At 68.6% G+C, this 54,284-nt stretch carries 57 protein-coding genes (1 of these 57 running past the window's edge); 30 read left to right on the forward strand and 27 right to left on the reverse strand.

What is annotated here, in order from left to right; all coding sequences use genetic code 11:
* Window positions 1-100: 100 nt before the first annotated feature.
* Window positions 101-1,018: an AEC family transporter gene (locus CCO03_RS05550; RefSeq protein ID WP_087278321.1), complete on the reverse strand. Its 918-nt coding sequence runs from the start codon at window positions 1,016-1,018 to the stop codon at window positions 101-103.
* A gap of 489 nt (window positions 1,019-1,507) precedes the next feature.
* Here CCO03_RS05550 and CCO03_RS05555 point away from each other — a divergent pair, with 489 nt between their 5' ends.
* Window positions 1,508-2,476: a tripartite tricarboxylate transporter substrate binding protein BugE gene (locus CCO03_RS05555; protein WP_087284241.1), complete on the forward strand. Its 969-nt coding sequence runs from the start codon at window positions 1,508-1,510 to the stop codon at window positions 2,474-2,476.
* Between the two features lie 227 nt (window positions 2,477-2,703).
* Here the strand turns inward: CCO03_RS05555 and CCO03_RS05560 are convergent, their stop codons facing one another.
* The 5 genes from CCO03_RS05560 to lysS form a co-directional block, all read right to left on the reverse strand.
* On the reverse strand, window positions 2,704-3,477 hold the full coding sequence (locus CCO03_RS05560) for a ferredoxin--NADP reductase (RefSeq protein ID WP_087278324.1): 774 nt from the start codon (window positions 3,475-3,477) through the stop codon (window positions 2,704-2,706).
* A gap of 296 nt (window positions 3,478-3,773) precedes the next feature.
* Complete coding sequence (recJ, locus tag CCO03_RS05565) at window positions 3,774-5,543, reverse strand: single-stranded-DNA-specific exonuclease RecJ (RefSeq protein WP_087278327.1); 1,770 nt, start codon at window positions 5,541-5,543, stop codon at window positions 3,774-3,776.
* The gene (locus CCO03_RS05570) at window positions 5,533-6,525 is read right to left on the reverse strand and encodes a hypothetical protein (protein ID WP_087278330.1); all 993 of its coding nucleotides are present in this window, start codon (window positions 6,523-6,525) and stop codon (window positions 5,533-5,535) included. Before CCO03_RS05570 ends, recJ begins: the two co-directional genes overlap by 11 nt.
* A 155-nt stretch (window positions 6,526-6,680) precedes the next feature.
* Window positions 6,681-7,262, reverse strand: coding sequence for a hypothetical protein (locus tag CCO03_RS05575; protein ID WP_157667516.1), 582 nt, complete (start codon window positions 7,260-7,262; stop codon window positions 6,681-6,683).
* Between the two features lie 53 nt (window positions 7,263-7,315).
* A complete protein-coding gene (lysS, locus tag CCO03_RS05580) occupies window positions 7,316-8,857 on the reverse strand; it encodes a lysine--tRNA ligase (RefSeq protein ID WP_087278338.1) in 1,542 nt (513 codons plus the stop codon).
* A gap of 206 nt (window positions 8,858-9,063) precedes the next feature.
* Between lysS and CCO03_RS05585 the strand changes: the two genes are divergently transcribed.
* Both CCO03_RS05585 and CCO03_RS05590 read left to right on the forward strand, forming a co-directional pair.
* Window positions 9,064-9,465 (forward strand): GFA family protein, encoded by a 402-nt coding sequence (locus CCO03_RS05585; RefSeq protein ID WP_087278341.1) that lies wholly within the window; start codon window positions 9,064-9,066, stop codon window positions 9,463-9,465.
* Between the two features lie 339 nt (window positions 9,466-9,804).
* Window positions 9,805-10,467 carry a LysE family transporter gene (locus tag CCO03_RS05590; RefSeq protein WP_087278344.1) on the forward strand — a complete coding sequence of 221 codons (663 nt, stop codon included), beginning with the start codon at window positions 9,805-9,807 and terminating at the stop codon, window positions 10,465-10,467.
* A gap of 21 nt (window positions 10,468-10,488) precedes the next feature.
* On the opposite strand, the gene CCO03_RS05595 is transcribed toward CCO03_RS05590, so the two are convergent.
* Window positions 10,489-11,148 carry a hypothetical protein gene (locus CCO03_RS05595; RefSeq protein WP_157667517.1) on the reverse strand — a complete coding sequence of 220 codons (660 nt, stop codon included), beginning with the start codon at window positions 11,146-11,148 and terminating at the stop codon, window positions 10,489-10,491.
* 462 nt (window positions 11,149-11,610) lie between these two features.
* Here CCO03_RS05595 and CCO03_RS20290 point away from each other — a divergent pair, with 462 nt between their 5' ends.
* Together CCO03_RS20290 and CCO03_RS05605 are read left to right on the forward strand one after the other, a co-directional pair.
* Window positions 11,611-13,176 carry a nucleotide sugar dehydrogenase gene (locus CCO03_RS20290; RefSeq protein WP_087278349.1) on the forward strand — a complete coding sequence of 522 codons (1,566 nt, stop codon included), beginning with the start codon at window positions 11,611-11,613 and terminating at the stop codon, window positions 13,174-13,176.
* 552 nt (window positions 13,177-13,728) lie between these two features.
* Complete coding sequence (locus CCO03_RS05605; RefSeq protein WP_157667518.1) at window positions 13,729-14,355, forward strand: hypothetical protein; 627 nt, start codon at window positions 13,729-13,731, stop codon at window positions 14,353-14,355.
* 297 nt (window positions 14,356-14,652) lie between these two features.
* On the opposite strand, the gene CCO03_RS05610 is transcribed toward CCO03_RS05605, so the two are convergent.
* The 8 genes from CCO03_RS05610 to CCO03_RS05645 all read right to left on the reverse strand — a co-directional run bounded on the left by CCO03_RS05610 (window position 14,653) and on the right by CCO03_RS05645 (window position 22,015).
* On the reverse strand, window positions 14,653-14,994 hold the full coding sequence (locus tag CCO03_RS05610) for a YfgJ family double zinc ribbon protein (protein WP_087278355.1): 342 nt from the start codon (window positions 14,992-14,994) through the stop codon (window positions 14,653-14,655).
* 411 nt (window positions 14,995-15,405) lie between these two features.
* Window positions 15,406-15,723 (reverse strand): ubiquitin-like protein, encoded by a 318-nt coding sequence (locus CCO03_RS05615; protein WP_087278360.1) that lies wholly within the window; start codon window positions 15,721-15,723, stop codon window positions 15,406-15,408.
* A 98-nt stretch (window positions 15,724-15,821) separates the two neighbouring features.
* Window positions 15,822-16,982 carry an SRPBCC family protein gene (locus CCO03_RS05620; RefSeq protein WP_087278364.1) on the reverse strand — a complete coding sequence of 387 codons (1,161 nt, stop codon included), beginning with the start codon at window positions 16,980-16,982 and terminating at the stop codon, window positions 15,822-15,824.
* Between the two features lie 166 nt (window positions 16,983-17,148).
* A complete protein-coding gene (locus CCO03_RS05625) occupies window positions 17,149-17,628 on the reverse strand; it encodes a DUF2269 family protein (RefSeq protein WP_087278367.1) in 480 nt (159 codons plus the stop codon).
* Between the two features lie 226 nt (window positions 17,629-17,854).
* The gene (locus tag CCO03_RS20715; RefSeq protein ID WP_087278370.1) at window positions 17,855-18,388 is read right to left on the reverse strand and encodes a DoxX-like family protein; all 534 of its coding nucleotides are present in this window, start codon (window positions 18,386-18,388) and stop codon (window positions 17,855-17,857) included.
* A gap of 9 nt (window positions 18,389-18,397) precedes the next feature.
* Window positions 18,398-19,942: a DCC1-like thiol-disulfide oxidoreductase family protein gene (locus tag CCO03_RS05635; protein WP_169717454.1), complete on the reverse strand. Its 1,545-nt coding sequence runs from the start codon at window positions 19,940-19,942 to the stop codon at window positions 18,398-18,400.
* Window positions 19,943-20,065: 123 nt separating this feature from the next.
* Entirely contained in the window at window positions 20,066-20,599 is a 534-nt protein-coding gene (locus CCO03_RS05640; RefSeq protein ID WP_087278375.1) for a GbsR/MarR family transcriptional regulator, read from the reverse strand.
* Window positions 20,600-21,064: 465 nt separating this feature from the next.
* Window positions 21,065-22,015: a LysR family transcriptional regulator gene (locus CCO03_RS05645; protein WP_087278378.1), complete on the reverse strand. Its 951-nt coding sequence runs from the start codon at window positions 22,013-22,015 to the stop codon at window positions 21,065-21,067.
* Between the two features lie 122 nt (window positions 22,016-22,137).
* Here CCO03_RS05645 and CCO03_RS05650 point away from each other — a divergent pair, with 122 nt between their 5' ends.
* The gene (locus tag CCO03_RS05650) at window positions 22,138-23,334 is read left to right on the forward strand and encodes an acyl-CoA dehydrogenase (RefSeq protein ID WP_087278381.1); all 1,197 of its coding nucleotides are present in this window, start codon (window positions 22,138-22,140) and stop codon (window positions 23,332-23,334) included.
* 213 nt (window positions 23,335-23,547) lie between these two features.
* Here CCO03_RS05650 and phhA read toward each other — a convergent pair whose 3' ends face one another.
* The 3 genes from phhA to CCO03_RS05665 all read right to left on the reverse strand — a co-directional run bounded on the left by phhA (window position 23,548) and on the right by CCO03_RS05665 (window position 26,547).
* The gene (gene phhA, locus CCO03_RS05655; RefSeq protein ID WP_087278384.1) at window positions 23,548-24,465 is read right to left on the reverse strand and encodes a phenylalanine 4-monooxygenase; all 918 of its coding nucleotides are present in this window, start codon (window positions 24,463-24,465) and stop codon (window positions 23,548-23,550) included.
* 3 nt (window positions 24,466-24,468) lie between these two features.
* Entirely contained in the window at window positions 24,469-25,551 is a 1,083-nt protein-coding gene (hppD, locus tag CCO03_RS05660) for a 4-hydroxyphenylpyruvate dioxygenase (RefSeq protein ID WP_087278387.1), read from the reverse strand.
* A 195-nt stretch (window positions 25,552-25,746) separates the two neighbouring features.
* Window positions 25,747-26,547: an IclR family transcriptional regulator domain-containing protein gene (locus CCO03_RS05665; protein ID WP_236904110.1), complete on the reverse strand. Its 801-nt coding sequence runs from the start codon at window positions 26,545-26,547 to the stop codon at window positions 25,747-25,749.
* A 310-nt stretch (window positions 26,548-26,857) separates the two neighbouring features.
* On the opposite strand from CCO03_RS05665, the gene CCO03_RS05670 reads away from it, so the two are divergent.
* From CCO03_RS05670 to CCO03_RS05710, 9 genes are all read left to right on the forward strand, one after another.
* Complete coding sequence (locus tag CCO03_RS05670) at window positions 26,858-27,568, forward strand: 3-oxoacid CoA-transferase subunit A (RefSeq protein ID WP_087278393.1); 711 nt, start codon at window positions 26,858-26,860, stop codon at window positions 27,566-27,568.
* A 13-nt stretch (window positions 27,569-27,581) separates the two neighbouring features.
* Entirely contained in the window at window positions 27,582-28,226 is a 645-nt protein-coding gene (locus CCO03_RS05675; protein ID WP_087278395.1) for a 3-oxoacid CoA-transferase subunit B, read from the forward strand.
* A 105-nt stretch (window positions 28,227-28,331) separates the two neighbouring features.
* The gene (gene pcaF / locus CCO03_RS05680) at window positions 28,332-29,534 is read left to right on the forward strand and encodes a 3-oxoadipyl-CoA thiolase (RefSeq protein ID WP_087278398.1); all 1,203 of its coding nucleotides are present in this window, start codon (window positions 28,332-28,334) and stop codon (window positions 29,532-29,534) included.
* A 142-nt stretch (window positions 29,535-29,676) separates the two neighbouring features.
* The gene (pcaD, locus tag CCO03_RS05685; RefSeq protein WP_087278401.1) at window positions 29,677-30,489 is read left to right on the forward strand and encodes a 3-oxoadipate enol-lactonase; all 813 of its coding nucleotides are present in this window, start codon (window positions 29,677-29,679) and stop codon (window positions 30,487-30,489) included.
* 43 nt (window positions 30,490-30,532) lie between these two features.
* Window positions 30,533-31,612: a cyclase family protein gene (locus CCO03_RS05690; RefSeq protein WP_087278404.1), complete on the forward strand. Its 1,080-nt coding sequence runs from the start codon at window positions 30,533-30,535 to the stop codon at window positions 31,610-31,612.
* Window positions 31,613-31,622: 10 nt separating this feature from the next.
* Entirely contained in the window at window positions 31,623-31,919 is a 297-nt protein-coding gene (locus CCO03_RS05695; protein ID WP_087278408.1) for a YciI family protein, read from the forward strand.
* Between the two features lie 79 nt (window positions 31,920-31,998).
* The gene (locus tag CCO03_RS05700; protein WP_087278412.1) at window positions 31,999-32,718 is read left to right on the forward strand and encodes an SDR family NAD(P)-dependent oxidoreductase; all 720 of its coding nucleotides are present in this window, start codon (window positions 31,999-32,001) and stop codon (window positions 32,716-32,718) included.
* Window positions 32,719-32,990: 272 nt separating this feature from the next.
* Window positions 32,991-33,992 (forward strand): Bug family tripartite tricarboxylate transporter substrate binding protein, encoded by a 1,002-nt coding sequence (locus CCO03_RS05705; RefSeq protein WP_087278415.1) that lies wholly within the window; start codon window positions 32,991-32,993, stop codon window positions 33,990-33,992.
* Window positions 33,993-34,072: 80 nt separating this feature from the next.
* Window positions 34,073-34,462 carry a DUF4260 domain-containing protein gene (locus CCO03_RS05710; protein WP_087278418.1) on the forward strand — a complete coding sequence of 130 codons (390 nt, stop codon included), beginning with the start codon at window positions 34,073-34,075 and terminating at the stop codon, window positions 34,460-34,462.
* A gap of 13 nt (window positions 34,463-34,475) precedes the next feature.
* Here CCO03_RS05710 and CCO03_RS05715 read toward each other — a convergent pair whose 3' ends face one another.
* The 3 genes from CCO03_RS05715 to CCO03_RS05725 form a co-directional block, all read right to left on the reverse strand.
* Complete coding sequence (locus tag CCO03_RS05715; RefSeq protein ID WP_087278421.1) at window positions 34,476-35,144, reverse strand: trimeric intracellular cation channel family protein; 669 nt, start codon at window positions 35,142-35,144, stop codon at window positions 34,476-34,478.
* 67 nt (window positions 35,145-35,211) lie between these two features.
* The gene (gene trmL / locus CCO03_RS05720; protein WP_087278423.1) at window positions 35,212-35,682 is read right to left on the reverse strand and encodes a tRNA (uridine(34)/cytosine(34)/5-carboxymethylaminomethyluridine(34)-2'-O)-methyltransferase TrmL; all 471 of its coding nucleotides are present in this window, start codon (window positions 35,680-35,682) and stop codon (window positions 35,212-35,214) included.
* Window positions 35,683-35,852: 170 nt separating this feature from the next.
* On the reverse strand, window positions 35,853-36,647 hold the full coding sequence (locus CCO03_RS05725) for a ComF family protein (RefSeq protein ID WP_236904039.1): 795 nt from the start codon (window positions 36,645-36,647) through the stop codon (window positions 35,853-35,855).
* Between the two features lie 186 nt (window positions 36,648-36,833).
* Between CCO03_RS05725 and CCO03_RS05730 the strand changes: the two genes are divergently transcribed.
* The 7 genes from CCO03_RS05730 (at window position 36,834) to CCO03_RS05755 (ending at window position 43,207) form a co-directional block, all read left to right on the forward strand.
* Window positions 36,834-37,706 carry a class I SAM-dependent methyltransferase gene (locus tag CCO03_RS05730; RefSeq protein WP_087284246.1) on the forward strand — a complete coding sequence of 291 codons (873 nt, stop codon included), beginning with the start codon at window positions 36,834-36,836 and terminating at the stop codon, window positions 37,704-37,706.
* 246 nt (window positions 37,707-37,952) lie between these two features.
* A complete protein-coding gene (gene coxB, locus CCO03_RS05735; RefSeq protein ID WP_087278426.1) occupies window positions 37,953-39,593 on the forward strand; it encodes a cytochrome c oxidase subunit II in 1,641 nt (546 codons plus the stop codon).
* 34 nt (window positions 39,594-39,627) lie between these two features.
* On the forward strand, window positions 39,628-41,268 hold the full coding sequence (ctaD, locus tag CCO03_RS05740; protein ID WP_087278429.1) for a cytochrome c oxidase subunit I: 1,641 nt from the start codon (window positions 39,628-39,630) through the stop codon (window positions 41,266-41,268).
* Between the two features lie 15 nt (window positions 41,269-41,283).
* Window positions 41,284-41,403: a cytochrome oxidase small assembly protein gene (locus CCO03_RS20300; protein WP_236904042.1), complete on the forward strand. Its 120-nt coding sequence runs from the start codon at window positions 41,284-41,286 to the stop codon at window positions 41,401-41,403.
* Between the two features lie 41 nt (window positions 41,404-41,444).
* Window positions 41,445-42,017, forward strand: coding sequence for a cytochrome c oxidase assembly protein (locus tag CCO03_RS05745; protein WP_418236040.1), 573 nt, complete (start codon window positions 41,445-41,447; stop codon window positions 42,015-42,017).
* Window positions 42,014-42,262, forward strand: a complete 249-nt coding sequence (locus CCO03_RS05750; RefSeq protein WP_087278432.1) for a DUF2970 domain-containing protein — start codon at window positions 42,014-42,016, stop codon at window positions 42,260-42,262. The genes CCO03_RS05745 and CCO03_RS05750 overlap by 4 nt, the downstream gene beginning before the upstream one ends.
* 123 nt (window positions 42,263-42,385) lie before the next feature.
* Complete coding sequence (locus CCO03_RS05755) at window positions 42,386-43,207, forward strand: cytochrome c oxidase subunit 3 (RefSeq protein ID WP_087278435.1); 822 nt, start codon at window positions 42,386-42,388, stop codon at window positions 43,205-43,207.
* An 80-nt stretch (window positions 43,208-43,287) separates the two neighbouring features.
* Here the strand turns inward: CCO03_RS05755 and CCO03_RS05760 are convergent, their stop codons facing one another.
* Window positions 43,288-43,521 carry a DUF2909 domain-containing protein gene (locus CCO03_RS05760; RefSeq protein ID WP_087278438.1) on the reverse strand — a complete coding sequence of 78 codons (234 nt, stop codon included), beginning with the start codon at window positions 43,519-43,521 and terminating at the stop codon, window positions 43,288-43,290.
* 75 nt (window positions 43,522-43,596) lie between these two features.
* Between CCO03_RS05760 and CCO03_RS19520 the strand changes: the two genes are divergently transcribed.
* From CCO03_RS19520 to CCO03_RS05795, 7 genes are all read left to right on the forward strand, one after another.
* Entirely contained in the window at window positions 43,597-44,499 is a 903-nt protein-coding gene (locus CCO03_RS19520; RefSeq protein WP_157667519.1) for an SURF1 family protein, read from the forward strand.
* Entirely contained in the window at window positions 44,453-45,196 is a 744-nt protein-coding gene (locus CCO03_RS05770; RefSeq protein WP_087278442.1) for an SCO family protein, read from the forward strand. The genes CCO03_RS19520 and CCO03_RS05770 overlap by 47 nt, the downstream gene beginning before the upstream one ends.
* 86 nt (window positions 45,197-45,282) lie before the next feature.
* Window positions 45,283-46,482, forward strand: coding sequence for a COX15/CtaA family protein (locus CCO03_RS05775; RefSeq protein WP_087284251.1), 1,200 nt, complete (start codon window positions 45,283-45,285; stop codon window positions 46,480-46,482).
* Complete coding sequence (gene cyoE, locus CCO03_RS05780; protein ID WP_087278445.1) at window positions 46,479-47,432, forward strand: heme o synthase; 954 nt, start codon at window positions 46,479-46,481, stop codon at window positions 47,430-47,432. Before CCO03_RS05775 ends, cyoE begins: the two co-directional genes overlap by 4 nt.
* A gap of 5 nt (window positions 47,433-47,437) precedes the next feature.
* Entirely contained in the window at window positions 47,438-48,055 is a 618-nt protein-coding gene (locus tag CCO03_RS05785; protein WP_087284254.1) for an SCO family protein, read from the forward strand.
* A gap of 204 nt (window positions 48,056-48,259) precedes the next feature.
* Window positions 48,260-48,661 carry a hypothetical protein gene (locus CCO03_RS05790; RefSeq protein ID WP_087278448.1) on the forward strand — a complete coding sequence of 134 codons (402 nt, stop codon included), beginning with the start codon at window positions 48,260-48,262 and terminating at the stop codon, window positions 48,659-48,661.
* 156 nt (window positions 48,662-48,817) lie between these two features.
* Window positions 48,818-49,033 carry a DUF3820 family protein gene (locus CCO03_RS05795; protein WP_418236052.1) on the forward strand — a complete coding sequence of 72 codons (216 nt, stop codon included), beginning with the start codon at window positions 48,818-48,820 and terminating at the stop codon, window positions 49,031-49,033.
* 106 nt (window positions 49,034-49,139) lie between these two features.
* Here CCO03_RS05795 and CCO03_RS05800 read toward each other — a convergent pair whose 3' ends face one another.
* Together CCO03_RS05800 and CCO03_RS05805 are read right to left on the reverse strand one after the other, a co-directional pair.
* Window positions 49,140-49,751, reverse strand: coding sequence for a 2-hydroxychromene-2-carboxylate isomerase (locus CCO03_RS05800; RefSeq protein WP_087278454.1), 612 nt, complete (start codon window positions 49,749-49,751; stop codon window positions 49,140-49,142).
* Window positions 49,748-50,443: a glutathione binding-like protein gene (locus CCO03_RS05805; protein ID WP_087278458.1), complete on the reverse strand. Its 696-nt coding sequence runs from the start codon at window positions 50,441-50,443 to the stop codon at window positions 49,748-49,750. The genes CCO03_RS05800 and CCO03_RS05805 overlap by 4 nt, the downstream gene beginning before the upstream one ends.
* Before the next feature lie 367 nt (window positions 50,444-50,810).
* Between CCO03_RS05805 and CCO03_RS05810 the strand changes: the two genes are divergently transcribed.
* Window positions 50,811-51,791: a quinone oxidoreductase family protein gene (locus tag CCO03_RS05810; protein WP_087278462.1), complete on the forward strand. Its 981-nt coding sequence runs from the start codon at window positions 50,811-50,813 to the stop codon at window positions 51,789-51,791.
* A 199-nt stretch (window positions 51,792-51,990) separates the two neighbouring features.
* Here CCO03_RS05810 and CCO03_RS05815 read toward each other — a convergent pair whose 3' ends face one another.
* The 3 genes from CCO03_RS05815 to CCO03_RS05825 form a co-directional block, all read right to left on the reverse strand.
* On the reverse strand, window positions 51,991-52,287 hold the full coding sequence (locus CCO03_RS05815) for an SWIB/MDM2 domain-containing protein (RefSeq protein ID WP_087278465.1): 297 nt from the start codon (window positions 52,285-52,287) through the stop codon (window positions 51,991-51,993).
* A 579-nt stretch (window positions 52,288-52,866) separates the two neighbouring features.
* Window positions 52,867-54,078, reverse strand: a complete 1,212-nt coding sequence (locus CCO03_RS05820; RefSeq protein ID WP_087278468.1) for an MFS transporter — start codon at window positions 54,076-54,078, stop codon at window positions 52,867-52,869.
* On the reverse strand, window positions 54,065-54,284 hold the end of the coding sequence (locus CCO03_RS05825; protein WP_087278471.1) for a Chromate resistance protein ChrB. Its footprint extends 326 nt past the window's final position; only the last 220 of its 546 coding nucleotides appear in the window; its start codon lies beyond the right edge, outside the window; it ends in the stop codon at window positions 54,065-54,067. The genes CCO03_RS05820 and CCO03_RS05825 overlap by 14 nt, the downstream gene beginning before the upstream one ends.

Raw genomic sequence — 54,284 nt, forward strand, 5'->3', positions numbered from 1 at the left:
GATGATGTTGATGGAGTACGACCGAATTCCCGTTTTTTAAAAAACGAAGACGAGCCCATACTCCAGAATTCATGGCTGGGCTTGAACCAGCCATCCACCGTCAACGGGGCAGCTGTCCCAGCACCCCCAACGCAAACGGCAGGCTCAGCATGCCCAGCAGGGTGGACAGCGTCACCAGGCCGGCCACGAAGGGGCCGTTGTAGCCCATCTTCACCGCCAGCACATAGCAGCTCGACGCCGTGGGCACGGCTGAAAAGGCCAGCAGCACCGTGGTCTGCGTGGTGTCCAGCTGCAAGGCCCAGGCCAGCAACCAGGCCGTCACGGGCAGCAACAGGTGGCGAATCAGCAGCATGGACACGGCCAGCGCCTTGGCCTTGGCCAGGGACGCGAACTGCATGCCCGCGCCCGCGGCCATCAGCCCCAGCGCCAGCGAGGCGGCGCCGATGCGCGTCACCGTGGGCTCGAGCAGGGCCGGCATGCGAAAGCCGGCCAGGTTGGCCGCCAAGCCCAGGGCCGTGGCGATGATGAGCGGGTTGCGCACCAGCTCGCGCACAAAGCCGGTGTTGCGCCCCCGCGCCATGGGCCACACGGCCGAGATGTTCACCAGCGGCACGTAGATGCCGACGAGGATGGCCATCATGAGCTGGCCCTCCGCCCCCGCGATGGGGCCGCTGATGGCCAGCGCGATGAAGGAGTTGAAGCGGAACGCCACCTGCGCCGTGCCCGCCCAGTCGTGCCGGTCGATGTGCGGTTTCAGCCCCGGCAGGTGCGGCACCGCGTAGGCCAGCGCCGTGCCGATCACGGCCAGGGCTACGCCGGCCGCGATGAGGTTGGCGGCCGCCTGCAGGTCGATCGGGCTTTTGACCACCGAATGAAACAGCAGCACCGGAAACAGCAGGTAATACACCAGGGTCTCGGCGGCCTGCCAGATGGGGCGGTTCAAGGCCGTGTAGCGGCACAGCAGGTAGCCCAGCGCGATGAGCGAGAAATCGGGGAACAGCAGGGCGGGGTAGTTCACCCGCGCAGCATAGCCGCTGCCTGAGCAGGCGCCCGACCCGCGTGTCGCCCAGCCACCGGGGCCGGCACCGTGGGCGATCCGCTGTCAGGCGCAGCGCGCGGGGGCTGCTGATCGGGCCGGATTCAGCGGCGCTGTGGTGTCGGCGTGCGCAGCCGGGGTGGCGGGCTTGGTGTGGGCGTGCCGGTGTTGCCTGTGCCGGCGCTGGCGCTGGCGCTGCGCCAGGCTGACCCGCAGATGGGGGCAGTCGACTGCCGGCGAAACCGGTGCAGCGCCGGCACGGGGCGTGAAATTCGCCATGCCAACGAGGATTGACCTAGGGTTATCACGGGGGATTCACGGTGTTGATCTGTTGGCTTGACTGCTAGCATCCCGGCACTTGGAATCCCCTGTGTGCGAGGTGCAGGCGGGGCGTTCTTGGCAGCGTCGCGCGTTCACCCACGCGCGTTGGTCACCCGCGCAAATCCACGCGCCCTTGTTCTGGAGATGTTCATGCAACGACGTCATTGTTTGGCCCTGGCTGTTCTGGCCTGCGTGTCCGGTCAGGCCTTTGCCCAGGCCGCTTTTCCCAGCAAACCGATTCGCCTCATCGTGCCGTTTGCGGCCGGCGGGACCACCGACATCATCGCGCGCGTCATGTCCGAACCCATGAGCCGGGCCCTGGGCCAGCAGGTGGTCGTCGACAACAAGGGCGGCGCGGGCGGCATCATTGGCGCCCAGGAAGCCGCGCGCGCCCAGCCTGACGGCTACACCATCAGCATCGCGACGGTGTCCACCACGGCGGCCAACCCTGCCATCAACAAGAAGACCGGCTACGACCCCATCAAGGATTTCGTGGCCGTCAGCAACATCGCCGCCACGCCCAACATCGTCGTGGTCAACCCCAAGTTCGCCGCCAAGGACTTCAAGTCCTTCATGGAACTGATCAAGAAAGAGCCGGGCAAGTATTCCTACGCCTCGTCCGGCACGGGCGGCATCGGCCACATGCAGACCGAGCTGTTCAAGAGCCTGACCGGCCTGGACATGCAGCACATCGGCTACAAGGGCGCCGGCCCGGCGTTGAACGACGTGGTCGCCGGCCAGGTGCCCATCATGTTCGACAACCTGCCGTCGGCACTGCCCTTCATCAAGCAGGGTCAGCTGGTGCCCATCGTCGTGGCGTCGTCCGAACGCGTGAAGGCCATCCCCGACACGCCGACCTTCAAGGAAGTCGGCCTTGAGCCCGTGAACCGCATGGCGTACTACGGCATCCTGGCGCCCAAGGGCACGCCCAAGGACGTGGTGGACAAGCTGCATGCCGCCGTGGTCACCGCCCTCAAGGACCCCGCCGTGCGCAAGCGCATCGAAGACACAGGCTCCATCGTCGTGGGCAACACCCCCGAGCAGTTCGCCAAGCAGATCGAAGCCGAGTACGCCATCTACAAGGAAGTGGTGGCCAAGCAAAAGCTGACGCTGGACTGATCGGACCGCCTCGACGGTCCGCCGAGCTGAAGCGCCACGCCCTGTGGCGCTTTTTTTTGCCCGATGAAGTGAGTCTCCGGTATCGCCGGGACCTGCCCACGCAAAAGCCGCCTCGAGGGCGGCTGCTGGGATTCTGCCCGTGAGCAGGGTTCTGGCTCAGGGCGCTGGTTGCGCGGGCAACCGAAGCGGCACCGCCGGTGCCGCAGCGCCAGGCTGCGGCTGGGCTGTCACTGGTCGGCGAACGCGCGTTCGATGACGAAGTCGCCCGGGGTCTGGGTGTTGCCTTCGTGGAAGCCGCGGTTTTCCAGCAGGATCTTCAGGTCGCGCAGCATTTGCGGGCTGCCGCAGATCATGGCGCGGTCTTCTTCGGGGTTCAGCTCGGGCACGCCCAGGTCGGTGAACAGCTTGCCGGTGGTGATGAGGTCGGTGATGCGGCCTTCGTTGCGGAAGGGCTCGCGCGTGACCGTGGGGTAGTACTTGAGCTGCTCGGTGATCAGCTCGCCCAAGAACTCATGGCGCTTCCACTCGTCGTTGATCTGGTCGTGGTAGGCCAGCTCGTTGACCTGGCGCACGCCGTGCACCAGCACCAGCTCTTCAAACTTCTCGTAGCTTTCCGGGTCGCGGATGATGGACAGGAACGGGGCCAGGCCGGTGCCGGTGGCGAACATGTACAGGCGCTTGCCAGGGCGCAGGTAGTCGCACAGCAGCGTGCCCGTGGGCTTGTGGCCGACGATGACCGAATCGCCCACCTGGATGTTCTGCAGCCTGGACGTCAGCGGGCCGTCGGGCACCTTGATCGACAGGAATTCCAGCGCTTCTTCGTAGTTGGCGCTGGCGATGGAGTAGGCGCGCAGCAAAGGCTTGTTGTTGACCCGCAGACCAATCATGGTGAAGTGGCCGTTGGCAAAGCGCAGGCTTTGACTGCGGGTGGTGGTGAAGCTGAACAGACGGTCGGTCCAGTGGTGCACGGACAACACCTTCTCTTCATCGAATGCGGCCATGAAAGCTCCAAAAAGTGCAGATTCGGTGCGGCTGCGATGGGCCGTCACCGCGGGATTTCCCCGAGAGTTGTTATTCAAGAAGCGCGAGTCTACCCAAAAGTGATATGCATTTGGGTTAGATCAATATGCCCATGATGGCCACAGGCCCACGCCACAGCGCATGGGTGGGCGGGCCTGAAGCAGTACTCGATCAAAAGGCAGTATGAGGTGATTGCCGTTTAAAGAGAAACGGTGATGGCTTGATACTGATCAGAAAATCAAAGTCGGTGAAAAGCTGCGCTGCGCGCGGCCTGCGCTCACGCGTCGGCCATGCCCTGGACCACGAAGCGCACGCGGCGCTGGCCTTTCCAGTCGTCGCTTTCCAGGCGGTAGGCCAGCGTGGCCTGGGCGGGCACGGGCTCTTGCCGGCCGAACCAGATGGCGTCGACGACCTGGCCCTGGTGGCGCAGCTTGAGCGCCAGGTGCCGCTCGCCCACGATGCGCTGGCTGACCAGCTCCAGCGCTTCGCTGAACACCGGGGCGGCAAAGCCCTGGCCCCAGATGGCCTGGTCGAGCAGCTCGGCGATGTCGGCCTGCCGGAACTCGGGCGGCAGCGGCCCGTCGGTGGCCAGGCGCCGCGTCAGCGTGGCGTCGTCCAGCCACTCGGCGGCGATCTCGGCCAGGGTGCGCTCGAAGCGGTCGTACTGGTCCTCGGCGATGGTGCAGCCCGCGGCCATGGCGTGGCCGCCAAAGCGTTTGAGCACGCCGGGCGCGCGCTTGGCGACCAGGTCCAGCGCGTCGCGCAGGTGAAAGCCCTCGATGGAGCGGCCCGAGCCCTTGAGCTCGTGTTCGTGCCCGGGTGCGCCGCTGGGCGCGAACACGAAGCAGGGGCGGTGCAGCTGTTCCTTGAGGCGCGAGGCGACGATGCCGATCACGCCTTCGTGGAAGTCGGGGTCGAACACGGTCACCGCAGGCGGCGGCGCTTCTTCGGGGTCGAACAGCGCGGCGGCGGCGGCCTCGGCCTGCTCGCGCATGTCGGCCTCGATGACGCGTCGCTCACGGTTGATCGCGTCCAGTTTGGTGGCCAGCTCGTGCGCCTGCTGGGGGTCGTCGGTGCTCAGCAGCGTGATGCCCAGCGTCATGTCCGACAGCCGGCCGGCGGCGTTGATGCGCGGCCCCAGCGCAAAGCCGAAATCGAAGGTGCTGGCGCGCCAGGCCTCGCGCCCGGCCACCTGGAACAGCGCCGCCAGGCCGGGCGGCATGTGGCCGGCGCGGATGCGCTTGAGCCCCTGGGCGACGAGGCGGCGGTTGTTGGCGTCCAGCCTGACCACGTCGGCCACGGTGCCCAGCGCGACCAGCGGCAGCAGGGCGTCCAGCTTGGGTTGGGGTATGGCCAGGCTGCCGTTCAAGGGAGAAAGCAACTGGCCGGATACCGCCTGGGAATCGGCTGCGCCGGTGAACACGCCCCGCGCGCGCAGCTCGGCACGCAAGGCCATCAGCACGTAGAACATCACGCCCACGCCCGCCAGGTGTTTGCTGGCAAAGGTGCAGCCAGGCTGGTTGGGGTTGACGATGACCTCGGCCGCGGGCAGCTCGGGGCCGGGCAGGTGGTGGTCGGTGACCAGCACTTGCAGGCCCAGCGCCTGCGCGTGGGCCACGCCGTCGGCGCTGGCGATGCCGTTGTCCACGGTGATGAGCAGGTCAGCCCCCTTGGCCTTGACGCGGTCGGCAATCGCGGGCGTCAGCCCGTAGCCGTCGACGACGCGGTCGGGCACGACGAAGTCGACCTGCCGCGCGCCCAGCATGCGCAGGCCGCGCAGGGCCACGGCGCAGGCGGTGGCACCGTCGCAGTCGTAGTCGGCCACGATGACCAGGCGCTGGTCGGCGGCGATGGCGTCGGCCAGCAGGCGCGCGGCCTCGCGGGTGCCTTGGAGGGTGTCGGGCGGCAGCAGCCGGGTCAGCTTGTCGTCGAGGTCGGCCGCCTGCACGCCGCGCGCGGCATAGAGCTGGGCCAGCAAGGGGTGCAGGCCGGCCTGGGTGAGGGCCCAGGTGGCGCGGGGTGGCGCGTCGCGGGGTTCAAAGCGCATGGCCGCCTCCGGTGGGGTGATCGGCCGAGAGCGGGGCCAACAGCTGCGCCACGCGCAGGGGCTTGAGCCAGCGGGCCAGGCGCGGGCCCAGGCCGGTGGCGGCGGGCACCAGGCGCAGGGCCTGCGTGGCGCCGCAGAAGCCGAGGCTGGGGGGCTGGGCGGTGGGCATGCTGCCTGCCGCGGCCTGCAGGGCGGCCAGTTGCTCGGGCAGCTCGTCATCGAGCGTCAGCCAGGCCTGGGCCCAGGCGGCCTGGCCATCGGCAGCGGCTTGCAACAGGCGGGTATCGATGGGGAGGCTTTGCAGGTTGGACGGAGAGGGGGGCAAACTGCTCAGCATGCCGGCACCATGCAGCCAGACGGCGTTGACGGCAGGGAGGCGGCGCGCGGCCCGGGCGTCGGTGACCGGGTGGGTGTAGAGCAGCATCTGCACCTCGTGGTTCAGCCGCTGCAGCAGGCGGCGGTCGGCGGCGTCCTGCGCGGCGTTGCGCGGCGCCAGCAGGTCGGCGCGCAGCGTGTGGCGCGTGCCCTGGGCCAGGCTCACCCAGGCGGCATGGCGCAGCGCATCGCCCTGGGCGAACCAGCGCAGTGGCGACTCGTAGCAGAGGGCGATGCCGTCTTCGGCGAACAGCGGCGCCAGCGTGGCCAGCAGCGCGCGCGATTCGTCGTCCGACAGCTGCAGCTGCGCCGGGTCGTTCAGCTCGGCGTGGTCCATGTTCAGCTGCACGTGGCAGGGCGTGAACCAGGCGCAGCCCACGCCGGCCAAGCCGCGCGACAGGGCGGCCAGCGGCGGCTGGGCGGGGTCGCCGGGCAGCTGCAGCAGGGTGGCCTGCAGGACTTCGGCCGGGGTGGTGGGGGCGTGCGCATCCTGCGTGGCCGGCGGCAGGGCCTGCCAGCCTTGCAGGGCGCGTTGCAGCCGGGGCAGCGGGGGAATCGCGTCGGGCGCAAAGCAGTCGGCGCCGTCGAGCAGAACGTGGTGAACCATGGCGGCGATTGTCGTGGAGGACGGAGGCTGTCGAGGTGGGCGGGCCTTGCGCCGGGTGGGGCATGGGAGTTGTCGTGCCCAGTGGCCCAGTGGCCCAGTGGCCCAGTGGCCCAGGGAGCGGGCGTCGGCCGCCCGTGCAGACGGCGCCTGACTCGTCAGCGTGCGGGTGCCGGTGTTGCCCCTGGCGCCGGCACGGGCTTGGGCACCGGCGCGGGATCCGTTGACGGCGCCAACACGGCGGCGGCCGAGGGTGCGGCCAGGCGCGTGGCCGACCACGACCAGCGTCGGCCCTGGCGGTTGAGGGCGGTGCCGGTCAGGCGGTCGTGGCCCTGCAGCCGGCCTTCGTAGCGGGCGTAGCCGTCGTTGAAGCTGAAAACCACGCCCTGGGCATCGGCCGACCAGCGGTCGTTGTCCGGTGTGATGTCATTGGGGTTGGATGTGGTGAGGCGGCCCTGTGGTGCGAAGTGCAGCACCTGGGTGTCGCCGTCGTCGTCCTGGTGGTGCCAGCGCGTGTCGGCCAGCGGGTGCGTGGCCAACGCAGCCGGCGCCGGCATGGCGCGCTGGCGCCGCGCATCGGCGGCCCGAAGCTCGGCGGCGGGCGTGACGTTGATCGGCGGGTCGGCCCGGGTGGGCTCGACGGCATCCGCCGGCAGGCTGGCCAGCCAGACCACCGTGCAGGCCAGCCAGGCCAATCCGCGTCGCAGGCTGGCTGAATGTTGGCGTGATGGGGTATGCATGGATTGGCGTTTTGAATGAAACGAGAAATCATGCATACTGCCCATTAGGTGCCTCAATCACCCGTATGCCGCAGCGCCGGGAACAGGATCACGTCGCGGATGCTGGCGCTGTCGGTCAGCAGCATCATGAAACGGTCGATGCCGATGCCGCAGCCACCGGTGGGGGGCATGCCGTATTCCAGCGCGCGCACGAAGTCGGCGTCGTAGAACATGGCTTCGTCGTCGCCACTGTCCTTGGCATTGACCTGCGCCTGGAAGCGCGCGGCCTGGTCTTCGGCGTCGTTCAGCTCGGAGAAGCCGTTGGCCATTTCGCGGCCGGTCATGTAGAGCTCGAAACGCTCGGTCACCTCGGGGCGCGCGTCGTTGGCGCGGGCCAGCGGGCTGATCTCGGTCGGGTGCTCCATGATGAAGGTGGGTTCCCACAGCTTGGCTTCGACTTCTTCCTCGAAGTACATGACCTGCAGCGAGGGCAAGCTGCGCGTGGACAGCCGGTCCTTCTCTTCCGTCAGGCCGAGCTTGCGCAGGGCTGCGATGAGCCAGTCGCGGTCGTCGGCACCGGCGCCGGCCTCGGTGTGGGCCGCGATGGCTTCGCGGATGGTCATGCGCTTGAAGGGCTGGGCGAGGTCCACCGGCTTGCCGGCGTAGCTCAGCTGCTGGCTGCCCGTGGTCTTCTGGGCCAGGTCGCGCATCAGCTGTTCGGTGTAGTCCATCAGGTCCTGGTAGTTCCAGTAGGCCGCGTAGAACTCCATCATGGTGAATTCGGGATTGTGCCGAACGCTGATGCCTTCGTTGCGGAAGCTGCGGTTGATTTCGAACACGCGCTCGAAGCCGCCCACGATCAGGCGCTTGAGGTACAGCTCGGGCGCGATGCGCAGGTACATGTCCTGCTCGAGCGCGTTGTGGTGCGTGATGAAGGGCTTGGCGTTGGCGCCGCCCGGGATGGGGTGCAGCATGGGCGTCTCGACTTCGAGGAAGTCGTGCGCGGTCATGAACTCGCGCAGGGCCGAGAGCGTGCGGCTGCGGGCCGTGAAGCGTGCGCGCGCGTCGCCATCCATGATGAGGTCGACGTAGCGCTGACGGTACTTGGTCTCCTGGTCCTGCATGCCGTGGAACTTGTCGGGCAGCGGGCGCAGGCTCTTGGTCAGCAGGCGGATGCGGGTCACCTTGATCGACAGCTCGCCGGTCTTGGTTTTCATCAGCGTGCCCTTGGCGCCCAGGATGTCGCCCAGGTCCCACTTCTTGAAGTCGGCGTAGACGTCTTCGCCCACGGCATCGCGCGTGACGTAGAGCTGGATGCGGCCCGTGGCGTCCTGCACGGTGGCGAAGCTGGCCTTGCCCATCACGCGCTTGAGCATCAGGCGGCCGGCCACGCTGACGGTGACGGCCTGCGCCTCCAGCGCCTCGGCTTCGGTCTCGCCGTGGGCCGCGATCAGCGCGGCGGCGCGGTGGTCAGGCTTGAAATCGTTGGGGAAGGCGACCTGGCCGCCAGCGGCTTGCACCTCGCGGATGGCCTTGAGTTTGTCGCGGCGCTCGGCGATCAGGCGGTTGTCGTCCTGCTCGGGTGCAGGGGCGGGTGCGGGGGTGGTGTCGGTCATGGTGCCGTGGTGCGAAGAGGCGGGCCAGAGGCCAGCGCACAATGGAGAGGCGCGCCGTGGGCGCAAAACCCGCGATTTTAGGCGCCCGCCTTGGGGCACGTGGCTCAGGCATTTGCTGCGCCGGATGACCCCGCATCGCTGGCTGGCGCCGACCGGTGCATCCCTTTTCGCCGCGGGGCCGCGCGGCCCACGTTCAGGATCAGCCCATGTACACCGCATCGTGCCTGTGTGGCGCCATTGCCCTGGAGATCGACGCCGCCATCGACGCCGTGCAGCTGTGCCATTGCCGCGAATGCCAGAAGGCGCAGGGCGGGGCCTTTGTGGCCGTGGCGCCCGTGCCGCGTGACGCGCTGCGGCTGGTGCGGGGCGCCGACCAGCTGGCGAGCTACTCCGCCAGCCCGGGCAAGCGGCGCGTGTTTTGTCGCGATTGCGGCTCGCCCGTCTACAGCGAGCGGCTGGATGCGCCGCAGACCGTGCGGCTGCGCGTGGGCCTGATCGACGGCCCCCTGGCCGCGCCGGTGGACGGCCACGCGTTCACGCGCGAGCAGGTGTGCTGGTTCCACATCGGCGATGACGCGCCCCGCCATGAGGGGCCGAGGCCGGTCTGAGGGCGCAGGCCTGGGGCAGGCGCAGGTCCCGCTCACGCGGTGCCTGTTTCTGAGCTGCCTGTGCGGCAGTGAGCCCGAGCAGACCAGGCACCCGCTCCATCACCGCCTTTGGCTTGATCGACCACGTCCACCGCAGGCACGCGGATGCAGGTCTGAACTGCCCACGCAGTCGTGAACAGGGTCGGCGCCCTCCGGGCCGGGCGTCACCTGCGGAGCTGCCTCATGCAGCCGTGCACACCAAGCCTCAACGGGGCAGGGCACTCCTCCGCGGTCAATGCGGCTGAGTCGGGGAGGGTGCACCAGCCCGATGGTGGCCCGCTTCGGGGACAATCCGCCGCCATGGATTGGCTTCACCTCTTCGTCCCGATCGCGCTGGCGCATTTCCTGGCTTTGCTGAGCCCGGGACCTGATTTCTTCCTCCTCGTCAAAACCAGCCTGCGGCACTCGGCCCGTGTGGGCCTGGGTGCGGCCCTGGGCATTGCGATGGGCAATGCGGTCTACATCGGCTTGTGCCTGGTGGGCGTAGGTGCTTTGCTCAGCCGCTCGGTGCCCTTGATGATCGGGCTCAAGCTGGCTGGCGGGCTGTTCCTGATGTGGCTGGGCTGGAAGGCCTTGCGTGCGCGCCGGGCCGACTACGCGGCGCTGGCCCAGTCCGACAGCGTGCCGGTGCAAGCCGAGCGCGGCGCCTTCGTGCGCGCCTGGGCCGCTGGCCTGGCCTCGGCCCTGCTCAACCCCAAGAACCTGCTGTTCTACCTGAGCCTGTTCACCGTCGTGCTCACGCCCGGTGTGGGCCTGGGCGTGCAACTGGGGTTGGGGGTCTGGATGACGGCCGTGGTACTGGCCTGGGACGCCGCCATCGTGCTGCTGCTGGCCAAGCCGGTGGTGCGGCGCCGCTTTGCACGGATGGCGTTTGTGCTGGACAAGCTCACCGGCCTGGTGCTGGGTGGCATGGGCACGCGCATCGTGCAGACCGTGTTGGTGCCGGCCAAGGCCGGCACGTGAGGACGCACCGGTGAGGCGCGCTCAGGCGCGCGCGGCCACAGCCTTGCGACGGTAGCCCGCCGCGCCTGCGACCAGCGTGGTCAGCAGTGCCAGGGCTGGCCACGCCAGCGTTGGCACGGCCTTGGGCGCGGCGGTCACTGGCGTGATGGTTTGCGACCAGGTGCCGACGACGCTGTCACCCGGCGTGGCGTAGCCCGTGGTGGGCGTGACGCCCGTGCCGGTGCACTGCGAGCCGATGACCGTTGTGCAGACCATGTTGTCCCGCACCCAGGTGGTCAGGGATCCGGCCAGCATGAGGTGGATGGGCTGGTTCACCGTGTGCGCGGGGCCGGGCGACATCAGGTAGACCTGTGCCGCGGTCAGGGTGCCGCTGGCGTCGGTGCTGACCCAGAAATCGCCGGGTGCTCCGAAGACATTGGCCGAGTTGCTGTTGTTGAAGGTGCGCACGCCATCGCTGAACGACCAGGTGACCGGGTAGCTGGTGCCGGGGCCCACGGGTTCTTCATTCAGGTTGGGCGGCAGGGCGGTGGCCGACGTGATGCTGCCCGTGAGCTGCATGGCGGTGGTGAAGTCGCCGGTGGCCGAGGTGTAGGCGGGCGAGGTGTAGGTGTAGACCGCCTGTGCCCACGCGCCCGTGGTGATGCAGCCGGCCAGCAATGCGAGCGTGGTCAATCGTTTCATGAACTCCTCCTGGGTGGAAAACATCATTATTCCATTTCAAGCCAATTTTCACGGTTGTGTTTCGATGAAATCTGGAATGGATTGAATGGCTCAAGGCGGCGCGGCGCCATGCGGGTCGGGCCAGGCCAAACGCGGCTCAGGCGGCAAGGTCTGGCGAGCACAGCTGCCTGACGGGCAGGGAGCTCGGCGATTCGGTGACTCCGGTGGAGCATTGCGTCACCCCCGCGCAGCGGACGCAGGAGGTCGCGCCAGCCGAGCGGCGGACCGGGCGCGGGATGCCGGTCTGGCCACGGATGGGCGCGTCGGGTGAACGCAGGGGGTCCCGACGCGACCGCGTGCTCTCGGGGCGGATGGGTATGAACCTGCGGCCGATGAACTCGGGACGGCAGCTGTGGAATACTCGGCACGCCCCTGCCGTGTGGCCGTCTGCAGCCGGTGGCCCGGCCCCGTTGAAAGCACCCGATGAGCCTGAATTCCGACCTCCTGCAATCCTCCCCCGTGGCCATCATCGGTCTGGGCTATGTGGGCCTGCCGCTGGCGGTGGCCTTCGGCAAACAGCGGCCCGTGATCGGCTTCGACATCAACACCGACCGCATCGCCCAGTTGAACGCCGGTGAGGACGCCACGCAGGAAACCACGCCGGCGCAACTGGCCGCGGCCACCCAGTTGCGCTTCACCAGCGACGTGGCCGATCTGGCCGCCTGCCGCACCTTCATCGTGACCGTGCCCACGCCCGTGGACGAGGCGCTGCAGCCCGACCTGAGGCCGCTGGAAAGCGCCAGCGCCACGGTGGGTCGCGTGCTCAAGGCCGGCGACGTGGTGATCTACGAGTCCACCGTGTACCCCGGCGCAACCGAAGAGGTGTGCGTGCCCATCCTCGAGCAGGTCAGCGGCCTGCGGTACCTCTGCGACGGCGCGTGCCCGCCCGGACCTGCCGACCCCGCCATCGGCAACGCGCCAGACGCATGCGCCGAGCAGGGCGAGGGCCAAGGTTGCAGCGAAGGGCCGTCCCGAGCAAAGCCAGTCCCCCTGGGAGGCAGCGGACCAGACGCGAGCGCCGGGGAGCGTGGGGGCCAAGGCTGCAGCGAAGGGCCGCCCCGAGCAAAGCCAGCCCCCTTGGGGGGCAGCGGACCAGGCGCGTGCGCCGGGGAGCGTGGGGGCCAGTTCTTCCACTGCGGCTACTCCCCCGAACGCATCAACCCCGGGGACAAGGTCAACACGCTGGAGACCATCACCAAGATCACGAGCGGCTCGACCCCGGCGGCCGCGGCGTATGTGGACCAGCTGTACGCCAGCATCGTCACGGCCGGCACCTACCGGGCCAGCTCCATCCGCGTGGCCGAGGCGGCCAAGGTCATCGAAAACACGCAGCGCGACCTGAACATCGCGTTCGTCAACGAGCTGTCGGTGCTGTTCGCCCGCCTGGAATTGGACACGCTGGAGGTACTGGAGGCGGCGGGCAGCAAATGGAACTTCCTGCCGTTCAAGCCGGGACTGGTGGGCGGGCACTGCATCGGCGTTGACCCGTACTACCTCACGCACAAGGCGCAGGCCGTGGGCTACAACCCGCAGGTGATCCTGGCCGGCCGGCGCATCAACGACAACATGGCGCGCTACGTGGCGCGCAACGTCATCCGGCTGATGCTGCAGGGCGGCCTGGACGCCCCGCGCTGCCGCGTGGGCGTGCTGGGCATCACCTTCAAGGAGAACTGCCCCGACGTGCGCAACAGCAAGGTCGTGGACATGGTGCGCGAGTTCGAGGGCTGGGGCATGCAGGTGGTGGTCAGCGACCCCGTGGCCGACCCGGCCGAGGTGCAGGCCGCCTACGGCATCCCGCTGCAGGCCATCGACGCCGACCACCCCGTGGATGTGCTCGTCGTGGCCGTGGGCCACAGCGCCTACCGCGCCCTGACGCCGGCGCAGCTCAAGGCGCTGGTGCGGGGCCCGCAGCCCGTGCTGGCCGATGTGAAAAGCCTGTACGACCGCCATGCGCTGGCGGCGCTCGGGTTCAGCGTGTTTCGCCTCTGAGCGCAGGGCAGGCCGGCGGGGGGCTGGTCCTGGCATGCGCCGTCCTGCAAGGCTTTGGGGCGACCGATGGCGGGATTGCTCCCGCCCGTTCAACCGCACGCCCAGCACCGCCGCCTCTGCTGGCTGGGTACGGCCGGCCGAGCTGCCTGAACCGCGCACCGTGCGCCTGCTGCCCGTGGCCCTGGAGGGCCGGCCGGCTTCTGCCGCAGGCCGGCGGCGTTGGATGCCGGCCTCAACCCGCGGAGGGCGCGGGCTGCCGCAGCAGGCGCATGCCCCTTCGCCAGTCCACCATGCTGTGGCTGTGGCGACGGTGTCGCCGTGCCGCGTTGGCCGTTCAGCGCGTGGCCGGTCGGTGCCGACGCTGCCGGGACTGCACGCGGTGCAGCGCGCTGGCCTGGACGCACAACCGCCAACAGCCCCTTAGCGTTGCATCAGCAAAGAGGTATGCATCGATGGGCGATTCATCCAAATCGGAAACAGGCGCATACCCCAGCGCGATGCAACCGACGCCATGGCGCTATGCTCAGCACCTTTGCCGCCTGCTGCACCGCCATGACCGAGCCCACCCGCCTTGCTGCGCCTGACCCCGAATCGCCTGCCCGCTGCACGCGCCGCCAAGCAGGCCTGGCCCTGAGCCTGACGGGGGCGCGTGTGCTCGCCCCGTGGCTGGGCGCCGGCCTGGCCGGCGCCGCCTTGAGCGCGTGCGGGGCACGCACGGCCGAAGACTTCGACCGCCTGTGGTCCCAGGTGCGCGGTGTGCCCCAGGGCGCGTCTGGTGGCGCCGGCAGCACGCCGGGCCAGCGCCTGCTGGTGTTCTTCGACACCCGTTGCGGGTTCTGCACCCAGCTCTGGCACAACCTGCAGCCGGCGATGGCGAGCTGGCAGACGCTGTGGGTGCCGGTGGCCATCCTGGCGCCGGCCAGCCGCGACGAGGCGCTGGCCTTGCTCTCCAGCCCCGAGCCCCAGGCCTGGCTGCAGGCCCACATGCAGCGTCGGCCCACGGCGCCTGCGCCCGTCGACGCCGCGCTGGGCGCGGTGCTGGACGCGAACCTCAAAGCCATGGAGGGCTTACCTGGCAGCTCGCGCGCCGTGCCTCAGAGCGTGGGCCTCAAGGGCGAGGCCCTGCACGTGGTGCGCGGCGCCTTGCCGCTGGCGCGCCTGCAGGCCGAGTTCGCGTGAGGCGCGTGCAGCGGCTGTCGTTGCCGGGCGCGCCGGCACGGTGACGGGAATCGGTCAAGCGACGCCTGCCGGTGGGCTGCAGAGGCTCATGCCCACTCGGGGGAAGTTGACGTTGGACCGGCTTGACGCCGATGGACCTCTCGCCGGACCGTGATCGAACCCGTGGGGAGATCGCCAGCGTGGTGCACAGCCCAAGGTGAGGGTTTTGGGATTGTGCAGTATGCAATCAGCGCCGTTGCTTGGTGATCGGCAAAGGGCTGATACTGCTTTTCAAGGAGTGACTGTGCCAAGCGGCCATCACAGGGGGGCGTGGGCGTACCAGCGGGGCGAAGCCCACTGCAGGACCACGGCGGCCAGCACGCCGAGGTAGCCCAGCCAGGCCAGGGCGCTGGTGGCCGATTGGCCCTGGGCGCCGGCGACCATCAGGCAGACCCAGGCGATGCCGGCGAGGCCGAACTGCGCCACACGTCCGCCGCGTCGCACGATGCGCAGCGGGGTTTGGCAGTGCGGGCAGCAGCGCTGAGTGCGTGCCTTGCCCTGGTGATGCGTGGCTTTGGCGGTCAGGCCGCGCCAGCCGATGTGGGCCTGGCAGGCCGGGCAGGTGTTGGCCGGGCCAAGGGAAGGGGTGGGGTCGGTCATGGTGTCAGAGCGGCCGAAGGACGGCCGGCAGGTGAGGGCGCCCGACGTGGGGCTGCGGCGCCGGTGCCCGGCAAGCGCATGTCGGTGTCGGGGACGTGACGGCTGAGTCGCCCAGACCCGCCAAGCGCCATGCATCGAGGATGGTGTGCCGCAGCGCATTGGCGTGACCCCGCAAGCCGCTGGGGTGCTGGCTGGCGGGTGCGCCCGTGGGCAGGGTCGAATGGGTGTGGTCCTGGCCAAGATGGGCCGAGCAAAGGGACCGCATTGTGCCAAGCGGATTGGGTCCCTGTCGCCAGACGCAGGCTGGCAGCGGCCGTGGCGACTGCGCCGCTGGACCGGTTCATCCCCATCCTGACGGGCTGCGCCGCACTGAACACGCTGGCGTTGAGGCACCGAGGCGCACCGGGCGGCTCAGCGCAGCCGCCGTCTGCGCCTGAGCACCGCAGCCAGCCCCAGCAACATCGCTGTCGCCAGCATGCCAGGACCTTGGAGCGACGGCACCGGCGCCACCGTGACCAGGCGCAGCGTCAAGGTGCTGTCACGCTGAATGTTGTAGTCCGCCAGGGTGCGTCCATCCAGCAGCGCCCGCCCCGCGAAGCTCAGCAGCTGCTGATCGGCGGCGATGCCTGTCTGGTCCTCGATTTTTTGCTTGACCTGCTGGATGGCATCGCTGCCTTCGACGTCCAGCGTGATCGTGGTGCCGTTTGGCAAAGCGATGAAGATCTGCATCGGGTTGGGAGGAGTTCGGGGCGACGTCGCAGCCTAGCATGCTCCCCTGGGGGCAGGCGACGTGCGCGCCGCGCAGTCCAAGGTCCGGGTGCATCGGTTCAGGGCCTGGCTGGGGACACGGCGGCGGCCAGGGTGTTTGTCCCCGTGGCCGGGACCGACGCGGGGGACCCAGCCGGAGCTGACGCAGGGTCTGCTTCGGCGCGTGCCTTGTAGATTGCGAGCACATGCTGCGCGAAGTCGTTGGTCAGCAAGCGCGACAGCGGCGTGGCGTACCAGTTGAAGCGCGTGCTCACACGCCAGCGGATGCTCAGCGTCAGGCGCGTGCCCCCGGCTTCTGGCGTGAGCCGGTAGCCGGCGTCCAGCATGTCGAAGTAGTCGCCGCCGATGGTGACGTGGTCGTCCAGCGCGCCCTGCGGGATGTCGCCGGGCTGGAAGTCGAAGCGCCAGTGCACGTGCTCGTTCTCGCGCAGGTCGGTGATGTACTCCTTGAAGCGGATGCCTTGGTGCCACTGCACCTCGCGCACGGGCTGGTCAGTGCCCGTGGTGACCACGCCGAGCGGGCGCGGCACACCGGCCAGCCAGGCCAGGGCGGTGCCGCCTTCGTCGGGACCGATGTCCTGGATGTGGAAGATGTCGTGCCAGATGCGGGCGGGCGGCGCCGCGATCCACACGCTCTGCTCGGCCTGGGCATAGGTGTCGGGCAGCGGCAGGCGGTGCTCCACGCCACCCAGCAGCAGCGGCAGGGCGATGACGCAACCCAGCGCATGCCGGGGCCAGTGGGTCAGGCGGCAGATGACGCCCATCACCAGACCGGCCACCGCGCCCAGCAGGGCAAACAGCGGCACGATGAAGACGGCGCACACCAGGCCCTCGATGAGGATGGCCATGCTGCCCAGCACCATCAGCGCCGTGGCGCCCATGGGGGCGAACACGTAGAACAGCCAGCTGCGGCGACGCTGGCGCTCGGCCAGGTAGACGGTGGCGGCGCCGCAGACGATGGGCGCACCGTAGATGCAGGCGGCCAGCATGGCCGAGAAGGCATCGCCGGGTTCCCCAAAAAAGGCCAGCCGCAGCGCCAGGCCGATCAAGGCGCCGATCAGCGGCGGCCACCAGGCGGCGAAAGGCCAGTCGGGCGCCAGGGCTGCATCGCCGCGCGGTGACGGTGGGGCGGCCGCATCGGCCGCCAGGGCAGGGCTCGTCACAACCGGCACGGTGGGGGTGGACGGCGTGGCGTCGTGGGGGCGTGTGGGGATGGTCATGGTGTGCGGTGCGTCCCAGTGGGTGTGGAAGGAGGATGCCCGCCCTCATGCAGGCTGGCGGTGGACGTGGTGTGAGGCGGCATCGGCTGGCTGCGGTGCGGCATGGTGTTCTTCGCGCGGCGAGCAAGGCCCGGTCGGCAAGGCGTGGCCAGCATGGCGCGCACGGTCAGCCCCACAACGTGGGCTTCATCACCATCAACCCGTAGATGGCCAGCATGGCGACGAAAGCGGGGTAGCCCAGGGCTTCCCAGCGGCGGGCGAGTTGCCAGTAGCGGGGCGGCAACTCGCCGCGGCCGTCGATGACCGCCAGCGCGGCGATGCGCTGCATCTCGATCTGCATGACCACCACGGGCAACCAGCACAGGCCGGCCACGGCGTACAGGGCCAGCGCCAGCGTCAGCCACGGGGTGCTCAGCGGCCATCCCGCCCAATGGGCCAAGGCCACGCCGGACGCCAGCTGCACCACGCCGGCGGGCGCGGTGAACCACGTGTCGGCGCGCACCACCAGCCGCGCCACCGTGGCCTGGGCCGCCACGCTGTGGCTGCGGTTGGCGAAGAACAGGTAGAAGGCCGAGCCGAAGCCCGTGCCGACCAGCAGCACGCTGGACAGGATGTGCAGGGTTTTGAGCAGCAGGTAAGTGGTCATGGCGGGCTTTCAGGTGCGGGGGCGGAGACAAGACGCGGCGTGATGGTTCACAAGGCGTTGACCAGCCAGGGGGGCGCGGTCCCAGGGGCATGAACAGGCTCCGGTGTCGATGGGCGCGTAGCCGATCTTCTTGCCGTACGGGGCGCGGGGCACGACTCAGCCGCAGCGGGCTGGACGGCGTCAGGCGCACGATCAGGTGGGCGTGGCCTGGGTGTCCGGCGGCCGGTCATGCGGACCTCCGTGTCGCGGCCGTGTGTGCCGCGGCGCTTGCGGGGCCGGCTGCGGCATTGACATCTGCATCGGCATCGGCATCGGCATCGACCGCCGTGGTCGGCGCATGGTGGCCGCCGGCGTGCAGCCAGAGCAGGTACAGTGCGGCGGCCAGGGGCAGGTTCTTCAGCAGCGGCCCCAGCGGGTGCAGCCACAACGCGGGCTGCAGCACGGTGGCCAGCAGCGTCATCGCGGCCATGGCCAGGCCGGCGCTGGCATAGGCGGCGCGGCTGGGCCGCCACCCCAGCCACAGGCCGATGGCCAGGTCCACGGCAGCGCCGCCTGCGATCAAGGTGTGGCTGATCCACAGCGGGTATTGGCCCAAACCCGATAGCAGGTCAACGCTGATGCCATGAAACCCCCACAGGCTGACGGCTGCGGTCCACCACCACACCAGCACCAGGCTGGCCCGCAGGGCGCGCCAGCCTGGGCGCAGGTCCGCCGCGTGGGCGGTGTGGTGGGCGGCAGTGGACGGACGGACTTGGGGCATGGCGGGCTTTCAGCGCGTGGCGCCTTGGTCAACGGGGGCCACGGGCGTGCGCCAGCTCGGCAGCAGCGCCTCGGGCGGCGTGGGGGCGCGCCCCAGCGCGGCCTGCAGGGCACCGGACGCGGTGGCGTTGGGCGTGCGCATCAGCGTCCACGAGGCGCTGCACCAGGGCGACACCGGCACCACGTCGCCCAGCCACGCGGTGACCTGGCTGAACCATTCGGGTTGCACCAGCTGCCGTGCCGGCGGCAAGCCCAGCTGGGCGCGCAGGCTGGCGATGAAGTCGGCCATGCTCAGCGCCCGGGCGCCGCCCAGCGCCAACAGGCCGGTGGCGGGCGACCCCGGTGCGGCGAACGGGGCTGGCCAGGCCTCGCCCAGCGCCAGCCGAACCACGGCCTCGGCCAGCTCTGCCACGGCCAGCGGCTGAATCGGCTGGGTGTGCGCGGCCCGCGGCAGGGGCAGCACCGGCAGGCGGGCCAGCGCCATGAAGAGCGCGCTGGACTGCCCTCCGCGACCGAACACCAGGCTGGGGCGCAGCACCAGGCCGTCGAGCTGGCCGGCCGCGGTCAAGCCCAGCAGGTGCGCATCGGCGTCGCGCTTGGTGCGCGCATAGGCGGTGTCGTTGTCGGCGATGCCCAGTGCCGACACCTGCACCACGCGCCGCACGCCGGCCTGGGCGCAGGCCGTGAACAGGGCGCGCGGCGCGTCGGCGTGCAAGGCCTGCAGCGAACGGCCGGGCCGGTCGCGCAGCGCGCCCACGGCGTTGATGACGAGGTCCACGGGCTGGCCGCTGGCGGGGTCGCTGAGCCACGGCCGCCAGGCCTGGGGCTGCGTCATCTGGCTGAAGGGGCAGGCGGGCCGGCTGCTGCGGCTGGCGCCGATGACGTGGTGGCCGCGCGCGCGCAAGGCGGCGGCGATGTGGCGGCCGATGAAGCCGCTGGCACCGGTCACGAGGATGGTTCGCGGGTGATCGGCGCCGTGGCCGTCAGGCGGTGTGGCGCTGGCGGTGACGCCCGGTGAGGCGGGCTCCGGCGCCAGGCTGGCCAGGGCGGTGGTCTGGGCCGGGTCTGGTGTGTGCGGGGGCAGCTCGCACCGGCCGGCGGAGCAGGTCTGGCTGCGCTGGGCTGCGGCCAGGGCCGCCCGGCGCGCCGCGCGCTCGAACAGCGGGGCGATCAGCCAGGCCGGCAGCCGCTGTCGGTACCGGGCCACCCAGGGGTAGAGGCGCCGGCTCAGGCCGCCCAGCAGCGGGTGGGCCAGCGCCCGCTGAACGGGGTCCAGCCCGACCGCGTGGTAGAGCACGCGAAACGCATCGACGCCGCTGAACACGCGCCCGCCCGCGTCCTGGCAATGCATGGCCTGCATCAGGTCGGCGCGGCCCACGGGCCCGCTGGCGAAGTCGGGCGCGCTGCAGTCGACGAACCGCAGGCGCTGTTGCAGGTCGCGCACCCGCAGGTTGGTCATCTCGGCCGCGCACAGGCGGCAGCTGGCGTCGTAGTACACCTGAACCGGCCACTGCAGCGAGGCCAGGACGAGCGGGGCAGCGTGTGTGTGATTCATTTGTGTAATTTCAGTCAAAACAGAAATTAATGACCCAAAAAAGCCGAGCCGGGATGATGCCGGCATGGCCTGCCCACGGGTGAGCCAGGCCAGCGGGATCGACAGGGCAGCGCGCGGCGCGGCTCACGAGGCGTCTCCCCCGCGCACGAACTTCTGGATGCTGGCCCCCAGGCTCAAGACCTTGACCAGCGTGCCGGGCGACAGCCGCAGCATTTCGTCGGACCAGCGGTTGAGCTGGTCCATGAGTTCGCAGGTGGCGCGCAGGCGGTCTTGCGCATCGGGCGGCTCGTTGGCGAAATCGGGGCGGTCGCACAAGGCCTGCAGCAGCTGGGTGGTGGGGGTGAACTCGCGCTCCTTGCGGCCCTTGACCACGACGCGGAACAGCTCCCACACGTCGGACGTGGTCTCGAAGTAATCGCGCCGGTCACCCAGCACCTGCGAAGTGCGCACCAGGTTCCAGCTCTGCAGCTCGCGCAGGCTGGTGCTGACGTTGGAGCGCGCCACCTTCAGGGTCTCGGCCAGGGCCTCGGCATGCAGGGGCTTGCCATGGATGAACAGCAGCGCATGGATTTGCGCCACCGTGCGGTTCACGCCCCAGGCCGTGCCCATTTCGCCCCAGTGGGTGATGAATCGCTGTTGAATCTCGCTCAGTTCCATGCGGCGCAGTTTATCTGGTCTGTCATTTCAGTCAATACAGAAATTTAAAAGAGCAAGCCCTCCGATCTCACAGCAGGGCATGAGCCGCAGGGTTCGAGCATCAGCGGATGCTGGGCATGGGGGTCCACCCGCTCCAGGGCTTGAAGCGGTGCAGGGGACGGCACCCATCCACCGCGTCAGCCGCCTGTGCCGGTCCGCCCCGATCCACCACCCAGCGGGCGCTGCGGTGTGTGCGGGTGCACGGCATGCGCGGGTGAGGCCTGCTGGTCGATCCGGCCACGTGCGCGGGCGAGCGGCTCCACGAGACCAGGCGCCGCGTTCTGTGCAGGGGCGATGCAGGTCACGGCTCGCGGGACGGAGGTGTTTGGCATCTGCATGGGTATGCATCCCTTCTCGTTTTCAGAGAAACGGCCATGGGGTGATACTGCCTTCATCCATGCGATGCCAACACGCGCCGCCGGCTGCTCAAGCCTCGCGGTGCGCCAGCAGGAAGTCGATGCAGGTGCGCACGGCCCGCGTCTGGTGGCGGCCGGGCAGCCAGCACAGGGCAATGCGCTGGCCGAAGATGGACAGCTGCCAGTCGGCCAGCAGGTGCACGACCTCGCCGCTGGCCATTTCGCTGGCCACCACGTAGTCGGGCACCAGGCCCACGCCCAGGTCGGCCAGGATGGCCTGGCGCAGGAAGGGGAAGTGCTCCGAGATCAGCGAGGCCTCCAGCATGACCTCGTGCTGCTCGGCCTTGCCGCGCTCGCCTTGCCAGGCGCGCAGGCGCACGTGGCGCCCCGGCACGCTGGCCGTGATCAGGGGCACGCTGCGCAGCGCCTGGGGCGTGGTCGGCGCGCCGTGCTGGGCGATCCAGCGGCGCGTGGCGCAGACCAGGTAGCGCACGCGGCCCATGTCGCGCGCGACCACGTTGGGCGGCGGCTCGTGCAGGATGCGCACGGCCACGTCCACGTCGTCGCGGATGAGGTCATCGACGCGGTTTTCGAACAGCACGTCGAGCACGATGGCCGGGTAGGCGCGCTTGAAGGCGATCAGCCAGTCGCTCATCACCATCTGCCCATAGCCGCTGGGCACGGCCAGGCCGACGCGGCCCTGCAGGCCCTGGCCCAGGGTGGCGATGGTCTCGCGCGCGGCCAGCATCTCGTTGCGGATGACCTGGGCGTGCTCGTACAGGCGCTGGCCGATTTCGGTGGGCTCGACACGCCGCGTGGTGCGGCGCACCAGCTGCACGCCCGCGGCTTTTTCCAGCTGGTTCAGGTGGTAGCTGACGTTGGCGCGGCTGGTCTTGAGGCGCTGGGCGGCTTGGCTGAGGTTGCCTGCATCGAGGATGTCGACCAGCAGCGTGAGGCCGGCCAGCTCGACCTGGGGCAGCGCGTCGGCGGCGGCGGGGCTGGACGAAGCGGTGCGTGCCATGTGTGATTGTCAAAAATAATATGACGTTGTGTTCATGAATTATGCAATTGTCAAAGTTTCTTCGCGGCTGGACAATCCGCACCGTCGCTGACTCAGCAGCACGTTCATTCAAGGAGATTCACATGTCGGACGCCGGTTTTCAGTGGGATGACCCCTTTCACCTCGATCAGCAGCTCACCGAAGACGAGCGCATGATCCGCGACGCCGCCCGCGCCTACTGCCGCGACAAGCTGGCCACGCGCGTGCAGGCCATGTTCCGCAACGAGTCGGTCGACACCAGCATCTTCCGCGAGATGGGCGAGCTGGGCCTGCTCGGCCCCACCATCCCGACCGAGTACGGCGGCGCCGGCCTCAATTACGTGAGCTACGGCCTGGTGGCGCGCGAGATCGAGTACATCGACTCGGGCTACCGCTCCATGGCCTCGGTGCAGTCCTCGCTGGTGATGGTGCCGATCAACGAATTCGGCACGGAAGCGCAAAAGCAGAAGTACCTGCCCAAGCTGGCCTCGGGCGAGTTCATCGGCTGCTTCGGCCTGACCGAGCCCGACCACGGCTCCGACCCCGGCTCCATGGCCACCCGCGCCTACAAGGTCGACGGCGGCTACAAGCTCAAGGGCAGCAAGATGTGGATCACCAACTCGCCGATCGCCGACGTGTTCGTGGTCTGGGCCAAGGAGGTCGAGACCAACGGCACCGTGGGCCCCATCCGCGGCTTTGTGCTGGAAAAAGGCATGAAGGGCCTGTCGGCGCCGGCCATCCACGGCAAGGTCGGCCTGCGTGCCTCCATCACCGGCGAAATCGTCATGGACGATGTGTTCGTGCCCGAAGAAAACGCCTTCCCCGAAGTGCGCGGTCTGAAGGGCCCGTTCACCTGCCTGAACAGCGCCCGCTTCGGCATCGCCTGGGGCGCCATGGGGGCGGCCGAGTTCTGCTGGCACACCGCTCGCCAGTACACGCTGGACCGCAAGCAGTTTGGCCGCCCGCTGGCCGCCAACCAGCTGATCCAGAAAAAGCTGGCCGACATGCAGACCGAAATCACGCTGGGCCTGCAAGCCGCGCTGCGCGTGGGCCGCATGAAGGACGAGCACCAGAACGTGATCGAGATCACCTCGCTGATCAAGCGCAACAACTGCGGCAAGTCGCTGGACATCGCCCGCCTGGCGCGCGACATGATGGGCGGCAACGGCATCAGCGACGAGTTCGGTGTGGCCCGCCACCTGGTGAACCTGGAGGTGGTGAACACCTACGAAGGCACGCACGACGTGCACGCGCTGATCCTGGGCCGCGCCCAGACCGGCATCCCCGCCTTCGCGAACTGAGGGCGGCGCCGCGGCACGCTGGGCCCATGCCCGCGGACCGCGTGCGGGCAGGGGCCCACTGCCTCTGCCCAAGTCAATGGTGAAGCGGAGTATGGGCCAGTTGCCGTTCAAAATTGAACGGCAATTGGCCCATACTGCTTCTGGCTTGCTGCCAGCTGTGCCGACGTCCCTCGAGGCCTGTTGGCCGGGTCCGAGGCGTCAGACCCCGGGCGTTCAGCCGCCGCGCCGGGCGCGGTGGTAGGCCCCGGTGCCGGCCTGCAGCACGGTGTCGCCGGGTGTCAGCGCCCCGGGCTCCAGCTCGCCGGCCGCGGCCGCCTCGGCGTAGTGGGGCGCAAAGTCGATGCGCGCCAGCTCCAGCAGCGCATCCAGGCTGTCGAGGACGAAGTAGCTTTCCTGAAAGTCGTCGATGCGGTAGCGCGTGCGCATGACGCGGCTCAGGTCGAAGGCGATGCGGTGGGGCGAGGCATCGTCCAGCGCAAAGCGCGTTTCGGTGGCCGATGACACGATGCCCGCGCCATAGATGCGCAGCGCGCCGTCTTCGCGCACCAGGCCGAATTCCACCGTGTACCAGTAGACCCGGGCCAGCTGATCGAGCACGCCCAGCCGCTGGGCATGCAGGCCGCCGCGGCCGTAGGCCTGGATGTAGTCGGCCATGAGCGGGTTCATCAGCATGGGCACGTGGCCGAACACGTCGTGGAACACGTCGGGCTCTTCGAGGTAATCCAGCTGGTCGGCGCGGCGGATGAACTGGCCGGCCGGAAAGCGGCGGTTGGCCAGGTGCTCGAAGAACACCGCATCGGGCACCAGGCCGGGCACGGCCACCACCTGCCAGCCGGTGCGGCGCATCAGCACCTCGGACAGGCGCTCGAAGTCGGGGATCTGGTCGTGCCGGATCGGCAGCTCGCGCATGCCCTGCACGAACGCGGCGCAGGCGCGGCCCGGCAGCAGCCGGCTCTGCCGCTCGAACAGCGTCTGCCAGATGGCGTGGTCGGCGGCGCTGTAGCGGGCCCAGTCCTGCGCGATGGTCCAGTCCGGCCGCTCGGGCGGCTGGTTGCCGGCCAGACCGTGTTTGGCGGGCGCCGGGCTGGCCGCGGCACCGGCCTCGCGCAGCGGGCGAGCGGCGGCGGCCATGGTTCAGCCCGCCTGGCCCAGCACGCCGCGGCGCACCTGGTCGCGCTCGATGGACTGGAACAGCGCCTTGAAGTTGCCTTCGCCAAAGCCGCTGTCGCCGCGCCGCTCGATGAACTCGAAGAACACCGGGCCCAGCAGCGTCTGCGAGAAGATCTGCAGCAGCAGGCGCGGCTGGCCGCCCTCGGTGCTGCCGTCGAGCAGGATGCCGCGCGCCTGCAGCGCCGGCACGGACACGCCGTGGCCCGGCAGGCGCTCGCCCAGCATCTCGTAGTAGACGTCGTTGGGCGAGGGCATGAGTGGGATGCCAGCCATTTGCAGCGCATCGACCGTTGCGGTCAGGTCGTCGCACAGCAGCGCCACGTGCTGGATGCCCTCGCCGTTGAACTGCAGCAGGAACTCCTCGATTTGTCCGGTGCCGCCCTTGGACGATTCCTCGTTCAGCGGGATGCGGATGAGGCCGTCGGGCGCCGTCATGGCCTTGGACGTGAGGCCGGTGTATTCGCCCTGGATGTCGAAGTAGCGGATCTCGCGGAAGTTGAACAGCCGTTCGTAGAACGCGGCCCAGTGCGCCATGCGGCCGCGGTAGACGTTGTGCGTGAGGTGGTCGACGACCTTGAGGCCGTGGCCCACGGGGTGACGGTCCACGCCGGGCAGCCACTTGAAGTCGATGTCGTAGATGGATTCGCCGTCCTCGAAGCGGTCGATCAGGTACAGCGGCATGCCGCCGATGCCTTTGACGGCGGGCAGCCGCAGCTCCATGGGGCCGGTCGGCAGCTCGATGGGCTGGGCGCCCAGCTCGAGCGCGCGTCGGTAGGCCAGGTGCGAATCGCGCACGCGAAACGCCAGCCCGCAGGCGCTGGGCCCGTGCTCGGCGGCGAAGTAGCCGGCCAGGCTGTGGGGCTCGCGGTTGACGATGAAGTTGATGCCGCCCTGGCGGTACAGCAGCACGTCTTTCGAGCGGTGCTCGGCCACGCGCGTGAAGCCCATCTTCTCGAACAAGGGCTCCAACACGTTGGCTTGCGGCGAGGCAAATTCCACGAACTCGAAGCCACACAGGCCCATGGGGTTGTCGAACAGGTCGGTCATGTCGTCTCCCGGCGTCAATGCGCCACTGCATGGCCGGACTTTGGCACGATCTGCAAGGCTTTGGAAGCGCAGTGACTCTGGGGCCGAGGAGGGCTGTCGAGGTATAGACTGATCAAGCAGTATTGCTCAATCCTCGTTGTTGATGCATCGGAAATCGATGCATACCCCAAATTGATAAACCGATGACCCGCCAGCTCAGGCGGGGCGGTTCTGCAGCAGGCTGGAGATGTGCCGGGCCGCGGCCAGCAGCGGCTGCACCATGCGCTCGCGCATCGCATCGGCCCGGGTGCGGTTGGCCTGGCCCGAGAGGTTGATGGCGGCGATGGTCTGGCCGCTGCGGTTGACGATGGGGGCGGCCAGCGAGATCAGGCCTTCTTCCAGCTCCTGGTCGACCAGGCACCAGCCCTGCCGGCGCGCCTCGTCCACGCGTGCCAGGATGGCCTCGACCTCGGTCACGGTGCTGGCCGTGTGCTGGGGGCGGGGCGTGGCCTGCAGCAGCTCGCGCGCCGCGTCGGGGGGCAGGCCGGCCAGCAGCACGCGGCCCATGGAGGTGCAGTAGGCCGGCAGGCGCGAGCCCGTGCCCAGGCTCACGCGCATGATCTTGCGCGTGGACACGCGCAGCACGTAGACGATGTCGGCGCCGTCCAGCACGCTGGCCGAGCTGGATTCGCCCATGGCTTCGGACAGGTCCTCCATCACCGGCTCGGCCAGGTTCCACAGCGGCAGGGTGGACAGGTAGGCGAAGCCCAGGTCCAGGATGCGCGGCGTGAGCCGGAACAGCCGGCCGTCGCTGTCCACATAGCCCAGGGCCTGCAGCGTCAGCAGGATGCGGCGCGCGCCGGCCCGCGTGAGGCCCGTGGCGGCGGCCATGCTGGTCAGGCTGTGGGCCGGCGCCTGCGCCGTGAAGGCGCGGATGACCGCCAGGCCGCGTGCGAACGACTGCACGTAGGAATCCGAGGGGCGCTGCTCGCCGGCTGAATCGGCCGACCCGGCCAGGGCGCCCGCAGCTTCAACACCGAGGTCAGGCCGGGCCCCCCCGGGCAACGTGGCGGTCGCACGCGGGCGGCGAGGCGGGGATGACGCGGGCGGCAGGGCAGGCGGTTTAGGCGGCATGGACAAGCGGGCGGCTCACAAAGTGGACACAAGCGCTCGGCTTGCGGATAAAATTCTTTAGGCGAACAAGAGTTCGCATGACGAACAAATTATCGGCCGCCCATAGCCGGCTTGGCAAGTGTTCCGCAGTGTTCCAATGGGCAGGCCCGGCCTGTGCTGCGGCCCCGCCCGTTTTCCTTTGGAGACATCCCTCATGATTGACAAGATCGCGGCCTCGGTGGCCGACGCGCTGGCTGGCGTGCAAGACGGTTCGACCGTGCTGATCGGCGGCTTCGGCACCGCTGGCATCCCGAACGAGCTCATCGACGGCCTCATTGAGCAGGGCGCCAAGGACCTGACCCTGGTCTGCAACAACGCCGGCAATGGCGACGAGGGCGTGGCGGCACTGCTCAAGTCGGGCCGGGTGCGCAAGGTGATCTGCAGCTTCCCGCGCCAGGCCGACAGCTACGTGTTCGACGAGCTGTACCGCGCCGGCAAGGTGGAGCTGGAGCTGGTGCCGCAAGGCAACCTGGCCGAGCGCTGCCGCGCCGCCGGCGCCGGCATCGGCGGCTTCTTCACGCCCACGGGTTTTGGCACCGAGCTGGCCAAGAACCCCGATGGCAGCCTGAAGGAAACGCGCGAGATCAACGGCAAGCAGTACGTGTTCGAGTTGCCCATCTACGGCGATGTGGCGCTGGTCAAGGCCGAAACCGGCGACCGCTGGGGCAACCTGATGTACCGCAAGGCGGCGCGCAACTTCGGCCCCGTGATGGCCATGGCGGCCAAGTTCACCGTGGCCTCGGTGCACGAGGTCGTCGAGCTGGGTACGCTGGACCCCGAAACCGTGGTCACGCCCGGCATCTTCGTCAGCAAGGTGGTCAAGGTCACGCGCACCGAGACCAAGGCCGGCGGCATCAAGGCTTGATCAGGAGACGACCATGAGCTATCAAAAACGCAGCAAAGATCAACTCGCCGCCCTGGTTGCCCAAGACATCCCGGACGGCGCCTACGTCAACCTGGGCATTGGCCAGCCCACGCTGGTGGCCAACCACATCCCGGCCGGCCGCGAGGTCGTGCTGCAGTCCGAGAACGGCATCCTGGGCATGGGCCCGGCGCCGGCCAAGGGCGAGGAAGACTACGACCTCATCAACGCCGGCAAGCAGCCCGTCACGCTGCTGGCGGGCGGCAGCTTTTTCCACCATGCCGACAGCTTCGGCATGATGCGCGGCGGCCACCTGGACGTCTGCGTGCTGGGCGCGTTTCAGGTCGCCACCAACGGCGACCTGGCCAACTGGAGCACGGGTGAGCCCGGCGCCATCCCGGCCGTGGGCGGTGCCATGGACCTCGCCGTGGGCGCTAAGCAGACCTGGGTGATGATGGACCTGCTGACCAAGCAGGGCGTGTCCAAGATCGTGGACCGCTGCAGCTACCCGCTGACCGGCATCGGCTGCGTCAAGCGCGTCTACACCGACCTGGCGACCTTCGCCGTCACCGACCAGGGCATGCAGGTGCTCAGCATGGTCGATGGCCTGAGCCTGGCCGAGCTGCAGCAGCTCGTCGGCCAGCCGCTGCACGCGGCCTGATGTGTTGATGGGGTATCGTGCCACGCCCGTTTTGAAATAAACGGCAGTGGCCGCATACCCCCGCTTTCGATTTTCTGTTGCCACCCCTTTCACCCGGAGACTGTCATGACCCAAGCTTTCATCTGCGACGCCATTCGCACCCCCTTCGGCCGCTACGGCGGCGCCCTGTCCTCGGTGCGCACCGACGACCTGGCCGCCATCGTCATCCAGGCCCTGATGGCGCGCAACGCCAAGGTGGACTGGGCCAGCGTGAACGACGTGATCTTTGGCTGCGCCAACCAGGCCGGCGAAGACAACCGCAACGTGGCCCGCATGGCCGGCCTGCTGGCGGGCCTGCCCGTGGAGGTGCCCGGCGCCACCATCAACCGCCTGTGCGGCTCCAGCCTGGACGCCATCGGCACGGCCGCGCGCGCCATCAAGTCCGGTGAAACCAACCTGATGATCGCCGGCGGCGTCGAATCCATGAGCCGCGCCCCCTTCGTCATGCCCAAGGCCGAGTCGGCCTTCAGCCGCAACAACGCCGTGTACGACACGACCATCGGCTGGCGCTTCGTCAACAAGCTGATGAAGGCGCAGTTCGGCGTCGATTCCATGCCCGAGACGGCCGAGAACGTGGCCACCGATTACAAGATCGAGCGTGAAGCGCAGGACAAGATGGCGCTGAACAGCCAGTTGCGTGCCGTGGCCGCGCAAAAGGCGGGTCACCTGGCGCGCGAGATCACGCCCGTCACCATCCCGCAAAAGAAGGGCGACCCCAAGGTCGTGGACACCGACGAGCACCCGCGCGAAACCAGCCTGGAAGCGCTGGCCAAGCTCAAGGGCGTGGTGCGCCCCGATGGCACGGTGACGGCCGGCAACGCCAGCGGCGTGAACGATGGCTCGTGCGCCGTGCTGATGGCCGATGAAGCCACGGCCGCCAAGAACGGCCTGACGCCGCGTGCCCGCATCGTGGGCATGGCCACGGCCGGCGTGGCACCGCGCATCATGGGCATCGGCCCGGCGCCGGCGACCGAGAAGGTGCTGGCCCAGACCGGCATCCAGCTCGACCAGCTCGACGTCATCGAGCTGAACGAAGCCTTTGCCGCGCAAGGCCTGGCCGTGCTGCGCAGCCTGGGCCTGCAGGACGAAGACCCGCGCGTCAACGCCTGGGGCGGTGCGATTGCCCTGGGCCACCCCCTGGGCGCCTCGGGTGCCCGCCTGGTGACCACGGCCATCAACCGCCTGGAGCACACCGGTGGCAAGTACGCGCTGTGCACCATGTGCATCGGCGTGGGCCAGGGCATCGCCCTGGTGATCGAACGCGTCTGATCCCCAGCGCGCCCTGCGCGGCGGCGTCCGGCCTGGCAGACCCCCTTCGCGTGGCCTGCCAGGCCGGTTGTCTGCTGTGCGGCAGCAGGCCGCCACGAGCTGGTCTATGGTCCGCCAGCGTGCAGCCAACGAGGAGAGTCCCATGCCGTCGAATGTGCAAACCCTGGAAGTCGAAACCGGCGCGTTTCGGGTGGCTGATGAGGGCCCCCGGGAGGCGCCCGTGCTGGTGCTGTCCAACTCGCTGGGCACGACGCTGGAGATGTGGGACGCGCAGGCCGAGGTGCTCAGCCAGCGGCTGCGCGTGATCCGCTACGACACCCGCGGCCACGGGGGCAGTGTGGTCAGCTCCGGCCCCTACAGCGTGTCCGAGCTGGCGCGCGACGTGCTGCAGATCCTCGATGCCCTGGGCGTCGAGCGGGCGGCCTTCTGCGGCATCTCCATGGGCGGCATCACCGGCCTGGCACTGGCTTTGGCGGCGCCCGAACGCCTGACGCACGTGGTGGTGGCCAACAGCGCCGCCAAGATCGGCGATGCGGCCATGTGGCGTGAACGCGCGGACCTGGTGCGCCGCGAGGGCGCCAAGGCCATGTCGCAACTGGCCGAGACGGCGCCGGGCCGCTGGTTCACGCCGGCCTTCACGGCCGCCCACCCCGAGGTTGTGCAGCGCACCCAGGCCTGGATCGCCAACACCGCGCCCGAAGGCTATGCCGCCTGCTGCGATGCGCTGGGCGAGGCCGACCTGCGCGAGCCCATCGCCGCCATCCGCACGCCCACGCTGCTGATCGCCGGCGAGGTCGACCCGACCACCACGGTGGCCGATGCGCAGTTCATGCAGGCGGCGATCGACGGCGCGCAGCTGCGCGTGTTGCCCACGGCGCACCTGTCGAACGTGGAGGCCGCCGAGGCCTTCACGCAGGCGCTGGCCGACTTCGTGCAGCCGGGCGCGGCGGGCTGAGCCGGCGCGGACCGATTTCCAACAAGAACCATCAGGAGACACCATGAGCAACCCGCGCTGGACGCAGCGACCCGAGGGGTCGACCTGGGGCGATTTCGGGCCGGACGACCAACTGGGCCGCCTGAACCTGCTGACCGATGCCAAGCGCCTGCAGGGCGTGGCCGAGGTCCAGACCGGCAAGGCGTTCTGCCTGAGCCTGCCGCTGGACTACCCCGGCGGCAACGGCCTCAACCCCAACCGCCATCCGCCGGTGCTGCGGCCGACCACGCGCTCGGGGGGCGTGAACTACAACTTCCTGTTCCGGCGCCTGATCGAGGGGGCGACCGATGTGCTGTCGGACGACCTGGCCATCCTGCACCTGCAGTACTCGACCCAGTGGGATTCGTTCGCGCACGCCGGCGGCCTGTTCGACGTGAACGGCGATGGCGTGGCCGAAGCCGTCTACTACAACGGCTTTGCCGCCGGTGAGGCCGTGGTGGGCCCCAGCAGCGCCGCGGATGTCGGCGTGCCGGCCACCAACCCGCAGGCCACGGCCGAGGCCATGCGCGGCGTCAGCACCTGCGGCGCGCGCCAGCTCGGCATCGAGCACATGGCCGCCACCAGCGTGCAGGGGCGCGGCGTGCTCATCAACCTGCGCAAGCACTTTGGCGATGGCCGCACGCTGATCGGGTACGAGCAACTCATGCAGGCCATGCAGGCCGACGGCGTGGTGGTCGAGCCGGGCGACATGGTCTGTCTGTACACGGGGTTCTCGGACGTGGTGCTGGGCATGAACCGCCAGCCCGACAGCGAGGCCCTGCACAACGCCTGCGCGGTGCTGGACGGCCGCGACGAGCGCCTGCTGCAGTGGATCACCGACAGCCAGCTGGCCGTGCTGATCGCCGACAACTACGCCGTGGAAGCCTACCCCGCACGCCAGGCCGCCGTGGCTTGCTGCGCCCAGCTGCCGTTGCACGAGCACTGCCTGTTCAAGCTGGGCGTGCACCTGGGCGAGCTGTGGTACCTGCGCGAGCTGGCCGACTGGCTGGCCGCCAATGGCCGTCACCGCTTCTTGCTGACGGCGCCGCCGCTGCGCCTGCCCGGCGCCGTGGGTTCGCCGGCCACGCCCGTCGCCACCGTTTGAGGAGCACCGCATGCCTTACCTGATCGAGACCTTTGACAAGCCCGGCGCTGCAGCCGTGCGCCAGGCCGCCCGCGAGGAGCACCTGGCCTTCCTCGCGCAAGAGGCCCGCCTGCTGCTCGCCTGCGGCGCCAAGCTCAGCGACGACGGCAGCGCCGCGCTGGGTGGCTTCTACATCGTGGACCTGGAGACGCGCGAGGCCGCGCAGGACTTCATAGACCGCGACCCGTTCTCCCGCGTGCAGCTGTTCTCGGACGTGCGCATCACGCGCTGGCGCAAGGCCTACCTGGACGGTGCGTGTTTCCTGTGACTGTGTTTTGACCAGTATGGCCTGGTTCTCGTTGAATTGAGAACGAGAAGCCGGTCATACTCCTGAGTAGTGAATCGACATGAGTGAACCCCACACCGGCACGCGCGAGCGCGTGCTCATCACCGGCGGTGCCAACGGCATCGGCAAGGCCACGGCCGACGCCTGCCGTGCGCAGGGCTGGGAGGCCGTGATCATCGACCGCGAGGGGGACGGCATCCGGGCCGACCTCTCCGACCCCGAACAGACGGCCCGCGCGCTGCGCGAGGCACTGGCCGGCGGCCCCATCACGCGCCTGGTCAACAACGTGGGGGTGGTGGTGCCGGCGCTGGCGCAGGACCAGACCCTGGCGGAGTTCGAGCTGGCCGTGTCGGTCAACCTGCGCTGCAGCTTTCAGTGCATGCAGGCCCTGCTGCCGGGCATGCAGGCGGCCGGCTTTGGCCGCATCGTCAACATGTCGTCGCGCGCGGCCCTGGGCAAGGAGCTGCGCACCGCCTACAGCATGACCAAGGCCGGCCTCATCGGCATGACGCGTGTGTGGGCGCTGGAGCTCGGCGAGTTCGGCATCACGGCCAACGCGATCGGCCCGGGCCCCATCCGCACCGAACTGTTCGACCGCGCCAACCCGCCCGATTCGCCGCGCACGCAGGCCATCATCGATGGCGTACCGGTCAAGCGCCTGGGCACGCCCGACGACGTGGCGAGCGCCGTGCGCTTCTTCCTCGGCGCCGACAGTGGCTTCGTCACCGGCCAGGTGCTGTACGTCTGCGGCGGCATGACCGTGGGCGTGGCGCCGGTCTGAGGCCGGGCAAACGCCATCCCGAACCTGAGCAGCCTCCGCTGACGCCTGTCAGCGGTGCGCGGCCGTGGCGCTGCCATGGCCTTGAAACGCATGCCGGCGAGCCGGCCCTCGAGCGCGAGGGCGCGAGCCGGTGTGGATCGCCCAACGAGGTGCCCGTGCAGGTCCCCTAGGAAGGACCGCACGGGCGTTCCGCAGCGGGCATATTTGGATCGCTCACGCACGCCAGCTTGGACCCTTGCGTGCAGGAGCGACCGCAAACCCTGGAGTCCCCCATGCAGAAGTCTGTCATTCTCACGTCGCGTCGCGCGGCGGTCGCCACCCTGGCTGTCGCAGCAGCGACCCTGGCCGCGCCTGGCCTGGCCAGCGCCGCCGACGCATACCCCAACAAATCGCTGACCATCGTGGTGCCGTTCTCGGCCGGCGGCACGACCGACATCCTGGCGCGCATCGTCGGCAAGTCGCTGGGCGACGAGCTGGGCCAGGCCGTCATCATCGACAACCGCGCCGGCGCCGGCGGCAACATCGGTGCGCAGGTGGCCTCGCGCGCCAAGGCCGACGGCTACACGCTGTTCATGGGCACGGTGGGCACGCACGCCATCAACGAAACGCTGTACAAGAAGCTGCCCTTCAAGCCGCTGGGCGATTTCGCGCCGCTGACGCGCGTGGCCATGGTGCCCAACATCCTGGTCGCCCACCCCAGCCAGCCCTTCAAGACGGTCAAGGAGATGATCGCCTACGCGCAGAAGAACCCCGGTCGCCTGACCTATGGCTCGCCCGGCAACGGCAGCTCGCCCCATGTCTCGGGTGAGCTGTTCGAGAGCCTGACCAAGACCGAGCTGCTGCACGTGCCCTACAAGGGCAGCGCGCCGGCCATGAACGACCTGCTGGCCAACCAGGTGAACATCATGTTCGACAACCTGCCGTCGGCCATGCAGCACGTCAAAGCCGGCAAGCTGGTGCCGATCGCCGTGACCTCGGCCCAGCGTTACCCCGAGCTGCCCAAGGTGCCCACCATCGCCGAAGCTGGCGTGCCGGGCTACGAGGCCACGTCGTGGTTCGGCCTGTTCACCAACCGCGCCGTGCCCGCACCCATCGTCGCCCAGCTGAACGCGGCCATCGTGAAGGTGCTGGCCAAGCCCGAGGTGGTGGCGCAGATGAAGGAACAGGGCGCCATCGCCCACCCCGAAACCCCCGCCGCGTTTGACGCCTTCATCAAGGCCGAGACGGCCAAGTGGGGCAAGGTGGTGCGCGATTCGGGCGCCACGGCGGACTGACCCGCCCGGCCCCGCCAATTCCAACCCACTGCCCAGCCCAGCCTCTGTGGCAGACTGCTCTCCCATTTCGGGAGGCAGCCATGCAGGTGACGGGCGCGGTGCGTTGGGTGTTGCGGTTCGAGGGCTTGGGCCTGTTGGGGCTCTGCCTGCTGGGCTATGCCCGCCTGGGGCAGGGATGGGGCCAGTTCGCCCTGTGGTTCCTGGTGCCCGATCTGGCGCTCATCGCCTACCTGGCGGGGCCGCGCCTGGGGGCGTGGGCCTACAACCTGACGCATGCCCTGGTGGGGCCGGTGGTCGTGCTGGGCATCGGCTTGGCGCTGGCCGCGCCCGGGGCGCTGGCCGTTGGCTTGATCTGGGCGGCTCACATCGGCTTCGACCGCATGCTGGGGTACGGCCTCAAGTATGGGCAGGGATTTCGCTTCACCCACCTGGGTGTCATCGGCCGCGACAAGCCCTCGCAACCGGGTTGAACGCCGGCGCCGATCAAGCGCGCCAGTCTGGCAGTCGCCAGTCGCGCCACAGTGCCAGCATGCGCAGGCCGACGGTGGTGAACACGCAGGCGAAGATGGCGACCCAGGCCGCCCAATCGGTGAGGTATTGGCAGGCGATGTAGATCCAGCCGCCCAGAAAGCTCAACAGCGCATAGGGGCGGTGGTCGCGCAGGCTCACCGGCACTTCGTTGCAGACCATGTCGCGCAGCACGCCGCCGAACATGCCGGTGATGACCCCCATCAGCGCCGCCACCAGCAGCGGCATCTGGGCCACCAGCGCGTAGTGCACGCCGCTGGCGGTGAACAGGCCCAAACCCACGGCGTCGGGCCAGAGGATGGCACGCTCGGTGAGGCCATGGTGCCGGCCGCGCAGCCGCAGCAGCCGCATGCTCAGCACGCTCACGATGAGCACCAGCCACAGCAACTCGTGCTGGGCCACCCAGAAGAAGGGCCGTCGGTCCAGCAGCAGATCGCGCACGGTGCCGCCGCCAAAGGCAGCCAGGCAAGCCACCACGCACACGCCGACCACATCGAGCCGCTTGCGGGCGCCGGCCAACACCCCGGAGAGCGCAAAGGCCAGCGTGGCCAGGGCTTCGACCAGCAGGCGCAGCTGGGCGCCCCAGGTGTAGAGGTCGTTCAGGGTGAAGGCATCCAGCTTCATGGTAGTTTGGTGGAGTATGAGGCTGTTGTCCATGAAAGGTGATCGGATGAGGTGGTATACCTCTTGATCAGATTGCGTTCGGGAAGCCGATCTGGCGCCAGGCTTCGTAGGTGGTGACGGCGACGGCGTTGGACAGGTTCAGGCTGCGCTGGTTGGCGCACATGGGCAGGCGCAGGCGGTTGTCGGGTGCGAACGACTCGCGCCGCTCGGGCGCGAGACCGCGCGTTTCCGAGCCGAACACCAGCCAGTCGCCCCGCTGGAACGCCACCTGATGCACCCAGCGCGTGCCCCGGGTGGTGAGGGCAAACATGCGTGTGGGGTCGGGCGCCTGGGTGCGCAGGAAATCGGCCCAGCTGGCGTGGCGGCGCAGGTCGGCGTACTCGTGGTAGTCGAGGCCGGCGCGTCGCATGTGGCGGTCTTCCATGGAAAAGCCCAAGGGTTCGATCAGGTGCAGCTGGCTGCCGGTGTTGGCCGACAGGCGGATGACGTTGCCGGTGTTGGGCGGGATTTCGGGCTCGACGAGGACGATGTGGAACATGGTGAATTTCTGGGGCCCCTGCAGGGCGGCTCGGGGATTGTGCGACAGCCTGCAGCCTGCTTGGCCCTGTTTGTCACGGCGGCGTGTTGGCCGGTGGGTGCCGGGCGCCAGGGGTGGGCTGTGCGGGATTGGAAGCTGAACCCTGAACGACGGCTGGGGCGCGCACCGACTCATGGCGCGGCAGTCGCGGCAGGGCCGTGTCGGCCCGTGCGCGCCAGGACCAGCACGTTCACGCTGGCCGCGCCCGCATCCAGCAGGCATTGGCTGGCGGCCGTGGCGGTGGCGCCCGTGGTCAGCACGTCGTCGACGAGCAGGACGCGCAACCCGGTCAACCGGGTGTGGGGCGCAGGCGCGAACGCGCTGCGCATGCTGGCCAGGCGCTCGCGGCGGTTCAGCCGGTGCTGTGGTGCGCCGTCCTGAAGGCGCAACAGGCCGTGGCGCAGCTTGCGCGGTGCCAGCTGGCGGGCGAGCAGGGCGGTCTGGTTGTAGCCCCGCTCCAGCAGGCCTTGGGGCGTGAGCGGAACGGGGACCACGACGTCGGCGTGGGCGATGCACTCGGCCGCGCCGGGGACCTGCCGCATGAGCTGCGCCAGGGGGCGGGCCAGCCCGGCATCGCCACGGAACTTGAAGGCGGCGATGAGGGCGGTCCATGGTGGCGCGTAGCTGACGGCTGCCAGGCCACGCTGCCAGGGTGGGGGATGCAGCAGGCACTCGCCGCAACGCCACCCGGGGGTCGCGCTACCCGGTTCATGGGCGTGGGGGTGGAGGCGCCCGGCGTCGGCCAAGTGCAAGGCGCACTGGATGCAGCGCGGCTCGGGCTGCGCATGCTGGTGGATGCAGGCCGCGCACAGGCGCCGCGTGGGCCAGCGCTCGCAGATCGCGCATTGGCTGGGCACGGCGTGCAGCGCCCGTTCCAGGACTTGGCGGGCTCCGGTGAAGGCGGTGGCGGGGTGCAGCAGCGGCATGGCAAAGGGCGCAGTGGCCTTGGGTGGGCGCATCGGCGGGTGTACGCGACAATTGCGCCCCCACTGTGTTTCCCCGCCGACGTCTTTCCCATTGGGGAAAGCGCCGGTGCCCTGTGCCATGCCTTCCGAACACCTGCCCCCCTCGACGTCGTTGCCGCTCAGCGCTGGCTTCGCAGCCCCGCCTTGATGGCGGCGCAGTCGCCCTGGTTGCATGAAGAGGTGGCTCGGCGCATGGGTGAGCGCCTGGACTGGATCCGCCTGCAGCCCAGCCAATGGATGGTCTGGGAGCCGCTGCGTGGCGGGCAGCAGGCCCATCAGGACCTGCTGCTGCGCTATGGCAAGGGCCAGGCCTGGGTGGAGACGCGGCATCCGGCCAAGACCGAGGCTGTGTTGCGCAGCGCGACCGAAGCGGGGCACGGCGCCCTGGGGCGGCTGGGCGACAAGCTGGGCGCCATGTGGCGCAAGCCGCGCACCACCGTGGTGGGGCTGGGCGGCACGCCTGCCGGCGCCACGCAGATGGTGTGGGCCAACCTGGGCCTGCAGGTCGAACCCGATCCCCAGGCGGTGCTGCGCCACTGGCATGCGGCGCTCGCCGTCGACGGGTTCGTGATGTTCTCCTGCCTGGGGCCGGACACCGGCGCCGAGTTGCGCCGCGTGTACCAGGCGATGGGCTGGCCCACGCCCACACAAGCCTTCACCGACATGCACGACTGGGGGGACATGCTGATCGAAGCTGGCTTTGCCGAGCCGGTCATGGACATGGAGCGCATCACGCTGAGCTTCGCGAGCCCTGAGCGCCTGCTGCAGGAGTTGCGTGAGCTGGGCCGCAACCTGGCGCCCGGACGTGCACCCGGGCTGCACGGACGGGCTTGGCGCGCCGCGCTGCTGCAAGCCTTGGCGCAGCATGGCGAGACCGAAGGCGACGGCGCCCTGCGGTTGAGCTTTGAAGTGATCTATGGCCACGCGGTCAAGCCCGCGCCGCGCATGAAACTGGCGGCTGAAACCAACATCTCGCTGGACGCCATGCGGCAGGCCTTGCGGGGCAAGGCGCCGGACTGATCGCTTGCCCGGGGTGGCAAAAACCCCACGGAGTTTCAGGCTAAGATGTGCCGCTGATCGCGTTGCCAGATGTCGGGGGCATCACTGTGGCAAGCCAATGCAGTCAGGGTTTGCGAGGGTGTTGTCCTGTCATCTGGTGGATAGCGAGTCCAGGCAAGCTCATGCAACATGCGTTGGAAGGCCCACTTCCTTGCTGACGTGCAAGGACAGCAGTTGCACAACAACCGACACACATTGATGACAACGATGAAGAGCAAGACTGTTCGGCCAACATCCGCTTGGCGTCGCGCCTGCAATCCTTTGCCGCTGCTGTTTCTGGGGGTTGGGGCCAAGGCCTGGGCGGTGGAGGATCTGCCGGGAGGGCCAGCGGTCAATCAGCTCAACCTTCATCCGCCCGTGACCCGGATCGCGCAGGCCCAGCATGACCTGCACTGGATGATGCTCATCATCTGCACGCTGATCTTCATCGGCGTGTTTGCGGTGATGTTCTATTCCATCTGGAAGCATCGCAAATCCAAGGGGGTCAAGCCCGCCAACTTCCACGAATCGGTGAAGGTGGAACTGGCCTGGACCATCATCCCCTTCATCATCGTCATCATCATGGCGCTGCCGGCCACCAAGGTGCTGGTGGCCCAGAAAGACACGTCGAGCGCCGACCTGACGGTGAAGGCCACGGGCTATCAGTGGAAGTGGGGCTACGAGTACCTGACCGGTCCCGCCGAGGGCATCCAGTTCCTGTCCACGCTCGATGCGTCCCAGCGTGCGCTGTCCAGCGCCGGCACCCCGCAAGGCAACGATTACCTGCTCAAGGTGGACAAGCCCCTGGTCGTGCCGGTGAACAAGAAGGTGCGCGTCATCACCACCGCCAACGACGTGATCCACTCGTTCATGGTGCCGGCCTTCGGCATCAAGCAGGATGCGATCCCGGGCTTTGTGCGCGACACCTGGTTCCGCGCCGAGAAGGTGGGCGATTTCTACGGGCAGTGCGCTGAGCTGTGCGGCAAGGAGCACGCCTACATGCCCATCCACGTGAAGGTGGTCTCGGAAGAGGACTACGTCGCCTGGGTGGATGCCCAGAAGAAGGCCATGGCCGCGCTGGCTGACGATCCCAAGAAGGTTTGGGTCAAGGACGACCTGATTGCCCGTGGCCAGAAGGTGTACGACGCGAACTGCGCCGTGTGCCACCTGGCCAATGGCAAGGGCAGCGGCGCCATCAAGCCACTCGATGGCAGCGCCATCGTGCGCGGACCGGCTGCCGAGATGATGCACGTGGTGCTTGAAGGCCGGGCCAATGGGGCCATGCCGGCCTGGAAACAGCTGAGCGACACCGACCTGGCTGCTGTGGTCACCTTCGCCAAGAACCACTGGAGCAACGCCACCAACGAAGTCATTCAGCCGGCTCAGTTCGTCGACGCCCGGGCGGGCAAGTTCCCCGAAGGGGGCGCAGCCCCGGCAGCCGGTGCAGCCCCTGCCGCCAGCCCAGCGCCAGCGGCCAGCCCAGCGCCTGCGGCGGCAGCCAGCCCTGCTGATGCCGCATCCGCCGCAACCAGCCCCGCCGCGGCAGCGCCGTCCGGCTTGCCCTTCCAGGTCTTTTTTGCCACGGGCCAGCGCGCGCTGGATGCCGAGGCCGTCAACACGGTCAAGGCTGCAGTGGCTTACCTGAGCGAACACAAGGATGCCAAGGTTGCCCTCGCGGGTTTTGTGGATTCGACCGGCGATGCCGCGGCCAACGAGGAACTGGCCAAGCGCCGGGCCGAGGCCGTGCGCGATGCTTTGACGCAAGGGGGTGTGACCGCCGACCGCATCGAACTGCGCAAGCCGCAGGTGATCACGGCGGGCCAAGGCCCGGACAGCCAAGCGCGCCGCGTCGACATCGCTGCGCAGTGAGAACGGCACAACACAGACCGACGGAGAGACATTCATGAGCGCCGTTTTGCCCAGCCAGGATTTGCACGGTCATGACGCCCATGACCACCACGATGACCATGCGCACCACCAGCCCACGGGTTGGCGGCGCTGGGTGTATGCGACCAACCACAAGGACATCGGCACGCTGTACATGCTGTTCTCGTTCGCGATGTTCATCGTGGGCGGCATCCTGGCCTTGCTGATCCGCGCCGAGCTGTTCCAGCCCGGCCTGCAGGTGGTCAACCCCGAGCTGTTCAACCAGCTCACCACCATGCACGGCCTGATCATGGTGTTCGGCGCCATCATGCCGGCCTTCGTGGGCTTCGCGAACTGGATGCTGCCGCTGCAGATCGGCGCCTCCGACATGGCCTTCGCGCGCATGAACAATTTCAGCTTCTGGCTGCTGATTCCGGCCGGCATCATGCTGGTGGGCTCGTTCTTCATGCCGGGCGGTGCACCCGCTGCGGGCTGGACGCTGTATGCGCCGCTGACCCTGCAGATGGGCCCCTCGATGGATGCCGGCATTTTCGCCATGCACATCATGGGCGCCTCGTCCATCATGGGGGCGATCAACATCATCGTCACCATCCTGAACATGCGGGCGCCGGGCATGACGCTCATGAAGATGCCCATGTTCGTGTGGACCTGGCTGATCACCGCTTACCTGCTGATCGCGGTCATGCCCGTGCTGGCTGGTGCCATCACCATGACGCTGACGGACCGTCACTTCGGCACCACCTTCTTCAACCCGGCGGGCGGTGGTGACCCGGTGATGTACCAGCACATCTTCTGGTTCTTCGGCCACCCCGAGGTCTACATCATGATCTTGCCGGCGTTCGGCATCATCAGCCAGATCGTCACCGCCTTCAGCCGCAAGCGCCTGTTTGGCTACACCTCCATGGTCTACGCCGTGGCGGCCATCGCGATCCTGTCCTTCATCGTGTGGGCGCACCACATGTTCACCACCGGCATGCCGGTCACCGGCCAGCTGTTCTTCATGTACGCGACCATGCTGATCTCGGTGCCCACGGGCGTGAAGGTCTTCAACTGGGTCGCCACCATGTGGCGGGGCTCCATGACCTTCGAGACCCCCATGCTGTTTGCCGTGGGCTTCATCTTCGTGTTCACCATGGGCGGCTTCACGGGGCTGATCCTGTCGGTGGCACCGTTCGACATCCAGGTGCAGGACACCTACTACGTGGTGGCGCACTTCCACTACGTGCTGGTGGCGGGTTCGCTGTTCGCGTTGTTCGCGGGCTTCTATTACTGGTCGCCCAAGTGGACCGGCGTGATGTACAACGAAACGCGCGGCAAGATCCACTTCTGGTGGTCGCTGATCGCGTTCAACGTGACCTTCTTCCCCATGCACTTCCTGGGGCTGGCCGGCATGCCGCGTCGCTATGCCGACTACCCCATGCAGTTCGCCGACTTCAACATGATTGCGTCGATCGGCGCCTTCGCCTTCGGCATTGCCCAGGTCTACTTCTTCCTGTTCATCGTGGTGCCCGTGATGCGCGGCAAGGGCGAAAAGGCCGGCCAGCGTCCCTGGGAAGGGGCCGAGGGCCTGGAGTGGGAGGTGCCGTCGCCGGCGCCGTTCCACACCTATGAAACGCCGCCCAAGCTGGATGCCACGGCAACCCGCGTGATCGGCTGACCGGGAGCCCACACCATGGCCCTCAACACCGAGCAACGCAAAAGCAACCTGCGCCTGGCGCTGATCCTGGCGTCGGTGGCCCTGGTGTTTCTGCTGGGGTTCGTGGTCAAGATGCTCTGGCTGTCGGGCCAGTGAAGGAGCAGGGCATGGCCAGGCGCTGGAGTGAGAACGCACGCATGCTGGGCAAGCTTGTGGTGATCACCGTGGGCATGTTCTCGTTCGGTTACGCGATGATCCCGCTGTACAAGCACATCTGCGAGATCACCGGCATCAACATCCTGGCGCTGGGCGAAACCCAGGTGCCCGGCGCCAGTTCCAAGGCCAAGCCGAACAGCCAGGTGGACGTGTCCCGCACCATCACCGTCGAGTTCGACGCCAACGCCCGAGGCCCGTGGGAGTTCAAGCCCGAGCTGCGTTCGATGACGGTGCACCCGGGCGAGCTGGCCACGGTGATGTACGAGTTCCAGAACGTGCAGGACCGCACGATGTCGGCGCAGGCCATTCCCAGCTATGCGCCGCGCCAGGCCGCGGCGCACTTCAACAAGCTGCAGTGTTTTTGCTTCAGCCAGTACACGCTGGCACCCGGTGAGAAAAAATCCTGGCCGGTGGCGTTCGTGATCGATCCCAAACTGCCCAAGGACGTGACCACCATCACCTTGTCCTACACCTTCTTCGAGGTCGGGGCGAGCACGCCGGCGGCCCCCACGGCGCACCTGAGTGTGGTGCCTTCGGGTGTGGAGGGATCATGAGCGATCCCCGGAAATCCAATTCAGACGCAGTATCGGGCGATGGTCGTCCACCAGATAATGCCAAGCCATCGATACTGCGTGCATTTCAAACCGTGGCCTGGTCGTTTCTCGGCATTCGCAAGAACAGCGAATTCCAGCGTGACCTGCAAAGCGTCAACCCCCTGCACATCATCGCCGTGGGGTTGGTGTTGCTGCTCCTGTTCATTGGCGTGCTGCTGCTCATCGTGAAGGCGGTGGTGGCATGAACGTGTCGTTTGCGTCTGTCTGGCCAAGCCTGAGAACCCTTTCTGGAGACCCCGCATGACCCCCGCAACCCCAACGGCCGCGCGCCGTACTACTACGTGCCCGCCGAGTCATCGCACCCGGTGATGGCCGCCATTGGTTTGTTTTTCGTCATCCTGGGGGCCAGCCAATGGATCAACGGGGCCATGTGGGGCAAGTGGTGCCTGTTCATCGGCCTGATCTGGTGGCTGGTGGTGCTGTTCCGCTGGTTTGGCGATGCCATCCGCGAAAGCGAGGGCGGGCTCTATGGGCGCAAGATCGACCTGTCCTACCGCTGGAGCATGAGCTGGTTCATCTTCTCGGAGGTGATGTTCTTCGGCGCCTTCTTCACCGCGCTGTGGTGGGCCCGTGTGCACTCGGTGCCTACCCTGGCCAACCTGGACAACGCCAGCCTGATCTGGCCGGGCTTCCTGGGCGAATGGCCCGGCAGCCACGCCCCCGGGGCAACCGCCTCGCCCGCCGGCACCATCGAGCCGTTCCAGACCGTGGGGCCGTTCTGGTTGCCCACCATCAACACCGCCTTGTTGCTGACCTCGGGCGTTACCCTCACGATCGCGCACCATGCCCTGCTGGCCGGCCAACGTGCGCGCACCATCGCCTTCATGTGGGCCACCGTGCTGCTGGGGGTGATCTTCCTGGGCGTGCAGGGCTATGAGTACTTCCACGCCTACAGCGACCTGAACCTCAAGCTCAGCTCGGGCGTCTATGGTTCGACCTTCTACCTGCTGACGGGCTTCCACGGTTTCCACGTGCTCGTGGGCATGCTGATGCTGTTGGTCATCACCCTGCGCCTGATGAAGGGCCATTTCTCACCCCAGCAGCATTTCGGCTTCGAAGGGGCTGCTTGGTACTGGCACTTCGTGGACGTGGTGTGGCTGGGCCTGTACATCCTGGTGTACTGGATGTAAGCGCGGATCGGTGCTCACCCCATCAAGGCGCCGGCCGCGAGGAGGCGCCTTGTTGTTTGGAGCGGCGCTGAAAGGGGGACTCAGCCGCCCGCGGGCAATCCTGTGGGCTGGATGTAGCCCAGCTTGTAGGCCACCAGGATGACGATGAAGAGCAGGATCGACAGACCGATGCGAAACGCCAGCGCGCGCGCCATGCGGCGGCTGCGCTGGCCGTCGTCGACGCGGTCGTTTTTGTTGCGCTGGAGCATGAAGTACCCGGCTGTTGCCAGGCACGCCAGCACCGCCACCAATCCCAGGACCACGAGGAGTTTCATGCCGACCATTGTGCAACCACGGACCCGGTTCCGGCTGACCTGCGTGCGTCTGCCGAGAGGTGCGGCCCGTGTGCCATGCCGCGCACCCGCCAGGGCAGCCGCATGAATGGCCGCCGCATCGTGATCGCCATGGTGGCCGCGCTGGCCTTTGGCGTCACCTTGCGAGCCGGCTTTTGGCAAATGGATCGCGCGCAGCAGAAGGTGGCGGCCCAGGCGAACCGGGCCGCGCAGGCCAGACACGGCCCGCTGGACACCGCGGGTGTCATTCAGGCGTTGGCGCGCAGCACCCCAGCTCCGCACCAGGACCCGCATCAGGACGACCTCCTCGACCGCACCGTGCAGGTGCGCGGCCGATGGTTGGCCGAACACACCGTGTACCTCGACAACCGCAGCATGGATGGGCGAGCGGGCTTCTTCGTGCTGACGCCCTTGGTGCTGGCCCCCGCCCGCGGCACCGACGTGCGCAGCAGCGGGCCGGGCGATGCCGCATCCGGCGCCGCAGACCCGAGCCAGGCACCCCGACACGAACCTGCGGAGGGCTCAGATCGCCCGACCGGGGCAACGGCACGCCCGGCCCCCGTGATCTGGGTGCAGCGTGGTTGGGCACCGCGTCATGCCACCGATCGAGAACGTTTACCGCCCGTGACCACGCCACCCGATGACGTGGTGCTGGTGTCGGGTCGCCTGGCTGACCAGCCCTCGCGCCGCTATGTCCTCGGCGCGGACGGTGTGGGGCCAATCAGGCAAAATCTCGCCGCGCCGCAGATGCAGGCGCTTGTTCAACAGCCTGTGCTGAGCATGGTGGTGGTGCAAACCGATGCGCCATCGGATGGCCTGCTTCGCAACTGGCCGCCGCCCGAATTCGGGGCGGACAAGAATCGTGGCTATGCCGTGCAGTGGTTTGGCATGGCGGCCTTGATTTGGGTGTTGTATGTCTGGTTCCAACTCGTTCGACCGCTCCGCAACCGCCGCGCCTGACCTGACGCTGGAGTCGCCTCTGGGCATGACGGTGCATGGCTTGCCAGGGGCAGATGCCGTGGCGCCGCCAGACACCCACCGGGCGTCTGGCCGCATCAAGATGCTGCTGGTGTTGCTGGTGTGCGCGACCCCGGTCATCGCGTCCTACTTCACCTACTACGTGCTGCGGCCCGAGGGCCGGCGCAATTTCGGTGAACTCATCCAGCCGCAGCGTGCCCTGCCCGAGGGCGTGGCGCGCACACTGGACGGGCGCACCGTGCCGCTGTCCAGCCTGGCCGGGCAGTGGCTGCTGGTGAGTGTGGGCCCAGGGGCCTGCGACACGGCGTGCCAGGGCAACCTCTACCTGCAGCGTCAGTTGCGGGAGAGCCTGGGGCGTGAGAAGGAGCGGATGGATCGCGTCTGGCTGGTGTCGGACGATGCGCCCGTGGCGGCTGCGCTGCAGCCTGCGCTGACGCACGCCACGGTTCTGCGGGTGCCACAAGCCGAGCTGACGCGGTGGCTGGCGCCCGCGGCCGGCCATGCCTTGAACGAGCACCTGTACGTGGTCGATCCCATGGGCCACTGGATGATGCGGTTTCCCGCCAACATGGACGTGGAATCGGCCACGCGGGCCAAGCGCGACTTGGACCGGCTGATGCGCGGCTCGTCGTCCTGGGACCAACCCGGGCGCGACTCGCCCGTGGCCCAAGAGAAGTGATGAAGGTTGTTTGAGATGTGGATGGTGGTGGTGAACAGGCCTTGGCGTGACGCCGGGGCAGGGCAAGGCGCCCCTTGGAGGGCGGCATGAGCGTGCCGTTGTACGACCTGAGCCCGGTGCTGCACATGCTGGCCGGCGGCGCCGTGCTGGCCGCCTTGCCCATGGCCTGGCTGCTGTGGCGCACCCGGGGCGCCACGGGCCATCGCCGCCTGCAGGCGCTCACGCTGATGACGCTGTTCCTCACCTTTGACCTGGTGCTGTTTGGCGCCTTCACGCGCCTGACCGATTCCGGCCTGGGCTGCCCGGACTGGCCGGGCTGCTATGGCAACGCCACGCCCTTGGGGGCGCGCCACGAGATCGCCGCCGAACAGGCCGTGCTGCCCGATGGCCCGGTGACGCACCAGAAGGCCTGGATCGAGATGATCCATCGCTACCTGGCCACGGGTGTGGGTGGTCTCATCCTGGTGCTGACGGTCTGGAGCTGGCGCGTGTACCTGCGTCAGCAGCGCGAATCGGATGCCAGTATGGGGTATTCCTCGTTCATCAGTCCTTGGTGGGCGACGGTTACTCTCCTGTGGGTGCTGGTGCAAGGAGCATTCGGCGCCTGGACGGTCACCATGAAGCTGTTTCCGGCCATGGTCACCACCCACCTGTTGCTGGGCATTGGCCTGCTGGCGGTGCTGTGTGCGCAGGCCGTGCGCTATCGCGTGGGCCATGGGCCCGGCCAGGTGGCACCTGAGGGGGTGGGCCGCCTGCACGGGTGGTTGTGGCTGAGCTTGGTGACGCTCGTGGTGCAGCTGGCGCTGGGCGGTTGGGTCAGCACCAACTACGCGGTGCTGGCCTGCAACGGCTTTCCACAGTGCCAGGGCAGCTGGTGGCCGCCCATGGACCTGCGCGAAGGGTTTGAAATCTGGCGCCACCTGGGCCAGACCGGTGAGGGCCAGGCCATCACCTTCGATGCCCTGGTGGGCATCCATTTCGTGCATCGCCTGTTCGCCATCGTGGTGACGGCGTTGCTGGGCTGGACCCTGTGGCGCCTGCACCGCGGCGGGCACCTGCAGGTGCAGGTGCGCTGGGCGGCGGCACTGCTGCTGCTGCAGTTGCTCACGGGCTTGTCCAACGTGGTGCTGGACTGGCCCCTGCTGGCCGCCGTCATGCACACCGGTGGCGCCGCGGCCCTGACCACGGTGCTGACCTGGGCTTTGTGTGCCAGCGATGCCACCGCGCAGGTCGCGTCACAGGATCGGGCCTTGCAGGCCCACGGCACGCAGGAGGTGCGCGCATGAGTCAGCCCGTTTCACACGACGCCGAAGCCCTGCAGGGCGCGGCCACCGCCGCGCCCGTGCCGGCCCAACCCGGCGCGCGCGCCAGCACCTGGCGCCAGTTCTATGCGCTGACCAAGCCCAACGTGGTGCAGCTCATCGTCTTTTGCGCCCTGATCGGCATGGTGCTGGCCGTGCCCGGCGTGCCCGATGGGCGCGAGCTGGGCCGCATGGCCATCGCCTGCTTCGGCATCTGGCTGGTGGCCGCGGCCGCAGCCGCCTTCAACTGCCTGGTGGAGAAGCACATCGACGCCAAGATGAAGCGCACGGCCTGGCGTCCGACTGCGCGCGGCGAGCTCAGCGACCGTCAGGCGCTGGCGTTCTCGGCGGCGCTGTGCCTGGCCGGTTCCGCCATCCTGGTGCTGTGGGTGAATGCCATCACCATGTGGCTCACCTTTGCCACCTTCATCGGCTATGCGCTGATCTACACCGTGCTGCTCAAGCCGGCCACGCCGCAGAACATCGTCATTGGCGGCGCATCGGGCGCCATGCCGCCGGTGCTGGGCTGGTCGGCCATGACGGGCGACATCGCACCGCATTCGCTGATCCTGTTCCTGATCATCTTCCTGTGGACGCCGCCGCATTTCTGGGCCCTGGCGCTCTACCGGGTCGAGGATTACCGCAAGTCGGGCCTGCCCATGCTGCCGGTCACGCATGGCAACGCCTACACGCGGCTGCAGATCCTGCTCTACACGCTGACGCTGTTTGCCGCCTGCCTGATGCCCTTCGTGTTCCAGATGAGCGGCTGGTTCTACCTGGTCGCGGCCATCGTGCTGAACGGCGGCTTTGTGGCGTATGCGGTGGCGCTCTGGCGCAACTACTCGGACGCGCTGGCCCGCAAGACCTTCCGCTTCTCCCTGATCCACCTGTCGCTGCTGTTTGCCGCGCTGCTGATCGACCATTACCTGAGGTGAGCCGCATGCGTGCAATCTCCCGCCGCAGCGGCCTGGCTGCGGCTTCTGTCGGTGTGCTGGGCCTGCTGGGCCTGAGCGGCTGCGACCAGCGGCCCGACGGCCAGACCGTGCGGTTCACCGGCGTGGACATCACCGGCGCGCCGTATGCCCAGAGTTTCGAGCTGGCCGACGGCGATGGCAAGACCTGGCGCCTGGCCGACTTTGCCGGCAAGGCCGTGGTGCTGTTCTTCGGCTACACGCAATGCCCCGACGTGTGCCCGACGACGCTGGTTGAGGTCGCCAAGGCCAAGCAGCTGCTGGGCCGGGATGGCGAGCGCGTGCAAGCGGTGTTCGTCACCGTGGACCCGGAGCGCGACACGCCCGAGGTGGTCAAGGCCTATGCCGCCGCGTTCGACCCCAGCTTCATCGGCCTGCGCCCCACGGGCGACGAGCAGCTCAGGCAGCTCGCCAAGGCCTTCAAGATCGTCTACAGCAAAGAGCCCGGCCGCACGCCCGAGAGCTACACCGTGAGCCACACCTCGGCCAGCTTTGTGTTTGACCCCCAAGGCCAGGTGCGCCTCTACGAGCAATACAACGTCGGGGCAGAGGCCCTGGCCAAAGACCTGGCGCAACTGTTGCGGTGACGCGGCCCGACGACCAGGCAGGTCGCCGACGGCGTCGTTTGGAGTGCGGCGCCCAGCGGCGGCGGCGCATCGGTTGACGCCGCGCTCACCTCCTGCCGGCTCCGGCCGTGTGTGTCCTGAACGGGCGCTGCGGGGCGTGCCGTGTCGTCACAATGCCGGCATGTACGCCTTTGCCCTGAGCCTGCATGTCCTGGCGGCCGCCGTGTGGGCGGGGGGCAGCTGTTGCTGGCCCTGGCGGTGTTGCCGCGGGCGCTGCGGCAACGGGCGCCCGAGCTGGTGCTGGCGCACGAGCACGGCACCGGTCGCGTGGTCTGGGCGGCCCTGGTGGCGCTGGTCGCCAGTGGGGTGTGGATGGCGCAGGTGCTGGTGCCCGATGCGCAACGCTGGCTGAGCCTGGACGGCCCTCTGGCCACGGCCATCGCCTGGAAGCTCGGCCTGCTGGTGCTCAGCGTGGCCCTGGCGCTGCACCAGCGCTCGCAGCTGTCGCGCTTGCGGGCCGATCGCCTGCCCGGGTTTGCCTGGCAGGTGGCTGCCAGCAGCCTGCTGGCGGTGGCCATGGTGGTGCTGGGCGTGGCCTTCCGCTGGGGCGGTGTGGGGTTGAGATGATGGAGTATGGCCTGATTGCCGTTTCATGAGAAACGGCAATTGATGCATACTGCCTCAAGAATGACTTGGTGAAAGCGCATGACAGACAGGGCACACGACGCGCCGGGCATCGCCGGCCTGGACGCGCGGCTGCTGGAGCAGCTGGTCACGCGCACCATGCCGTTCGGCAAGCACCAGGGCACGCTGCTGGCGGACCTGCCGGGCCACTACCTCAACTGGTTCGCGCGCACCGGCTTCCCGCCGGGCGAGATCGGCCGTCTGCTGGCGCTGATGCAAACCATCGACCACAACGGCCTGCGCCCGCTGCTGGACCCCTTGCGCCACAAGCCGCGCGAACGGGCACGGCTGCGCCCGCCGGCCCCGCGCGCCTGATGTGGGCTGGGCTTGACGCGATGTCGCACACGTCGGTCGTGTAGGCGCAGGCCACCGCGAGACGGCTTCCCGGCTCGTGCCGCCCAGGCTGCGGGCGGACTCGGCCTCAGGCGCGCGCCTGCAGGCGCTCGACGGCCGCGCGGATCAGCGGCATGCGGTCGTTGCCGAAGTACATGTCATCGCCCCCGACGAAGACCGTGGGGGAGCCGAAGCCGCCGCGCTGCATGACCTCTTCGGTGTTGGCGCGCAACTGGTCCTTGACGGCCGGCTGGGCGATGGCGTCGAACACGCGGCCGGCATCGACGCCGGCGCGCTCGCAGACGCGGACCATCACCGCGTCCTGCGAAATGTCCTGGTTCTCGCCCCAGTACACCTCGAAGGCGGCCTGCGCGAAGTCGACCAGCTTGCCCTCGGGTTCAAGCGCGATGCAGGCGCGCATGGCCTTGACGCTGTTGACGGGGAACACGTCCGGCCGGAAGTGCATGGCGATGCCGAGGTGATGGGCCCAGTCCTTGATGTCCTTGCGCTGGTAGGCCGCCTTGGCCGGCACCGGCCGCTCGCGCGAGGCGTAGACGCTGGGGTTGATGGTGTTGAAGATGCCCCCCACGAGGATGGGGCGCCAGCGCACGGGCACGTTCATCTCGCGCGAGAGCTGGCGCATGCTGTGAAAGCCCAGGTAGGTCCAGGGGCTGGAACAGTCGAAAAAGAACTCGATCATGGCGTGCCTCCAGCCAGGTTGCCGAACAGGTTGCGGCGGGTTTCCTCGTCCATGGTTTTGCCGGCTTTCAGCTCGGCTCCGACCGCCAGACCGGCCTGCACCTGCGGCCGGGCCCGCACGGTGGCAAACCAGCGCTTGATGTGGGGGTAGTCGTCCAGCGTCAGGCCCTGGGCCTTGTGCGTCATGATCCAGGGGAAGCAGGCGATGTCGGCGATGGAGTAGTCGCCCGCCACGTACTCGCCCTGGGCCAGCGCGGTGTTCAGCACGCCGTAGAGCCGACGCACCTCGGTGCTGTAGCGCTCGATGGCGTAGGGGATTTTTTCCTTGGCGTAGAGCAGGAAGTGGCCGTTCTGTCCGGCCATCGGCCCCAGCCCGCTCATCTGCCACATCACCCACTGGATGACGCGGTAGCGCGCCGCCAGCTCGGTGGGCAGCAGCTGGCCGGTTTTCTCGGCCAGGTACATCAGGATGGCGCCGGTTTCGAACACGGACACCGGTCCCGCGCCGGAGGCGGGCGCCGTGTCCACGATGGCCGGGATGCGGTTGTTCGGTGAAATGGCGAGGAAGTCGGGCTCGAACTGCTGCCCGCGCCCGATGTTGACCGGCACGATGCGGTAGGGCAGGCCGATTTCCTCGAGCATGATGGAAACCTTCCAGCCGTTGGGCGTCGGCCAGTAGTGAACGTCGATCATGGTGTCTCCTGGGGGCATGGGAGGGCGGCCAGGCTGCCGTTCATGGACTGCAGGGGCCTGGCGCCGCTCGGACCCAGTCTAGCCAGCCTGGCGCAGGCGCACGATCACGCAGGTGTCCCCCCGTTTGGTCATTCCGGGGGCCATTCCGGGCCGCCGCGCCCGGGGCGTTGGCCCAGGGTCGCCGCGGCAGCCGGCTGCACCGTCACCTCAAAGTCTTTCCGGGTGGCAGCCGATCCCGGGTCTGTCGGATGGCGGACAGCCGAGCGGTCCTGAGCGGCCCGCTCACGGCGTGGCCGGGGTGCGGGCATGGCAAGATGGACCATTTCGCAAGCGGCAAGGGGCCGCCCCCGTGGTGAAAGGTTGAGACATGGCATTGCACGTTCAAATCCGCGAAGTCGGCGGTCCCGAGAAGCTCGAGTTGGTTGACCTCCCGGTCGGCGAGCCCGGCCCTGGCCAGGTGCGCATCCGCCATCACGCGGTGGGCCTGAACTTCATCGATGTCTACTACCGCACCGGCCTGTACAAGGGCAACCTGCCGATCACGCTGGGCGGCGAGGGCGCCGGTGTGATCGAGGCCGTGGGCGACGGGGTGACCCACCTGCGCGTGGGCGACCGGGCGGCCTATGCGACGCAAGCGCAGGGCTCGTACTGCGAGCTGCGCGTGCTGGACGCCCGCACCGTCTGCAAGCTGCCCGACGCGATTGCGTTCGACACGGCCGCGGCCATGATGCTCAAGGGCCTCACGGTGCAGTACCTGCTGCGCAAGACCCAGCCCGTGGGCGGGCTGCAGGCAGGCGACACCATCCTTTGGCACGCGGCCGCGGGCGGGGTGGGCCTGATCGCCTGCCAGTGGGCCAAGGCCATGGGCTTGCGCCTGATCGCCACGGCCGGCACCGATGACAAGTGCCGGCTGGCCCTGGCCAATGGCGCCGCCGAGGCCATCAACTACCGCACCGAGGACTTCGCCGCCCGCGTCAAGGACTTGACGGGCGGGGCGGGCGTGCGCGCCGTGTACGACTCGGTGGGCAAGGACACCTGGGCCGGGTCGCTGGCCAGCCTGGGCGTGTTCGGCCTCATGGCCAGCTTCGGCAACGCCTCGGGCCCGGTGCCGCCCTTCGCGCCGGCCGAGCTGGGCGCCAAAGGCCTGTACGTGACGCGCGGCACGCTGTTCACGCACCTGCGCACGCGCGAATCGGTGCAGGCCATGGCCGACGACCTGTTCCAGATGGTGGGCTCGGGCCAGGTCCAGATCCACATCGACCAGCGCTTTGCCCTGAAGGATGCGGCCGAGGCCCACCGCGCCCTGGAAGCACGCCACACCACGGGGTCGACGATCTTCACGCTGTGAGGCGTGAGCGCCCTGGCTCGGCGACGCGGTTGGCCCGCTGGGCGCTGGCCTCGCTGAGTGCGAGTGCGGATTGAATGATGGCAGTATGGCCTGATTGCCGATGAAGGAATAACGGTAACCGGTCCATACCCCATTCAATGATCAAACAGCGCCCATGAAAAAACCGGCCGAAGCCGGTTGGTGTCAAGCGCGTGGGCGATCACGACAGGTGAGCGCTGATCAGCTTGGTCATCTCGAACATCGTGACCTGATCCTTGCCGAAGATGGGCTTGAGCTTGGCGTCGGCGTTGATGTTGCGCTTGTTGGCGGCGTCTTGCAGGTTGTTGGCCTTGATGTAGTCCCAGACCTTCTTGGTCACTTCGGTGCGCGGCACGGGCGTGCTGCCGATCACGGCTGCCAAGTCGGCGCTGGGGGTCATGGGCTTCATGAACGCCGCACTGGGGGCGCGCTTGGCGGGGGCGGCCGTTTTCGCAGCAGTTTTCTTCGCAGTAGCCATGGATGAAATTTTCCCTTGTGTAAATCCAACGGGTTTGCCGGCAAACCCAACCTGCGCGCCGCTTGCAGCCCAACTCGGCCTGCCGGGGCGCACAACAAGGCGAGCATGCTAACAAGAAAAACAGGGCGCAACGCCCCAGCGGGGCCCCTGAAGTTGTAGGGGGCTGTAAATGTTCCGCAATGGGGCGTCGGGCCCGTGCGCCCGGCGTGAACGCGCCGCACGAGCGGCTGACCGGACCGGCCCGGCACCCACGGCATCGCATGTTGCCGCCGACGAAGGCATCGGGCTTGGCGCGCAGCGGTCCGAACGCGTTGAGGCGAGTGCCCCGCCTTCGGGTCAGGCCGGTCGATGTGCGATGCACGGGCCGCCCCGCATGGCCGCCAAGCCGCTCAGCCCATTCACCGCTTGCCAGGCGCTTGGGTCGCGGTGAGGTGGTCTGGACTCGCGCCAGGGAACGGCGTGTTTGCCAGGGGCGCGGCGCGGGTGTCACGACCCCGAGGCGTGGCGCCCGGTGCCCTGTCAGGATGCACGAGCGCAGCGGGCGCGAGGCCAGCGCCCAGACCACCTGGCCCCGCATGCTCAACGCGCGCGCAGGCCCGTCTGCGGCAGCATGCCGGCCAGTGCCAGCGTGGCGAAGGCCGCGCCGGCGAGGAAGGTGGCGCTGTGGCCGAAGACATCCCACAGCGCACCGGCGATGACGCTCGCCAGCAGCAGGGCGATGCCGGTCAGCAGGTGAAACAGGCCGAACGCCGTGCCGCGCAGCTGGGCCGGCGCGCTGTCGGCCACCAGCGCACCGAACACCCCTTGCGTGAACCCCATGTGCAGGCCCCACAGCACCACGCCAGCGGCCAGGCCCACCCAGCCCGGCGCGAACGCCAGCACCAGGTCGGCCGCGATCAGCAGCACCAGCCCGATCTGGAGCACGCCGGTCCGTCCCAGGCGGTCAGACAGCACGCCAGCCGGGTAGGCCGACACCGAGAACGCCAGCGCCATGACGACCAGCACGGCCGGCGCCCACAGCGCGGGCAGGCCCAGCGACTGGCTGCGCAGGATCAGGAAGGCCTCGCTGAAGCGGGCCAGCGTGAAGACCATGGCCAGCGCCACCACCCACCAGTAGCGGCGGTCCAGCTGGGCCAGCTGTTGCCGGCTCAGGGGCGAGCGCGGCGGCGCGGCGGCCGTCGGCGGTCGTTCGGGTTCGCGCACGAACAGCGCCAGCACCAGCAGGGCCAGCATCGCGGGGATCACGGCTACCCAGAACACGGTCTGGAAATGGCTGGCCGTCAGCCACATCAGCCCAATGGCGAGCAAGGGCCCGAGGAACGCGCCGATGGTGTCCAGCGTCTGGCGCAGGCCGTAGGCGGCGCCGCGCTGCTCGGGCGGCGTGACGTCGGCCACCAGGGCGTCCCGGGGCGCGCCGCGTATGCCTTTGCCCACGCGGTCGATGAAGCGCGCGCCGATCAGCCATTCCAGGCCGGGCGCGAGCGGAAACACCGGTTTGGTCAGCGCCGCCAGCCCGTAGCCCAGCAGCGCCAGGGGCTTGCGCTTGCCCATGCGGTCGCTCCAGGCGCCCGAAAACACCTTGGTGACGGCGGCCGTCGCTTCCGCCATGCCTTCGATGACGCCCACGGCCAGCACCGAGGTGCCGAGCACGGCCACCATGTAGATGGGCAGCAGGGCGTGGATCATCTCGGACGAGATGTCCATCAGCATGGACACAAAGCCCAGTGCCCAGACACTGGGGTGGATGCGCGGCTTGGCGCCTGGCGCCGGGGTGGGGTCAGTGGTCGCCATCGTTGGCCTCGAAGACTTGCCGGGCGTAGCTGTCGAGCAGGGCCTCGCAGTGGCGCAGGCGCTGCTCGGCCTGCTCGGCCAGTGCGGCGCCATAGAAGTCGAGCTTGCGGATGCGGGCCAGCCAAATCTGCAGCTTCTTGAGGTCGGTGTCCTCTTCCTCCAGCTCGGCGTAGGTGAACTTCTGCTTGGCGATTTCCTGGGCGATC

The sequence above is a fragment of the Comamonas serinivorans genome (genome assembly GCF_002158865.1).
GTDB lineage: Bacteria > Pseudomonadota > Gammaproteobacteria > Burkholderiales > Burkholderiaceae_C > Comamonas_E > Comamonas_E serinivorans.

Bases quoted from the DNA above. Each gene is read 5' to 3' on its own strand.
- CCO03_RS05750 (WP_087278432.1), top strand. From the start codon at position 42,014: ATGAGCGATCCCCGGAAATCCAATTCAGACGCAGTATCGGGCGATGGT.
- CCO03_RS05710 (WP_087278418.1), top strand. From the start codon at position 34,073: ATGCAGGTGACGGGCGCGGTGCGTTGGGTGTTGCGGTTCGAGGGCTTG.
- CCO03_RS05650 (WP_087278381.1), top strand. From the start codon at position 22,138: ATGTCGGACGCCGGTTTTCAGTGGGATGACCCCTTTCACCTCGATCAG.
- CCO03_RS05700 (WP_087278412.1), top strand. From the start codon at position 31,999: ATGAGTGAACCCCACACCGGCACGCGCGAGCGCGTGCTCATCACCGGC.
- cyoE (WP_087278445.1), top strand. From the start codon at position 46,479: ATGAGTCAGCCCGTTTCACACGACGCCGAAGCCCTGCAGGGCGCGGCC.
- CCO03_RS05805 (WP_087278458.1), bottom strand. From the start codon at position 50,443: ATGATCGACGTTCACTACTGGCCGACGCCCAACGGCTGGAAGGTTTCC.
- CCO03_RS05595 (WP_157667517.1), bottom strand. From the start codon at position 11,148: ATGAAACGATTGACCACGCTCGCATTGCTGGCCGGCTGCATCACCACG.
- CCO03_RS05695 (WP_087278408.1), top strand. From the start codon at position 31,623: ATGCCTTACCTGATCGAGACCTTTGACAAGCCCGGCGCTGCAGCCGTG.
- lysS (WP_087278338.1), bottom strand. From the start codon at position 8,857: ATGACCGACACCACCCCCGCACCCGCCCCTGCACCCGAGCAGGACGAC.
- CCO03_RS05795 (WP_418236052.1), top strand. From the start codon at position 48,818: ATGCCGTTCGGCAAGCACCAGGGCACGCTGCTGGCGGACCTGCCGGGC.
- CCO03_RS05820 (WP_087278468.1), bottom strand. From the start codon at position 54,078: ATGGCGACCACTGACCCCACCCCGGCGCCAGGCGCCAAGCCGCGCATC.
- CCO03_RS05555 (WP_087284241.1), top strand. From the start codon at position 1,508: ATGCAACGACGTCATTGTTTGGCCCTGGCTGTTCTGGCCTGCGTGTCC.
- CCO03_RS05640 (WP_087278375.1), bottom strand. From the start codon at position 20,599: ATGGAACTGAGCGAGATTCAACAGCGATTCATCACCCACTGGGGCGAA.
- CCO03_RS05725 (WP_236904039.1), bottom strand. From the start codon at position 36,647: ATGCCGCTGCTGCACCCCGCCACCGCCTTCACCGGAGCCCGCCAAGTC.
- CCO03_RS05610 (WP_087278355.1), bottom strand. From the start codon at position 14,994: ATGACCGACCCCACCCCTTCCCTTGGCCCGGCCAACACCTGCCCGGCC.
- CCO03_RS05620 (WP_087278364.1), bottom strand. From the start codon at position 16,982: ATGACCATCCCCACACGCCCCCACGACGCCACGCCGTCCACCCCCACC.
- CCO03_RS05755 (WP_087278435.1), top strand. From the start codon at position 42,386: ATGGCCGCCATTGGTTTGTTTTTCGTCATCCTGGGGGCCAGCCAATGG.
- CCO03_RS05670 (WP_087278393.1), top strand. From the start codon at position 26,858: ATGATTGACAAGATCGCGGCCTCGGTGGCCGACGCGCTGGCTGGCGTG.
- CCO03_RS05585 (WP_087278341.1), top strand. From the start codon at position 9,064: ATGTACACCGCATCGTGCCTGTGTGGCGCCATTGCCCTGGAGATCGAC.
- CCO03_RS05770 (WP_087278442.1), top strand. From the start codon at position 44,453: ATGTCTGGTTCCAACTCGTTCGACCGCTCCGCAACCGCCGCGCCTGAC.
- CCO03_RS05575 (WP_157667516.1), bottom strand. From the start codon at position 7,262: ATGCATACCCCATCACGCCAACATTCAGCCAGCCTGCGACGCGGATTG.
- CCO03_RS05615 (WP_087278360.1), bottom strand. From the start codon at position 15,723: ATGCAGATCTTCATCGCTTTGCCAAACGGCACCACGATCACGCTGGAC.
- CCO03_RS05715 (WP_087278421.1), bottom strand. From the start codon at position 35,144: ATGAAGCTGGATGCCTTCACCCTGAACGACCTCTACACCTGGGGCGCC.
- CCO03_RS05760 (WP_087278438.1), bottom strand. From the start codon at position 43,521: ATGAAACTCCTCGTGGTCCTGGGATTGGTGGCGGTGCTGGCGTGCCTG.
- coxB (WP_087278426.1), top strand. From the start codon at position 37,953: ATGAAGAGCAAGACTGTTCGGCCAACATCCGCTTGGCGTCGCGCCTGC.
- CCO03_RS05705 (WP_087278415.1), top strand. From the start codon at position 32,991: ATGCAGAAGTCTGTCATTCTCACGTCGCGTCGCGCGGCGGTCGCCACC.
- CCO03_RS05800 (WP_087278454.1), bottom strand. From the start codon at position 49,751: ATGATCGAGTTCTTTTTCGACTGTTCCAGCCCCTGGACCTACCTGGGC.
- CCO03_RS20715 (WP_087278370.1), bottom strand. From the start codon at position 18,388: ATGCCCCAAGTCCGTCCGTCCACTGCCGCCCACCACACCGCCCACGCG.
- trmL (WP_087278423.1), bottom strand. From the start codon at position 35,682: ATGTTCCACATCGTCCTCGTCGAGCCCGAAATCCCGCCCAACACCGGC.
- CCO03_RS05785 (WP_087284254.1), top strand. From the start codon at position 47,438: ATGCGTGCAATCTCCCGCCGCAGCGGCCTGGCTGCGGCTTCTGTCGGT.
- CCO03_RS05775 (WP_087284251.1), top strand. From the start codon at position 45,283: ATGAGCGTGCCGTTGTACGACCTGAGCCCGGTGCTGCACATGCTGGCC.
- CCO03_RS05745 (WP_418236040.1), top strand. From the start codon at position 41,445: ATGCTGGGCAAGCTTGTGGTGATCACCGTGGGCATGTTCTCGTTCGGT.
- CCO03_RS05570 (WP_087278330.1), bottom strand. From the start codon at position 6,525: ATGGTTCACCACGTTCTGCTCGACGGCGCCGACTGCTTTGCGCCCGAC.
- ctaD (WP_087278429.1), top strand. From the start codon at position 39,628: ATGAGCGCCGTTTTGCCCAGCCAGGATTTGCACGGTCATGACGCCCAT.
- pcaD (WP_087278401.1), top strand. From the start codon at position 29,677: ATGCCGTCGAATGTGCAAACCCTGGAAGTCGAAACCGGCGCGTTTCGG.
- CCO03_RS05590 (WP_087278344.1), top strand. From the start codon at position 9,805: ATGGATTGGCTTCACCTCTTCGTCCCGATCGCGCTGGCGCATTTCCTG.
- phhA (WP_087278384.1), bottom strand. From the start codon at position 24,465: ATGGCCGCCGCCGCTCGCCCGCTGCGCGAGGCCGGTGCCGCGGCCAGC.
- CCO03_RS05730 (WP_087284246.1), top strand. From the start codon at position 36,834: ATGGCGGCGCAGTCGCCCTGGTTGCATGAAGAGGTGGCTCGGCGCATG.
- CCO03_RS20290 (WP_087278349.1), top strand. From the start codon at position 11,611: ATGAGCCTGAATTCCGACCTCCTGCAATCCTCCCCCGTGGCCATCATC.
- hppD (WP_087278387.1), bottom strand. From the start codon at position 25,551: ATGACCGACCTGTTCGACAACCCCATGGGCCTGTGTGGCTTCGAGTTC.
- CCO03_RS05690 (WP_087278404.1), top strand. From the start codon at position 30,533: ATGAGCAACCCGCGCTGGACGCAGCGACCCGAGGGGTCGACCTGGGGC.
- CCO03_RS05605 (WP_157667518.1), top strand. From the start codon at position 13,729: ATGACCGAGCCCACCCGCCTTGCTGCGCCTGACCCCGAATCGCCTGCC.
- pcaF (WP_087278398.1), top strand. From the start codon at position 28,332: ATGACCCAAGCTTTCATCTGCGACGCCATTCGCACCCCCTTCGGCCGC.
- CCO03_RS05625 (WP_087278367.1), bottom strand. From the start codon at position 17,628: ATGACCACTTACCTGCTGCTCAAAACCCTGCACATCCTGTCCAGCGTG.
- CCO03_RS05635 (WP_169717454.1), bottom strand. From the start codon at position 19,942: ATGAATCACACACACGCTGCCCCGCTCGTCCTGGCCTCGCTGCAGTGG.
- CCO03_RS05560 (WP_087278324.1), bottom strand. From the start codon at position 3,477: ATGGCCGCATTCGATGAAGAGAAGGTGTTGTCCGTGCACCACTGGACC.
- CCO03_RS05815 (WP_087278465.1), bottom strand. From the start codon at position 52,287: ATGGCTACTGCGAAGAAAACTGCTGCGAAAACGGCCGCCCCCGCCAAG.
- CCO03_RS19520 (WP_157667519.1), top strand. From the start codon at position 43,597: ATGCCGCGCACCCGCCAGGGCAGCCGCATGAATGGCCGCCGCATCGTG.
- CCO03_RS05810 (WP_087278462.1), top strand. From the start codon at position 50,811: ATGGCATTGCACGTTCAAATCCGCGAAGTCGGCGGTCCCGAGAAGCTC.
- CCO03_RS05675 (WP_087278395.1), top strand. From the start codon at position 27,582: ATGAGCTATCAAAAACGCAGCAAAGATCAACTCGCCGCCCTGGTTGCC.
- CCO03_RS05645 (WP_087278378.1), bottom strand. From the start codon at position 22,015: ATGGCACGCACCGCTTCGTCCAGCCCCGCCGCCGCCGACGCGCTGCCC.
- recJ (WP_087278327.1), bottom strand. From the start codon at position 5,543: ATGCGCTTTGAACCCCGCGACGCGCCACCCCGCGCCACCTGGGCCCTC.
- CCO03_RS20300 (WP_236904042.1), top strand. From the start codon at position 41,284: ATGGCCCTCAACACCGAGCAACGCAAAAGCAACCTGCGCCTGGCGCTG.